At 70.5% G+C, this 57,671-nt stretch carries 42 protein-coding genes and 4 pseudogenes (1 of these 46 running past the window's edge); 25 read left to right on the forward strand and 21 right to left on the reverse strand.

The genetic code is table 11. From position 1 onward, the window contains the following. The 5 genes from FGD71_RS17255 to iolC form a co-directional block, all read right to left on the reverse strand. On the reverse strand, positions 1-2,585 hold a 2,585-nt coding region (locus tag FGD71_RS17255; RefSeq protein WP_162931157.1), incomplete at its 3' end, for an alpha/beta fold hydrolase. Positions 2,586-2,714: 129 nt separating this feature from the next. Next, positions 2,715-4,217 carry a CoA-acylating methylmalonate-semialdehyde dehydrogenase gene (mmsA, locus tag FGD71_RS17260; RefSeq protein ID WP_119101338.1) on the reverse strand — a complete coding sequence of 501 codons (1,503 nt, stop codon included), beginning with the start codon at positions 4,215-4,217 and terminating at the stop codon, positions 2,715-2,717. Between the two features lie 14 nt (positions 4,218-4,231). Continuing rightward, the gene (gene iolD / locus FGD71_RS17265) at positions 4,232-6,133 is read right to left on the reverse strand and encodes a 3D-(3,5/4)-trihydroxycyclohexane-1,2-dione acylhydrolase (decyclizing) (RefSeq protein WP_119101339.1); all 1,902 of its coding nucleotides are present in this window, start codon (positions 6,131-6,133) and stop codon (positions 4,232-4,234) included. Further along, the gene (gene iolB, locus FGD71_RS17270) at positions 6,130-6,945 is read right to left on the reverse strand and encodes a 5-deoxy-glucuronate isomerase (protein ID WP_119101378.1); all 816 of its coding nucleotides are present in this window, start codon (positions 6,943-6,945) and stop codon (positions 6,130-6,132) included. Before iolB ends, iolD begins: the two co-directional genes overlap by 4 nt. A gap of 53 nt (positions 6,946-6,998) precedes the next feature. Continuing rightward, positions 6,999-7,988, reverse strand: a complete 990-nt coding sequence (gene iolC, locus FGD71_RS17275) for a 5-dehydro-2-deoxygluconokinase (RefSeq protein WP_119101340.1) — start codon at positions 7,986-7,988, stop codon at positions 6,999-7,001. Between the two features lie 653 nt (positions 7,989-8,641). Here iolC and FGD71_RS17280 point away from each other — a divergent pair. Then, complete coding sequence (locus FGD71_RS17280) at positions 8,642-8,848, forward strand: helix-turn-helix transcriptional regulator (RefSeq protein ID WP_119101341.1); 207 nt, start codon at positions 8,642-8,644, stop codon at positions 8,846-8,848. Positions 8,849-8,858: 10 nt separating this feature from the next. Here FGD71_RS17280 and FGD71_RS17285 read toward each other — a convergent pair whose 3' ends face one another. Next, positions 8,859-9,902 (reverse strand): zinc-dependent alcohol dehydrogenase family protein, encoded by a 1,044-nt coding sequence (locus FGD71_RS17285; protein ID WP_119101342.1) that lies wholly within the window; start codon positions 9,900-9,902, stop codon positions 8,859-8,861. A 201-nt stretch (positions 9,903-10,103) separates the two neighbouring features. On the opposite strand from FGD71_RS17285, the gene FGD71_RS17290 reads away from it, so the two are divergent. Then, the gene (locus FGD71_RS17290; protein ID WP_119101343.1) at positions 10,104-10,343 is read left to right on the forward strand and encodes a heavy-metal-associated domain-containing protein; all 240 of its coding nucleotides are present in this window, start codon (positions 10,104-10,106) and stop codon (positions 10,341-10,343) included. A gap of 83 nt (positions 10,344-10,426) precedes the next feature. Beyond that, complete coding sequence (locus FGD71_RS17295) at positions 10,427-12,712, forward strand: heavy metal translocating P-type ATPase (protein ID WP_119101344.1); 2,286 nt, start codon at positions 10,427-10,429, stop codon at positions 12,710-12,712. A 656-nt stretch (positions 12,713-13,368) separates the two neighbouring features. Here the strand turns inward: FGD71_RS17295 and FGD71_RS17300 are convergent. Both FGD71_RS17300 and recD2 read right to left on the reverse strand, forming a co-directional pair. Next, positions 13,369-14,658 carry a citrate synthase gene (locus FGD71_RS17300; RefSeq protein WP_119101345.1) on the reverse strand — a complete coding sequence of 430 codons (1,290 nt, stop codon included), beginning with the start codon at positions 14,656-14,658 and terminating at the stop codon, positions 13,369-13,371. Positions 14,659-14,867: 209 nt separating this feature from the next. After that, the gene (recD2, locus tag FGD71_RS17305; protein WP_119101346.1) at positions 14,868-17,138 is read right to left on the reverse strand and encodes an SF1B family DNA helicase RecD2; all 2,271 of its coding nucleotides are present in this window, start codon (positions 17,136-17,138) and stop codon (positions 14,868-14,870) included. Positions 17,139-17,292: 154 nt separating this feature from the next. Between recD2 and FGD71_RS17310 the strand changes: the two genes are divergently transcribed. The 6 genes and pseudogenes from FGD71_RS17310 (at position 17,293) to rbsD (ending at position 23,488) form a co-directional block, all read left to right on the forward strand. Continuing rightward, the gene (locus FGD71_RS17310; protein WP_119101347.1) at positions 17,293-18,399 is read left to right on the forward strand and encodes a LacI family DNA-binding transcriptional regulator; all 1,107 of its coding nucleotides are present in this window, start codon (positions 17,293-17,295) and stop codon (positions 18,397-18,399) included. Next, positions 18,396-19,943: a sugar ABC transporter ATP-binding protein gene (locus FGD71_RS17315; protein ID WP_119101348.1), complete on the forward strand. Its 1,548-nt coding sequence runs from the start codon at positions 18,396-18,398 to the stop codon at positions 19,941-19,943. The genes FGD71_RS17310 and FGD71_RS17315 overlap by 4 nt, the downstream gene beginning before the upstream one ends. Beyond that, a pseudogene (locus tag FGD71_RS17320) lies at positions 19,933-20,904 on the forward strand (ABC transporter permease); the annotation flags it as partial. The gene FGD71_RS17315 and the pseudogene FGD71_RS17320, both read left to right, overlap by 11 nt. Before the next feature lie 196 nt (positions 20,905-21,100). Beyond that, positions 21,101-22,112 (forward strand): annotated as a pseudogene (locus FGD71_RS17325) (D-ribose ABC transporter substrate-binding protein); the annotation flags it as partial. 90 nt (positions 22,113-22,202) lie between these two features. Then, positions 22,203-23,102 (forward strand): ribokinase, encoded by a 900-nt coding sequence (locus FGD71_RS17330; protein WP_119101350.1) that lies wholly within the window; start codon positions 22,203-22,205, stop codon positions 23,100-23,102. Further along, on the forward strand, positions 23,099-23,488 hold the full coding sequence (rbsD, locus tag FGD71_RS17335; protein ID WP_119101351.1) for a D-ribose pyranase: 390 nt from the start codon (positions 23,099-23,101) through the stop codon (positions 23,486-23,488). Before FGD71_RS17330 ends, rbsD begins: the two co-directional genes overlap by 4 nt. A gap of 214 nt (positions 23,489-23,702) precedes the next feature. Here rbsD and FGD71_RS17340 read toward each other — a convergent pair whose 3' ends face one another. After that, on the reverse strand, positions 23,703-24,824 hold the full coding sequence (locus tag FGD71_RS17340) for a serine hydrolase domain-containing protein (RefSeq protein WP_119101352.1): 1,122 nt from the start codon (positions 24,822-24,824) through the stop codon (positions 23,703-23,705). Positions 24,825-25,032: 208 nt separating this feature from the next. On the opposite strand from FGD71_RS17340, the gene FGD71_RS17345 reads away from it, so the two are divergent. Continuing rightward, positions 25,033-25,482: a helix-turn-helix domain-containing protein gene (locus tag FGD71_RS17345; RefSeq protein ID WP_119101353.1), complete on the forward strand. Its 450-nt coding sequence runs from the start codon at positions 25,033-25,035 to the stop codon at positions 25,480-25,482. Here FGD71_RS17345 and FGD71_RS17350 read toward each other — a convergent pair. After that, complete coding sequence (locus FGD71_RS17350; RefSeq protein WP_119101354.1) at positions 25,433-25,948, reverse strand: ATP-binding protein; 516 nt, start codon at positions 25,946-25,948, stop codon at positions 25,433-25,435. The two genes, FGD71_RS17345 and FGD71_RS17350, sit on opposite strands and share 50 nt — an antisense overlap. 220 nt (positions 25,949-26,168) lie before the next feature. On the opposite strand from FGD71_RS17350, the gene FGD71_RS17355 reads away from it, so the two are divergent. The 3 genes and pseudogenes from FGD71_RS17355 to FGD71_RS47990 form a co-directional block, all read left to right on the forward strand. Continuing rightward, positions 26,169-27,002: a helix-turn-helix domain-containing protein gene (locus FGD71_RS17355; RefSeq protein ID WP_240436637.1), complete on the forward strand. Its 834-nt coding sequence runs from the start codon at positions 26,169-26,171 to the stop codon at positions 27,000-27,002. Next, the gene (locus FGD71_RS17360) at positions 26,999-27,244 is read left to right on the forward strand and encodes a DUF397 domain-containing protein (protein ID WP_119101356.1); all 246 of its coding nucleotides are present in this window, start codon (positions 26,999-27,001) and stop codon (positions 27,242-27,244) included. Before FGD71_RS17355 ends, FGD71_RS17360 begins: the two co-directional genes overlap by 4 nt. Before the next feature lie 136 nt (positions 27,245-27,380). Beyond that, positions 27,381-27,667 (forward strand): annotated as a pseudogene (locus FGD71_RS47990) (Clp protease/crotonase-like domain-containing protein); the annotation flags it as partial. Positions 27,668-27,695: 28 nt separating this feature from the next. Here the strand turns inward: FGD71_RS47990 and FGD71_RS17370 are convergent. The 4 genes from FGD71_RS17370 to FGD71_RS17385 all read right to left on the reverse strand — a co-directional run bounded on the left by FGD71_RS17370 (position 27,696) and on the right by FGD71_RS17385 (position 32,243). Then, positions 27,696-29,030: a DUF6236 family protein gene (locus tag FGD71_RS17370; protein WP_119101357.1), complete on the reverse strand. Its 1,335-nt coding sequence runs from the start codon at positions 29,028-29,030 to the stop codon at positions 27,696-27,698. Between the two features lie 68 nt (positions 29,031-29,098). Further along, a complete protein-coding gene (locus FGD71_RS17375; protein ID WP_119101379.1) occupies positions 29,099-29,896 on the reverse strand; it encodes a sugar phosphate isomerase/epimerase family protein in 798 nt (265 codons plus the stop codon). A 29-nt stretch (positions 29,897-29,925) separates the two neighbouring features. After that, on the reverse strand, positions 29,926-31,095 hold the full coding sequence (locus tag FGD71_RS17380; RefSeq protein ID WP_119101358.1) for a dihydrodipicolinate synthase family protein: 1,170 nt from the start codon (positions 31,093-31,095) through the stop codon (positions 29,926-29,928). After that, entirely contained in the window at positions 31,092-32,243 is a 1,152-nt protein-coding gene (locus FGD71_RS17385; RefSeq protein ID WP_119101359.1) for a Gfo/Idh/MocA family protein, read from the reverse strand. The genes FGD71_RS17380 and FGD71_RS17385 overlap by 4 nt, the downstream gene beginning before the upstream one ends. Before the next feature lie 303 nt (positions 32,244-32,546). On the opposite strand from FGD71_RS17385, the gene FGD71_RS17390 reads away from it, so the two are divergent. The 5 genes from FGD71_RS17390 to FGD71_RS17410 all read left to right on the forward strand — a co-directional run bounded on the left by FGD71_RS17390 (position 32,547) and on the right by FGD71_RS17410 (position 38,691). Next, complete coding sequence (locus FGD71_RS17390; RefSeq protein ID WP_119101360.1) at positions 32,547-33,596, forward strand: LacI family DNA-binding transcriptional regulator; 1,050 nt, start codon at positions 32,547-32,549, stop codon at positions 33,594-33,596. Positions 33,597-33,842: 246 nt separating this feature from the next. After that, entirely contained in the window at positions 33,843-34,775 is a 933-nt protein-coding gene (locus tag FGD71_RS17395; RefSeq protein ID WP_119101361.1) for a bifunctional helix-turn-helix transcriptional regulator/GNAT family N-acetyltransferase, read from the forward strand. A 128-nt stretch (positions 34,776-34,903) separates the two neighbouring features. Beyond that, positions 34,904-35,704 (forward strand): sugar phosphate isomerase/epimerase family protein, encoded by an 801-nt coding sequence (locus tag FGD71_RS17400; RefSeq protein ID WP_119101380.1) that lies wholly within the window; start codon positions 34,904-34,906, stop codon positions 35,702-35,704. Positions 35,705-36,069: 365 nt separating this feature from the next. Next, positions 36,070-37,896 carry a glycoside hydrolase family 3 protein gene (locus FGD71_RS17405; protein WP_119101362.1) on the forward strand — a complete coding sequence of 609 codons (1,827 nt, stop codon included), beginning with the start codon at positions 36,070-36,072 and terminating at the stop codon, positions 37,894-37,896. Between the two features lie 162 nt (positions 37,897-38,058). Further along, positions 38,059-38,691: a hypothetical protein gene (locus FGD71_RS17410; RefSeq protein WP_119101363.1), complete on the forward strand. Its 633-nt coding sequence runs from the start codon at positions 38,059-38,061 to the stop codon at positions 38,689-38,691. A 68-nt stretch (positions 38,692-38,759) separates the two neighbouring features. Here the strand turns inward: FGD71_RS17410 and FGD71_RS17415 are convergent, their stop codons facing one another. After that, positions 38,760-40,232 carry a S28 family serine protease gene (locus FGD71_RS17415; protein WP_119101364.1) on the reverse strand — a complete coding sequence of 491 codons (1,473 nt, stop codon included), beginning with the start codon at positions 40,230-40,232 and terminating at the stop codon, positions 38,760-38,762. A 146-nt stretch (positions 40,233-40,378) separates the two neighbouring features. Next, positions 40,379-40,771: a hypothetical protein gene (locus FGD71_RS17420; protein ID WP_119101365.1), complete on the reverse strand. Its 393-nt coding sequence runs from the start codon at positions 40,769-40,771 to the stop codon at positions 40,379-40,381. Positions 40,772-40,956: 185 nt separating this feature from the next. Between FGD71_RS17420 and FGD71_RS17425 the strand changes: the two genes are divergently transcribed. Continuing rightward, on the forward strand, positions 40,957-41,430 hold the full coding sequence (locus FGD71_RS17425) for a hypothetical protein (protein ID WP_119101366.1): 474 nt from the start codon (positions 40,957-40,959) through the stop codon (positions 41,428-41,430). Here FGD71_RS17425 and FGD71_RS17430 read toward each other — a convergent pair. Both FGD71_RS17430 and FGD71_RS17435 read right to left on the reverse strand, forming a co-directional pair. Next, positions 41,417-45,163, reverse strand: a complete 3,747-nt coding sequence (locus tag FGD71_RS17430; RefSeq protein WP_119101367.1) for an ABC transporter ATP-binding protein — start codon at positions 45,161-45,163, stop codon at positions 41,417-41,419. The two genes, FGD71_RS17425 and FGD71_RS17430, sit on opposite strands and share 14 nt — an antisense overlap. Before the next feature lie 78 nt (positions 45,164-45,241). After that, a complete protein-coding gene (locus FGD71_RS17435; RefSeq protein ID WP_119101368.1) occupies positions 45,242-46,306 on the reverse strand; it encodes an esterase-like activity of phytase family protein in 1,065 nt (354 codons plus the stop codon). A 189-nt stretch (positions 46,307-46,495) separates the two neighbouring features. Between FGD71_RS17435 and FGD71_RS17440 the strand changes: the two genes are divergently transcribed. The 5 genes and pseudogenes from FGD71_RS17440 (at position 46,496) to FGD71_RS17460 (ending at position 53,197) form a co-directional block, all read left to right on the forward strand. Further along, positions 46,496-47,725 (forward strand): MFS transporter, encoded by a 1,230-nt coding sequence (locus tag FGD71_RS17440; RefSeq protein ID WP_119101369.1) that lies wholly within the window; start codon positions 46,496-46,498, stop codon positions 47,723-47,725. A 93-nt stretch (positions 47,726-47,818) separates the two neighbouring features. After that, positions 47,819-48,427 carry a hypothetical protein gene (locus tag FGD71_RS17445; protein WP_119101370.1) on the forward strand — a complete coding sequence of 203 codons (609 nt, stop codon included), beginning with the start codon at positions 47,819-47,821 and terminating at the stop codon, positions 48,425-48,427. A 97-nt stretch (positions 48,428-48,524) separates the two neighbouring features. Continuing rightward, positions 48,525-50,446 (forward strand): annotated as a pseudogene (locus tag FGD71_RS17450) (ArnT family glycosyltransferase). A gap of 237 nt (positions 50,447-50,683) precedes the next feature. Next, entirely contained in the window at positions 50,684-51,508 is an 825-nt protein-coding gene (locus FGD71_RS17455; RefSeq protein WP_119101371.1) for an endonuclease I family protein, read from the forward strand. Positions 51,509-51,694: 186 nt separating this feature from the next. Further along, positions 51,695-53,197, forward strand: a complete 1,503-nt coding sequence (locus tag FGD71_RS17460; RefSeq protein ID WP_119101372.1) for an FG-GAP-like repeat-containing protein — start codon at positions 51,695-51,697, stop codon at positions 53,195-53,197. Here FGD71_RS17460 and FGD71_RS17465 read toward each other — a convergent pair. The 3 genes from FGD71_RS17465 to FGD71_RS17475 are packed head-to-tail and all read right to left on the reverse strand — an operon-like array spanning position 53,161 to position 57,376. Then, the gene (locus tag FGD71_RS17465; RefSeq protein WP_119101373.1) at positions 53,161-54,879 is read right to left on the reverse strand and encodes a thiamine pyrophosphate-binding protein; all 1,719 of its coding nucleotides are present in this window, start codon (positions 54,877-54,879) and stop codon (positions 53,161-53,163) included. The two genes, FGD71_RS17460 and FGD71_RS17465, sit on opposite strands and share 37 nt — an antisense overlap. Further along, a complete protein-coding gene (gene speB, locus FGD71_RS17470) occupies positions 54,876-55,862 on the reverse strand; it encodes an agmatinase (RefSeq protein ID WP_119101374.1) in 987 nt (328 codons plus the stop codon). The genes FGD71_RS17465 and speB overlap by 4 nt, the downstream gene beginning before the upstream one ends. 53 nt (positions 55,863-55,915) lie before the next feature. Continuing rightward, complete coding sequence (locus tag FGD71_RS17475; RefSeq protein ID WP_119101375.1) at positions 55,916-57,376, reverse strand: sodium:solute symporter family protein; 1,461 nt, start codon at positions 57,374-57,376, stop codon at positions 55,916-55,918. Between the two features lie 140 nt (positions 57,377-57,516). Between FGD71_RS17475 and FGD71_RS17480 the strand changes: the two genes are divergently transcribed. Continuing rightward, positions 57,517-57,671: the 5' end (the start) of a PucR family transcriptional regulator gene (locus FGD71_RS17480; protein ID WP_181359223.1), read on the forward strand. The gene runs 1,366 nt beyond the window's last position; 155 of the gene's 1,521 nt are visible here — the first part of the coding sequence; the start codon lies at positions 57,517-57,519; its stop codon lies off the right edge, out of view.

Genomic DNA, 57,671 nt, shown 5'->3' on the forward strand with positions numbered 1-57,671 from the left:
CGGCGCTCGCGCCGGCCGTCGCCCGCGGCGCCCACGCCGACGGGCGTGCCGGCACTCGGCGCCGCCAGCCGTACCAGCAGGCCGTCCTCCGTCCGCACCGCGGACTCCACGGACGGCAGGGCCGCCACCCTCTCCACCAGCGGGTCCGCGATGTCGGCGGCCAGGCCGACGAGGAGGGTGTCGCCGGAGCCGATGATCTCGTTCACCGGGCCCGCCTGGACGAGACGGCCACGGTCCATGACCACCAGGTGCGTGCAGGACTGTTCGACCTCGGCGAGGAGGTGGCTCGACACGATGACCGTGCGGCCGGCCGCGGCATAGCGGATCAGCACCTCGCGCATCTCGCGGATCTGCGGCGGGTCGAGACCGTTCGTCGGCTCGTCGAGGATCAGCAGGTCCGGGAGGCCGAGCATGGCCTGGGCGATGGCCAGGCGCTGGCGCATGCCCTGGGAGTAGGTACGGACGGCGCGGGCCAGCGCGTCGCCCAGACCCGCGATCTCCAGGGCCTCGTCCAAGTGGGCGTCCCCGGGCGGGCGCCCGGTCGCCTTCCAGTACAGCTCCAGGTTCTCGCGTCCGGAGAGGTGCGGCAGGAAGCCCGCGCCCTCCACGAAGGCGCCGACCCGGGAGAGCACCGGGGCACCCGGCCGGATCGCGTGCCCGAAGACACGGATCTCGCCGCCGTCGGGCTTGATCAGGCCCATGAGCATGCGCAGAGTGGTCGTCTTCCCCGCGCCGTTCGGGCCGAGCAGACCCAGCACCTGGCCCTTCTCGACGCGGAAGGAGAGGTCCCGTACCGCGTACCGGTCCGCCGACTTCGCGTAGCGCTTGCTCAAGTCCGTGATCTGGAGCGGGACTTCGGCGAGCTCGGGGTCGGGTGCAGCCGCGCTCGTGGGGCGGCGGCTCGTCAGCAGCAGTCCCAGCGCCACCACGGCACCGGCGAGCGGCAGCCACCACACCCACGCGGGCAGCGGCACGGCCGCGGACTTCACAGCGGGCGCGGTGGGCACGTTCAGCTCGCTCTTCAGCGACACCTTGTACGTCGCCTGAGCCATCGGAGAGGCATAGCCGAGGTCGGTCGAGGCGAGGACCAGACGCAGCCGGTGCCCCTTCTCCACCTCGTGGTCGATGGCGGGCAAGGTGATCCGGGCGTCCTTGCCGCTCTCGACCCGTACGGGAGCGACGAGCTGGGAGGGCAGGACCTGCCGCTGCCCGCCGCCCGGTCCGACGTCGTACACCTTCCCGAACAGCACGGCCTCGCCGCTGGTGGACTCCACGTGCACCGTCGCCGTCGGCGACCCGGTGATCCGCATGTCGTCGCTCAGCGGCCTGGACTCGAAGCTCGCGGACTGTCCGGGGAAGTCGAGCGAGACGCCGACGCCGAGAGACGACAGCTGGGCGAGGCCGCCGGCGCTGCCGAGTCCGGGGAGTCCGGAGACGGCGGGCGGGTTGGCGCCCGCGGGGTTGCTGAACTCCTGCTCACGCCCGGTCAGCGCCACCTGGCGCTCGCCGCTGAACAGTCCGGGGTACGCGTCCCCGCTCGCGCCCCGCAACTGGGCCGCGCCGTCGGTGGAGTCGACGCCCCCGGTGCGGGTGACGCGGAACGCGGGTCCCGTGTCGACGCCCTTCTCGTCCTTCAGATAGCGGTCGAACCAGGAGCCCACGCGCGCGAGCACCCGGTCAGCCTCCATGTCGCCGCCGTCGTGTCCGCCGGAGATCCAGTCGACGTCCACGGGTGCGCCGTTGGCGCGGATCGCCTTGGCCATCGCGTCGGCCTGGCCGAGCGGGAAGAGGGAGTCGGACTGGCCCTGCATGATGAGCGTGGGCACGTTGATGCGGTCGCCGACGGCGGACGGGGAGCGGGAGGCCAGCAGCTCCCTCGCCGCGGCGTCCGGCTTTCCGGACTCCGCGACCCGCTCGTACATCGCGCACAGCCGGGGCTCGAACCTGTCGCAGCCGCCGCCGGAGTTGATGAAGACCCCGGCCCACAGCTTCTTGAACACGCCGTTCGGGAACAGCGCGTCCGCGAGGTTCCAGTACGTGATCGACGGGGCGATCGCGTCCACCCGCTGGTCGTATCCGGCCGCGAGAAGCGAGACCGCGCCGCCGTACGAGGCTCCGGTGGCGCCCACGCGCGGGTCGCCGTCCTTGTCCAGCTCGACCTCGGGCCGCTCGGCGAGCCAGTCGATGAGCTTCGAGACGTCGGCGACCTCGCCCTTGGGGTCGTTCAGGCCGATCTTCCCCGTGGACTTGCCGAAGCCGCGCGCCGACCACGTCATCACCGCGTATCCGTCGCGCGCCAGGGTCTCCGCCTGGGACCGCACCTCCTCCTTGTTGTTGCCGAAGCCGTGCCCTATAAGCACCGCGGGACGGCGGCCGGAGCCCGCGGTGAAGTACGAGGTGTCGATCTTCACACCGCCGCCCATGGCCATGACTCTGTCGGAGCGGTGCACGGGTGGGGCCTCATCCGAGGCGGCGGCCGTCCACGTACCGGCGCCGGCGAGCACGACCACGGAGGCCGCGGCGGCAATCAACCGCCGCGGCCTCCGCAGTACGGCCCCGCGCAGTCGGGGCAGTCGAAGATCCATGCATCAACGGTAAGGGCACCCGCCGACAGCCGAAGCAGACGTCGGTCGGAACCCTCAACCATCCCTCAGGATTACGGGCCCTGTCCGCGTACCGCGTTCGTGGTACGCGCACCGCTCTCGCGATCACGGTCAGTGGTTACGGGGGAACCCCAGATCCACGCCTGCCGGAGCGTCCGACGGGTCGGGCCAGCGGGTCGTCACGACCTTGCCGCGGGTGTAGAAGTGCGTGCCGTCGTTGCCGTAGATGTGGTGGTCGCCGAAGAGGGAGTCCTTCCAGCCACCGAAGGAGTGGTAGCCCACGGGGACCGGGATCGGCACGTTCACGCCGACCATGCCGGCCTCGATCTCCAGCTGGAAGCGGCGGGCCGCGCCGCCGTCCCGGGTGAAGATCGCGGTGCCGTTGCCGAACGGCGAGGCGTTGATGAGGTCGACGCCCTCCTCGTAGGTCTCGACGCGCAGCACGCACAGCACCGGACCGAAGATCTCGTCCCGGTACGCGTCCGACGTCACCGGCACGCGGTCCAGCAGCGAGAGCCCGATCCAGTGACCGTTCTCATAGCCCTCGACGCTGTAGCCGGTGCCGTCGAGCACGACCTCGGAGCCCTGGGCCGCCGCGCCCGTCACGTACGAGGCGACCTTGTCGCGGTGCGCGGCCGTGATCAGCGGGCCCATCTCGGACGTGGGATCGTTCCCCGGGCCGATCTTGATCTTCTCGGCGCGCTCGCGGATCTTCTCCACCAGGGCGTCGCCGACCGCGCCCACCGCCACGACCGCCGAGATCGCCATGCAGCGCTCACCGGCCGAGCCGTACGCCGCCGAGACCGCGGCGTCGGCGGCCGCGTCCAGGTCCGCGTCCGGCAGCACCAGCATGTGGTTCTTGGCGCCGCCGAGGGCCTGTACGCGCTTGCCGTTCGCCGAGGCCGTCGTGTGGATGTAGCGCGCGATGGGCGTCGAGCCGACGAAGGACACCGCCTTCACGTCCGGGTGCTCAAGGAGCCGGTCGACGGCCACCTTGTCGCCGTGCACGACGTTGAAGACGCCGTCCGGAAGGCCGGCCTCGGCCAGCAGCTCGGCGACCTTCATCGACGCCGACGGGTCCTTCTCGCTCGGCTTGAGCACGAAGGTGTTGCCGCAGGCGATGGCCATCGGGAACATCCACATCGGCACCATGGCCGGGAAGTTGAACGGCGTGATGCCGGCGACGACACCCAGCGGCTGCCGGATGGACGAGACGTCCACCCGGCTGGCGACCTGCGTGGACAGCTCGCCCTTCAGCTGCACCGCGATACCGCAGGCCAGGTCGACGATCTCCAGGCCGCGCGCGACCTCGCCGAGAGCGTCGGAGTGGACCTTGCCGTGCTCGGCGGTGATCAGCTCGGCGATCTCGTCCCGGTGGGCGTCGAGCAGCGCCCGGAACTTGAAGAGGATCGAGGTCCGCTGGGCGAGCGAGGACTGGCCCCAGGTCGCGTACGCCTGCTTGGCGGTGGCGACCGCCGCGTCCACCTCGTCCACGGTCGCGAAGGCGACCTGGGTGGTCACGGCGCCGGTCGCCGGGTCGGTCACCGGCCCGTACGTACCCGACGTACCCTCGACGGTCTTCCCACCGATCCAGTGGTTGACGGTCTTCGTCATGTCCCCAAGCTCCTTCACAGATGGCGGCGTCGGGCGGCGCTGTGCCGGTCGTACTCCTCACGCGCCTTGACCGCCGACGGGCGGGTCGCGGTCTCGGCCACAGGTACATCCCACCAGGCCTGGGCCGGGGGTGCGCCCGACACTGTGTCGGCGGTTTCGGTCTCCACGTAGACACATGTGGGAGTGTCGGCCGCGCGCGCCTCGGCGAGGGCGGCCCGCAGGTCGCGCACGGTCTTCGCGCGCAGGACCCGCATGCCGAGGCTGGCCGCGTTGGCGGCGAGGTCGACGGGCAGCGGCCGCCCCGTGTACGTACCGTCCTCGGACTGGTAGCGGTACGCGGTGCCGAACCGCTCGCCGCCCACGGTCTCGGAGAGCCCGCCGATGGACGCGTACCCGTGGTTCTGGAGGACCACGACCTTGATCGCGACGCCTTCCTGTACGGCCGTGACGAGCTCCGTCGGCATCATCAGATACGTACCGTCGCCGACCAGCGCCCACACGGGGCGGTCGGGCGCCGCCATCCGCACGCCGATCGCGGCCGGGATCTCGTAGCCCATGCAGGAGTAGCCGTACTCGACGTGATACTGGTCCCGGGACCGCGTCCGCCAGAGTTTGTGCAGGTCGCCGGGGAGCGAGCCGGCCGCGTTGATCACGATGTCGTCGCCGGTGACCAGCTCGTCGAGCAGGCCGAGGACCTGCGGCTGGGTGGGCCGGGTGTCCGGCTCGTCCGCCTCGTACGCCGCGTCGACCCGGTACTCCCAGCGCTCCTTGTCGTCCGAGTACTCGGTGACGTACGCGGGCTCGGCGCGGTGGCCGTGCATCGCGAGTGCCTCGGTGAGCGCTTCCAGGCCCGTGCGGGCGTCCGCGATCAGCGGCTGACCGGACAGTTTGTGGCCGTCGAAGGGCGCGATGTTCAGGTTCAGGAAGCGGACGCCCTGGGCGGAGAAGAGGGTGCCGGAGGCGGTGGTGAAGTCGGTGTAGCGGGTACCGACGCCGATCACCAGGTCGGCCATGCGGGCGAGTTCGTCGGCGGTGGCGGTGCCGGTGTGGCCGATGCCGCCGACGTCCGCCGGGTGGTCCCAGCGCAGGGAGCCCTTGCCCGCCTGGGTCGAGGCGACCGGGATGCGGGTGGCGTCGGCGAACTCCTTGAGCGCGTCCTCGGCCTCGCTGTGGTGGACACCGCCGCCCGCGACGACCAGGGGGCGCCGGGCATCGCGTACGGCCCTGACGGCGGCGGCCAGCTCCTCCGGGTCGGCTCCCGGGCGGCGGACCGCCCAGACGCGCTCGGCGAAGAACTCCTCCGGCCAGTCGAAGCCTTCCGCCTGCACGTCCTGCGGCAGCGCGAGCGTGACGGCGCCCGTGGCGACGGGGTCGGTGAGCACGCGCATGGCCTGCAGGGCGGCCGGGATGAGCGCCTCGGGGCGGGTGACGCGGTCGAAGTACTTCGACACCGGACGCAGACAGTCGTTCACGGACACATCGCCCGCGTACGGGACTTCGAGCTGCTGGAGGACCGGGTCGGCGGGGCGGGTCGCGAAGATGTCGCCGGGCAGGAGCAGCACCGGGAGGTGGTTGATCGTCGCGAGGGCGGCGCCGGTGACGAGATTGGTGGCGCCGGGGCCGATGGAGGTCGTGACGGCGTGCGTGGACAGGCGGTGCGACTGACGGGCGTAGCCGACCGCCGCGTGCACCATGGCCTGTTCGTTGCGCCCCTGGTGGTACGGCATCTCGTCGGCGTACTCCACGAGGGCCTGCCCGAGCCCGGCGACGTTGCCGTGCCCGAAGATGCCCCAGGTGGCGCCGATCAGGCGGCGCCGGACCCCGTCCCGTTCCGTGTACTGGGCGGCGAGGAACCGCACCAGCGCCTGCGCGACCGTCAGCCTTGTCGTCGCCGTTGACGTCTTCGGCTCTGTCATCGGTAGCCCTCCGTGTGCTCCGGGTGGAAGCAGATCCGCCACTCCCTGTCCTCCCCCGGGCCGGCCATCACGTTCAAGTAGTACATCGCGTGGCCGGGCTGGGCGATGGACGGACCGTGCCATCCGTCGGGGACGAGGACGGCGTCGCCGGTGCGGACCTCCGCGAGGACATCGGTTCCGCCCTCGCGCGAAGGGAATACGCGCTGATAGCCGAATCCGTTCGGGCCTTCGATCTCGAAGTAGTAGATCTCCTCCAGTTCCGTTTCGACGCCGGGCCGGTGCTCGTCGTGTTTGTGGGGCGGATACGAGGACCAGTTGCCGCCGGGTGTGATGACCTCGACGGCGATCAGCTTGTCGCAGTCGAAGGCGTCGGCCGAGGCGAAATTGCGCACCTGGCGGGCGCAGGTGCCGCTGCCTCGGTCTTCGACGGGGACCTCCGGCGCGGGGCCGTAGCGGGCGGGGAGTCTGCGCTCGCACTTCGCTCCTGCCAGGGCGAAGCGGCCTCCCGCGCCGGAGGCGATCTGCACCTGGGCGTCACGAGGGGCGTACGCGAAGTCGGTGACTGCGCTGAACACGTCCTCCCTGCCCAGGAGTTCAAGTGTTTTGTCCTCTATGCGCACGGTAGCGGCGCCGCTCAGCGGAAGCACGATCCACTCGCTGTCACCAGTGGTGAACAGATGTGTACCGCCCGCGTCCAGCTCCACGATCCGCAGGCTGCTGTGCGTCCAGCCGGCCCGTTCGGGGTCGATGTCGAGGGCGTACGGGGCGGTGGCGGTGCTGCCTCGGGGGATGTACAGGCGGCTGTTCGTCACGTCGTCCGTCCTCCGGTCGGTCCTGGGGTCGTCGATGCTGTGGTCGGCAAGGTTCACTGGACGGCCCCCGCCATCAGCGCGTCCTCGACCTCCGCCGGGGTCGGCATGGCCGAGGAGCACTCCAGGCGGGACGCGACGATGGCGCCCGCGGCGTTCGCGTACCGCATGATGCGTTCCAGGTCCCAGCCCGCGAGCAGCCCGTGGCACAGGGAGCCGCCGAACGCGTCGCCGGCGCCGAGGCCGTTGAGGACCTTCACCGGGAGGGGCGGGACCTCCGCCGACTCGCCCTTCTGGTTCATCGCCAGGACGCCCTCGGGGCCCTGCTTGACCACGGCCAGTTCGACGCCCGCGTCGAGGAGCGCGCGGGCGGCCGCGTACGGCTCGCGCTCTCCCGTCGCGACCTCGACCTCGTCCACGTTCCCGACGGCGACGGTGGTGTGGCGCAGGGCTTCCTTGTAGAAGGGCCGGGCGGTGGCGGCGGCCTTGGCGGCGTCGTCGCCGGGCCAGAACATGGGGCGCCAGTCCAGGTCGAAGACCGTCACGGAGGACTTGGCGCGGTGGGCCAGCGCCGCGAGGGTCGCCGTGCGGCTGGGCTCCTCGCTCAGGCCCGTGCCCGTCACCCAGAAGACGCGGGCCCCGCGGATGGCGTCCAGGTCGAGGTCGTGGGCGTCGGTCTCCAGGTCCGGGGCCTTCGGCCGACGGTAGAAGTACAGCGGGAAGTCGTCCGGCGGGAACACCTCGCAGAAGGTGACCGGTGTGGGCAGTCCGGCCACGGGCGTGACCCAGCGGTCGTCGACGCCGAAGTCCCGCAGCGCCTCGTGGAGATACGTCCCGAAGGGGTCGTCGCCGGTGCGCGTGATCACCGCCGTACGCCGCCCGAGCCGCGCCGCGGCCACCGCGACGTTGCTCGCCGAGCCGCCGAGGAACTTCCCGAAGGACGTCACCCGAGCGAGGGGTACGCCTGCCTGCAGGGGGTAGAGGTCAACTCCGATCCGCCCCATGGTGATCAGGTCGTACGCAGTGGAATCCGCGAACTCGCCCATCGAGTTCCTTTCGCTTCGGCTGGGATCCCAGGTCTAGCCGCGCCGCGGGATGCCTGTCAATTGGTTGTCCAGACATTCGGACCAGGCGTTTGGCCTCCGGCGGTTGGGCGGGGGCGCCTGCGGTGGGTGGTCGGGTCGGGGTCGTGTGCCGGTGCGTCCGCCCGTCGCCGCGGGGGCATACGGCCCGGGGTGGGTAAGTCGGTGCGGGTTTCCTGAGACAAGCCCTACGCGACGGGCGATGACGCACCGGCACACGACCCCTCCCGTGGGCGGGCGACTGCGGCTGGGTGCCCCTTCAGGCGCGTGAGCGCGGGTGCGCCCCTTCAGAGATCGCTGGAGAACTGAGGGCGACCGGGTGCGCCCCTTCAGGGGCGCGGGGAACTGCGCGACCAGCCACAACCGACCCGCAGCCGAAAGACGAACCGGGGGGCCTGGGGGCGCAGCCCCCCGTTTCGGGAAGGGGTGGGGTCGGGGGAGGAAAAAACCCGCCCGTGTCACGAATACCCGCCCCGTGTCACACATGTCGCGCATCAGCGAACCTTCCGTCACACCCGGGCGACAAACACCGACCCACGGCCACACCACGTCGTTCACCGAACACAGAACGCTTCGTGATCGCCGACGCAACGCCCACACGCGGGGAGGTGCACCTGATGACCGACCAAACGCTCTGGTCGTACAAAGACATCGCGGCACACATCAGAGTGCAGCCGGACACCGTCCGCTCCTACCGCAAACACGGCCTGCTGCCCCCGCCCGACCACGTGGAGGCCGGCAAGCCCTACTGGTACGCGGACACCATCCGCGCCTGGGTGGCCTCCCGCCCAGGCAACCGGGGCAAAGCACGCGGCAACGACTGACCCACCCCGCTCACCCCCACGGCGCGATGACCGTAACCCCCGCCCCCGGCGCCGACCCCATCGCGGCCAACGCCCCAGGCACAGCGCCCAGCGAAATCGTGGAGGTGACGAGGAGGTCGGGCCGCAGCACACCCGCCCGCACCAGCTCCAGCATCCGCGGATACGCGTGCGCGGGCATCCCATGGCTGCCGAGGAGTTCGAGTTCGAGGGCGATCGCCCGCGCCATGGGAACGGGAGTGGAACCACTCGCCGACGGAAGCAGGCCGACCTGGACGTGACGGCCCCGGCGGCGCAGTCCGTTCACCGAGGCCGCGCAGGTGGCGGGTGATCCGAGCGCGTCGAGCGAGAGATGGGCACCGCCGCCCGTGAGTTCACGTACCGCTTCCGCCGTACCCTCGGTCATGGACGCGTCCACGCACTCCGCCGCCCCGAACTTCCGCGCCAGATCCAGCGCCCGGGGCGAGACATCGACCGCGACGACCCGCGCCCCGCAGGCCGCCGCGATCATCACGGCGGACAGCCCGACTCCCCCGCACCCGTGCACGGCCACCCACTCCCCCGCCGTCACGCGCCCCTGCGTGACGACCGCCCGGAACGCCGTGGCGAACCGGCACCCCAGGGAAGCCGCCGTACCGAAGGACAGTTCCTCGGCCACCGCGACCAGGTTCACGTCGGCGTGGTCCAGGGCGACGTACTGCGCGAAGGACCCCCAGTGCGTGAACCCGGGCTGGGTCTGCCGCTCGCACACCTGCTGGTCGCCCGCCACGCAGGAGGCGCAGCTTCCGCAGGCGCAGACGAACGGCACGGTGACCCGGTCACCGGGGCGCCAGCCCGTCACCAGAGCGCCCACCGCCTCGACGGTCCCGGCGAGCTCGTGCCCCGGCACGTGCGGCAGCGTGATGTCCGGTTCGTGCCCCTGCCAGCCGTGCCAGTCGCTGCGGCAGAGACCAGTGGCCTCGACCCGCACCACCACCCCGTGGGGCGCGGGCACCGGGTCCGGCACCTCCCGTACGTCGGCCGGCTCCCCGTACCGTTCGAAGACCACTGCCCGCATGCGCCCGCCCTTCCGCCCGGAGCCGCCCGGCTGTCACCGGTGCGGACCGAACGCTAAGGGGTACGTTCGCGCGCTCCGGCGCACCCCCCCCCTTGGGAATGTACCCCCTAGGGGTATAGTGTGGGGAGTGTGAAAGGCCCCCCGCGGGCCACACAAGCCCTGAACGCCCCACAGCCCCACAGCCCCGATGAGGAGACCGACATGACCGCGCAGACCGACACCCTGGGCCCCGTGACCACTGTCTACAAGGTGAGCGGGATGAGCTGCGGACACTGTGAAGGCTCCGTCTCCGACGAGATCTCCGAGATCGCCGGCGTCAGCTCGGTGAAGGCCGCGGCCTCCAGTGGCGAGGTCACCGTGGTCTCCGCCGCCCCGCTCGACGAGGCCGCGGTGCGCGCCGCGGTCGACGAGGCCGGATACGAGCTCGTCGGCCAGGCCTGATCACACACCCCCGCGGATCGGGCCGTACCGGCCACCAGTGACACTGGCTCCGTACGGCCCGGTCCGCCGTCTGGAGTCCGGACATGAGCAGCACGGCAATACCACCGACCATGGACGAGGCGCCGCCCGCCGAGGTCGAGCTCACCATCGGCGGAATGACCTGCGCCTCCTGCGCGGCCCGCGTCGAGAAGAAGCTCAATCGCATGGACGGTGTCACCGCCACGGTGAACTTCGCGACGGAGCGGGCGAAGGTCTCGTACGCGGACGGGGTACAGGTCGCCGACCTGATCGCCGTGGTGGAGAAGACCGGCTACACGGCCGAGGAGCCACCGCCTCCGGAGCCGTCGGAGCCTTCAGAACCGTCGCAGGAGACCCACCGGGGCGAGGACGATCCCGTGCTCGCCGCCCTGCGCGAACGCCTGACCGTCTCCGCCCTCCTCGCGTTCCCCGTGGTCCTCCTCTCCATGGTCCCGTCCCTCCAGTTCGACAACTGGCAGTGGCTGTCGCTGACGCTCGCCGCGCCCGTCGTCGTCTGGGGCGGGCTCCCGTTCCACCGGGCGGCGCTCACGAACGCCCGGCACGGCGCGGCCACCATGGACACCCTCGTCTCGGTCGGCACGCTGGCCGCCTTCGGCTGGTCGGTGTGGGCGCTGTTCTGGGGACACGCGGGGATGCCGGGCATGCGGCACAGCTTCGACATCGCCGTCTCCCGTACGGACGGCTCGTCGGCGCTCTACCTCGAAGTGGCCGCCGGAGTCGTCACGTTCATCCTGCTCGGCCGCTATCTGGAGGCCCGTGCCAAGCGGCGCGCGGGCGCGGCGCTGCGGGCGCTGCTCCACCTCGGCGCCAAGGACGTCTCCGTACTGCGGGCGGGGAAGGAAGTACGCGTCCCCGTGGGCCGGCTCGCGGTCGGCGACCGTTTCGTCGTACGGCCCGGGGAGAAGATCGCCACCGACGGCACCGTCGTCGAGGGCATCTCGGCGGTCGACGCCTCGATGTTGACCGGCGAGTCGGTGCCGGTGGACGTGACGGCCGGCGACGCCGTGACGGGCGCGACCGTGAACGCCGGGGGCAGGCTCGTCGTGGAGGCGACCCGCGTCGGCGCGGACACACAGCTGGCGCGGATGGCGAAGCTCGTCGAGGACGCGCAGAACGGGAAGGCCGAGGTGCAGCGCCTCGCCGACCGGATCTCCGCCGTCTTCGTACCCGTCGTCCTGCTGATCGCCGCCGCCACCTTCGGTGCCTGGCTCGGCATGACGGGCGAGCGGACCGCCGCCTTCACGGCCGCCGTCGCGGTGCTGATCATCGCCTGCCCGTGCGCCCTCGGCCTGGCCACCCCGACCGCCCTCATGGTCGGCACGGGCCGCGGCGCCCAGCTCGGCATCCTCATCAAGGGCCCCGAGGTCCTGGAGTCCACGCGCCGCGTCGACACGGTCGTCCTGGACAAGACCGGAACGATCACCACCGGCCGCATGACCCTCCAGGAGGTGTACGTCACGGAGGACGCCGACGAGAAGCAGGTACTGCGGCTCGCGGGCGCCCTGGAGCACGCCTCCGAGCATCCCGTCGCGCGGGCCGTCGCCGCGGGCGCCGAGGAGCGGGCGGGAGTCCCGCTGCCCTCGGCCTCCGCCTTCGAGAACGTCCCCGGGCTCGGCGTACGCGGCACGGTCGAGGGGCACGAGGTGCTGGTCGGGCGGGCGCGGCTGCTCGAAGAGGCCGGTGTCGCGCTGCCCGACGAACTGGCCGCGCCGAAGACGCGGGCCGAGGAGGACGGACGTACCGCCGTCGCCGTCGCCTGGGACGGCGTGGCACGCGGTGTCCTGACCGTCGCCGACGCGGTCAAGGAGACCAGCGCCGAGGCGGTCCGCGAGCTGCGCGCCCTGGGACTCACGCCGGTGCTGCTGACCGGGGACAACCGGACCGTCGCCGCGTCCGTGGCCCGCCGCGTCGGTATCGACGACGCGTTCGTCCACGCCGAGGTGCTGCCGCAGGACAAGGTCGAGGTGATCAAGCGGCTTCAGGCCGAGGGCCGGGCCGTGGCCATGGTCGGCGACGGCGTCAACGACGCGGCGGCGCTTGCCACGGCCGATCTGGGGCTGGCCATGGGGACCGGCACGGACGCGGCGATCGAGGCGGGCGATCTGACGCTCGTACGCGGGGATCTGCGGGTCGCAGCGGATGCGATCCGGCTGTCACGGAAGACCCTCTCGACGATCAAGGGGAATCTCGTCTGGGCCTTCGGCTACAACGTGGCCGCGCTGCCGCTGGCCGCGGCCGGGCTGCTGAACCCGATGATCGCGGGCGCCGCGATGGCGTTCTCATCGGTGTTCGTGGTGACGAACAGCCTCCGACTTCGGGCATTTCGGTGATGTCGAGGTAAGAGCCCCTCTAGAGTCCGACGCGAGCCTCACATAAACTCTTCACAAGGCTCGCGCATCATCCTTACGCTTGGGGTCCGATCGCCATATCGGGTCTCTTGCGCATCTTCAGGACATATGCAGGAGACGCAGATCACAGAGAAGCGAACGTAACCATCGAAGGAGTTCGTGAGTCTAAGTTGGCGATGTCAGAGGCGTCTTGGGGGGCGTGTCTGGCATCGGGAGCGTCTTGGGGGACGTTCCCGGGATTGCGTTGCCGGGGCACGTGCACCGGGGAGCTTTGAGCGGCCCTCCCGTACGTACGCGTCCCGGCAGACCGCACCGCAGCAGTACAGGCAGTTTTGCTCGTTTAGCTCGCAGCGATTCAGGCGCTGTCTCACAGACGCCCGGCCGGATCCCGTGGGGGGAATCCGCACCGGGAACATGGGAAGGCGCCCTGACCTACGGCCCGTGGGGGGACCGTAGCAGGGCGCCTTCCCCCTTTTTTTGGGATTTTTATGGGGCGCCACCTGGCGCCCCATAGGGGCGCGGGGAACTGCGCGACCAGCCCCCCACGACCCGCAGGTCACACACCGGCCTCCGCGCGGAGCGCCGGCGCGCCCCTTTGGCTCACTCGCCGTAGGGCGCCGTCAGGTGCAGTGGGCGCGTCAGCGAGCCTCGACCGGGACGAAGTCCCGCTCCACGACCCCCGTGTAAATCTGGCGCGGGCGCCCGATGCGGGAGCCGGGCTCCTTGATCATCTCGTGCCACTGGGCGATCCAGCCCGGGAGGCGGCCGAGGGCGAACAGGACCGTGAACATCTCGGTCGGGAAGCCCATGGCGCGGTAGATCAGGCCGGTGTAGAAGTCCACGTTCGGGTAGAGGCTGCGCGAGACGAAGTAGTCGTCGGAGAGCGCGTGCTCCTCCAGCTTGAGGGCGATGTCCAGCAGCTCGTCGGACTTGCCGAGGGCGGAGAGGACATCGTGCGCCGCGGCCTTGATGATCTTCGCGCGCGGGTCGAAGTTCTTGTAGACCCGATGGCCGAAGCCCATCAGGCGGACGCCTTCCTCCTTGTTCTTCACCTTGCGGATGAAGGAGTCCACGTCGCCGCCGGAGGCCTGGATGCCCTCCAGCATCTCCAGGACGGACTGGTTGGCGCCGCCGTGCAGCGGGCCCCAGAGCGCGGAGATACCGGCGGAGATCGAGGCGAACATGTTCGCCTGCGAGGAGCCGACCAGGCGGACCGTCGACGTCGAACAGTTCTGCTCGTGGTCCGCGTGCAGGATCAGCAGCTTGTCGAGCGCGGAGACGACGACCGGGTCCAGCTCGTACTCCTGGGCCGGCACCGAGAAGGTCATGCGCAGGAAGTTCTCGACGTAACCGAGGTCGTTGCGCGGGTAGACGAACGGGTGTCCGATCGACTTCTTGTACGCGTACGCCGCGATCGTCGGAAGCTTGGCGAGCAGGCGGATCGTGGAGAGGTTGCGCTGCCTCTCGTCGAACGGGTTGTGGCTGTCCTGGTAGAACGTCGACAGCGCGGAGACCACCGACGACAGCATCGCCATCGGGTGGGCGTCACGCGGGAAGCCACGGTAGAAGTTCTTGACGTCCTCATGCAGCAGGGTGTGCTGCGTGATGTCGCCCCTGAAGGTGGAGAGCTCGTCAACCGTCGGCAGCTCGCCGTTGATCAGCAGGTAGGCCACCTCGAGGAAGGAGGAGCGCTCTGCCAACTGCTCGATCGGGTAGCCGCGGTAGCGGAGGATGCCCTGCTCACCATCGAGATAGGTGATGGCGGATTTATAGGCGGCGGTGTTGCCGTAACCACTGTCCAGCGTCACCAGACCGGTCTGGGCGCGGAGCTTCCCGATGTCGAAGCCCTTGTCGCCGACGGTGCTGTCGATCACCGGGTAGGTGTACTCGCCGTCGCCGTACCGCAGTACTACAGAGTTGTCGCTCACGTCATCCCTCACCGACGTTGTGCCTCTTCTTCGAGGTGCCCTGACTGTCTCTACCATCCCCCATTTGGCGCAGGAGAGTGCACTCGGGGTCGACCATTGGGCCTACTGGCGGCACTCAGTGCCGTCAACTCACTCATCCTGCCCCCCTTCGCTCCGGTTCCGGAAGTGCTCTGTGAGCTTTGTGACTCATTTGATCGATCAAATTTGCCTCACGCGTCGAGAGACCGCGGTGAGAGCCTGAAATCAAGGGCCGTACAGCGTCGTCCCGCAGACACCGTGCGCACCGCCTGACCGATCGCCTTGCGTGAACCGACCAGCACCACAAGCTTCTTGGCGCGGGTGACCGCCGTGTAGAGCAGATTGCGCTGGAGCATCATCCAGGCGCTGGTGGTCACCGGGATCACCACCGCCGGGTACTCACTGCCCTGGGAACGGTGGATCGTCACCGCGTACGCGTGCGCCAGCTCGTCGAGCTCGTCGAATTCGTACGGCACCTCCTCGTCCTCGTCCGTCAGCACCGTCAGACGCTGGTCGTCGAGATGGAGCGAGGTGACTACGCCGACCGTGCCGTTGAAGACGCCGTTCGTGCCCTTTTCATAATTGTTGCGGATCTGCGTGACCTTGTCGCCCACACGGAAGACGCGGCCGCCGAAGCGCTTCTCCTCGAGGTCGGGGCGGGCGGGAGTGATCGCCTGCTGCAGCAGTCCGTTGAGGTTGCCGGCGCCCGCCGGGCCGCGGTGCATGGGAGCGAGCACCTGCACGTCACGGCGCGGATCGAGGCCGAACTTCGCGGGGATGCGCCGGGCCGCCACGTCCACCGTGAGCCGGCCCACCTCCTCCGTGTCGTCCTCGACGAAGAGGAAGAAGTCCTTCATGCCGTCGGTGACCGGATGCCGGCCGGAGTTGATGCGGTGCGCGTTGGTGACGACACCGGACTGCTGGGCCTGGCGGAAGACCTGGGTGAGGCGGACGGCCGGGACCGGGCCGCCCTCGGCCAGCAGATCCCGCAGGACCTCCCCCGCGCCGACGCTCGGCAGCTGGTCGACGTCCCCCACGAACAGCAGGTGCGCACCCGGGGGCACCGCCTTGACCAGCTTGTTCGCAAGGAGGAGGTCCAGCATGGACGCCTCGTCGACCACCACCAGGTCGGCGTCCAGCGGGCGGTCCTTGTCGTAGGCCGCGTCGCCGCCCGGCTTCAGCTCCAGGAGCCGGTGCACCGTCGACGCCTCCGCGCCCGTGAGCTCCGACAGCCGCTTGGCGGCGCGGCCCGTGGGCGCGGCCAGCACGACCTTGGCCTTCTTGGCGCGGGCCAGCTCGACGACCGAGCGGACCGTGAAGGACTTGCCGCAGCCCGGACCTCCGGTGAGCACGGCGACCTTCTTGGTCAGCGCGAGGCGGACGGCCTCCTCCTGCTCGGGCGCCAGCTCCGCACCCGTACGGTCCTTGAGCCATGCCAGCGCCTTGTCCCAGGCCACGTCCCGGAAAGCCGCCATCCGGTCCTCGCCGGTGCGCAGCAGGCGCAACAACTGGGCGGACAGGGAGAGTTCGGCCCGGTGGAAGGGGACCAGGTAGACGGCTGTCACGGGGTCACCGCCGTCGTGGCCCGGCACCCGCTCCCGTACGACACCCGGGTCCTCGCCGTCCTCGGCCGGTGCCGCCAGTTCGGCGAGGCACTCGATGACCAGGCCCGTGTCCACCTGGAGCAGCTTCACCGCGTCCGCGATCAGCTGCTCCTCCGGGAGGAAGCAGTGGCCCTGGTCGGTGGACTGGGAAAGGGCGTACTGGAGACCGGCCTTGACGCGCTCCGGGCTGTCGTGGGGGATGCCGACGGACTGGGCGATCTTGTCGGCGGTGAGGAAGCCGATGCCCCAGACGTCGGACGCCAGGCGGTACGGCTGGTTCTTGACGACGGAGATCGACGCGTCGCCGTACTTCTTGTAGATGCGGACCGCGATCGACGTCGACACCTCGACGGTCTGCAGGAAGAGCATGACCTCCTTGATCGCCTTCTGTTCCTCCCAGGCCTCGGTGATCTTCTTGGTCCGCTTGGGGCCGAGCCCCGGGACCTCGATCAGGCGCTTCGGCTCCTCCTCGATGATCTGGAGGGTGTCGAGCCCGAAGTGCTGTGTGATGCGGTCCGCGAAGACCGGGCCGATGCCCTTGACCAGGCCCGATCCCAGATAGCGGCGGATGCCCTGGACGGTCGCGGGCAGCACCGTCGTGTAGTTCTCCACCGTGAACTGTTTGCCGTACTGGGGGTGGGAGCCCCAGCGGCCCTCCATGCGCAGCGACTCCCCCACCTGGGCACCGAGCAGCGCGCCCACGACCGTGAGCAGATCGCCGCCGCCTCGGCCGGTGTCCACGCGGGCGACCGTGTACCCGTTCTCCTCGTTGGCGTACGTGATGCGCTCCAGTACGCCTTCCAGAACCGCCAGGTTCCGCGCTCCGCTCCCCGCCTGGTTCCCCGCCTGATTGGACATGATCCGACGCTACCTCCGACCTCTGACAACGAACGGAGCCTGTGGACAACTTCATCACGATCCGGTTTCGCCGGTTCCGAGGTCTTGCTCAACAGCCGTGTAATCGATTCCAATCCTCCTCGTGTAATCGATTCCACGAGGAGGTGGGGCCGCGATGGCGAGCATCAAGGATGTCGCCGCCGAGGCGGGTGTCTCCGTTGCCACGGTGTCCCGTGTACTCAACGACCACCCGTCCGTGAGCGCCGAGGCGCGCACCCGCGTCCTCGCCGCCGTCGACGTTCTCGGCTACCGGCGCAACGCGGTGGCCCGCTCCCTGCGCACCGACCAGACCCACACCTTCGGCCTCGTCATCAGCGACGTCCTCAACCCGTACTTCACCGAACTGGCCCGCTCCGTCGAGGAGGAGGCCCGCGCGCTCGGATACAGCGTGATCTTCGGAAACGCCGACGAACGGCCGGAGTTGCAGGACCACCACATCCGCAACCTGCTCGACCGCCGGATCGACGGCCTCCTGGTCTCCCCCACCGACGGCGGCTCGCCCCTGATGCTGGACGCCGCCCGCGCCGGAACGCCGATGGTCTTCGTGGACCGCTGGATCCCGGGCGTGGACGTCCCTGTGGTTCAGGCGGACGGACGGGCGGCCGTCCGCGATCTCGTCGCCCATCTGTACGGGCTCGGCCACCGCAGGCTCGCCATCATCGCGGGCCCGGCGGCGACCACGACCGGCCGCGAACGCGTCGAGGCCTTCCGTGCGGCCATCGCCGAGTACGGGCTCACCCTCCCCGACGACTACATCGGCCAGGGCGACTTCCAGGCCGAGAGCGGGCGGCGGGCCACCGAGCGGTTCCTGGACCTGCCCGAGCCGCCCGAGGTCGTCTTCGCCGCCGACAACCTGATGGCGCTCGGCGCGCTGGACGCCATCCGCGCGCGCGGGATGCGGGTCCCCGAGGACATCGCGCTCGCCGCGTTCGACGACATCCCCTGGTTCGTGCACACCGATCCGCCGATCACCGCGGTCGCCCAGCCGACGGGCGAGCTGGGCCGGGCCGCGGTGCGCGCCCTCGTCGCCCGTATCGAGGGCCGCACCCCGAAGTCCGTCACCCTCCCCGCGCGTCTCGTCGTACGCCGCTCGTGCGGCGAGCCCTCCCCCGAGCCCTCCCCCGAGGCCTCCACCGAGGCCTCCACCGAATCCTCCACCGAATCCTCCACCGAGCCCTCCCCCGCCCCAAGGCCCTCCCCCGCACAAAGGAGCAAGCCGTGAGCGACCCGGACGAGTTGCTGCGCCTCGAAGGCATACGGAAGACCTTCCCCGGTGTCGTCGCGCTCGACGACGTGAGCTTCGACCTGCGCCGCGGCGAGGTGCACGTACTGCTCGGCGAGAACGGCGCGGGCAAGAGCACTCTCATCAAGATGCTGTCCGGCGCCTACCGGCCCGACACCGGGCGCGTCCTCGTCGACGGCGCGGAGGTGCGCATCCACGGGGCGCAGGACTCCGAGCGCCTCGGGATCGCCACCATCTACCAGGAGTTCAACCTCGTCCCCGACCTGTCGGTCGCCGAGAACATCTTCCTGGGACGGCAGCCGCGCCGCTTCGGGATGATCGACCGGAAGAAGATGGAGGCGGACGCGGCCGAGCTGCTGGAGCGGGTCGGCGTGAACGTGTCCCCACGCGCGCGTGTGCGTCAACTCGGCATCGCACGGCTCCAGATGGTCGAGATCGCGAAGGCGCTGAGCCTGAACGCCCGCGTGCTGATCATGGACGAGCCGACCGCCGTGCTCACCTCCGAGGAGGTCGACAAGCTCTTCTCGATCGTGCGCAGGCTGCGCGAGGACGGCGTCGCCATCGTCTTCATCACGCACCACCTGGAGGAGATCGCCGCCCTGGGCGACCGGGTGACCGTACTGCGCGACGGCCGGAGCATCGGCCAGGTGCCCGCCTCGACCCCGCGGGACGAACTCGTCCGGCTCATGGTGGGCCGGTCCATCGAGCAGCAGTACCCGCGCGAGCCGGCCGACCCCGGAGCGCCCCTGCTCTCGGTCTCCGGCCTGACCCGCGACGGCGTCTTCCACGACGTCAGCTTCGAGGTGCGCGCCGGTGAAGTGGTCGGCGTCGCGGGCCTGGTCGGCGCGGGCCGCACGGAGGTCGCCCGGGCGGTCTTCGGCGCCGACCCCTACGACGCCGGGGCGGTCGAGGTGGACGGCCACCGGCTGCCCCGCCACGACGTGGGCGCGGCCCTGGCGGCCGGGATCGGCCTGGTGCCGGAGGACCGCAAGGGCCAGGGGCTGGTGCTGAACGCCTCCGTGCAGGAGAACCTGGGCCTGGTCACGCTGCGCGCGGCCAGCCGCGCCGGCTGGGTGGACCGCGGGGCGCAGCGCACCGCAGCCGCCCGTATCGCCGAACAGCTCGGCGTGCGGATGGCGGGCCTCGGCCAGCATGTGCGCACCCTGTCCGGCGGCAACCAGCAGAAGGTCGTCATCGGCAAATGGCTGCTTGCCGACACCAGAGTGCTGATCCTCGACGAACCCACCCGCGGCATCGACGTGGGCGCCAAGGTCGAGATCTACCAGCTCATCAACGAACTGACCGCCGCCGGCCACGCGGTGCTGATGATCTCCAGCGATCTGCCCGAGGTGCTCGGCATGAGCGACCGGGTGCTGGTCATGGCCCAGGGCCGGATCGCGGGTGAGCTCCCCGCCCACCAGGCGACCCAGGACGCCGTCATGGCGCTCGCCGTGACCACGCACGCACCGGTGAAGGACGAGAAGGAAGAGAAGAAAGAAATGGAGGCCGGCCGTGGCCACTGACACGCTCAAGTCCAGCCCCGGCGCGGGGAACGCCACGGCGGTCCGGCGCGTCCTGCTCGACAACGGCGCGCTCAGCGCGCTCATCGTCCTGATCGTGGCGATGTCGCTGCTCTCCGGCGACTTCCTGACCACCCAGAACCTGCTCAACGTCGGTGTGCAGGCCGCCGTGACGGCGATTCTGGCGTTCGGCGTGACCTTCGTCATCGTCTCGGCCGGCATCGATCTGTCCGTCGGCTCGGTGGCCGCGCTCGCCGCGACCGTCCTCGCCTGGACCGCGACCTCCGAGGGCCTGCCCGTGTGGCTGGCCGTGCTCCTGGCCCTGGGCACCGGCATCGCGTGCGGGCTGGTCAACGGTGCGCTGATCTCGTACGGCAAACTCCCGCCGTTCATCGCCACGCTCGCCATGCTCTCGGTGGGCCGCGGCCTGGCGCTGGTCATCTCGCAGGGCAGCCCGATCGCCTTCCCCGACTCGGTCTCCGCGCTCGGCAACACCCTCGGCGGCTGGCTGCCGGTGCCCGTCCTGGTCATGGTGGCGATGGGCGTGATCACCGCCGTCGTCCTGTCCCGTACGTACATCGGCCGCTCCATGTACGCGATCGGCGGCAACGAGGAGGCTGCGCGCCTGTCCGGGCTGCGCGTGAAGAAGCAGAAACTCGCCATCTACGCGCTGTCCGGCGGCTTCGCGGCCGTCGCGGGCATCGTGCTCGCCTCCCGCCTGGTCTCCGCCCAGCCGCAGGCCGCCCTCGGGTACGAGCTCGACGCCATCGCCGCCGTCGTCATCGGCGGCGCCAGCCTCTCCGGCGGTGTCGGCAAGGCCTCGGGCACCTTCATCGGCGCCCTGATCCTGGCCGTGCTCCGCAACGGCCTCAACCTGCTGTCGGTTTCCGCCTTCTGGCAGCAGGTCGTCATCGGTGTGGTCATCGCGCTCGCCGTCCTGCTGGACACGGTGCGCCGGCGCGCTACCTGAACCAGGGGGTTTCGCCCCCGCCGCCCCTACCCGTCCCATCCTTCTGGGGCTCCGCCCCAGACCCCGCCAGGGGCTCTGCCCCTGGACCCCGCTATCGGCCTAACGGCCTCGTCCTCAAACGCCGGACAGGCTGATTGGTGCCTCCCCCGCCCCGCTCACTGCAAGGAAGCAGCCATGGGTACGAATCTGNCTCGTCCTCAAACGCCGGACAGGCTGATTGGTGCCTCCCCCGCCCCGCTCACTGCAAGGAAGCAGCCATGGGTACGAATCTGAACAGGAAGTTCGCCGTCCTCACAGCCGTCGCGGCCCTCGCCCTGACCGCCACCGCCTGCAACTCGGCCTCGGGATCCGACGGTTCCGGAAGCACGAAGATCGGCATGTCGATCTCGACGCTCAACAACCCGTTCTTCGTGCAGCTCAAGAAGGGCGCCGAGGCGGAGGCCAAGGCCCTGGACGTCGACCTGACCGTCAACGACGCCCAGAACGACGCCTCGCAGCAGGCGAACCAGCTGCAGAACTTCACCGGCCAGAACGTGAAGGCCGTCATCATCAACCCGGTGGACTCGGACGCCGCCGCGCCGTCGGTGAAGGCGGCCGACAAGGCGGGCATCCCGGTCGTCGCCGCCGACCGCACGGTCAACGGCGCCGACCTGGCCGCCACCGTCGCCTCCGACAACGTCGAGGGAGGACGGCTCGCTGCGAAGGCCCTGGCCGAGAAGCTGGGCGGCAAGGGCAAGGTCGTCGTCCTTCAGGGCACCTCCGGAACGTCCGCGAGCCGTGAGCGCGGCCAGGGCTTCGCCGAGGGCATCAAGGCCTACCCGGACATCAAGGTCCTCGCCAAGCAGCCCGCGGACTTCGACCGCACCAAGGGCCTGGACGTCATGACGAACCTCCTCCAGGCGCACTCGGACGTGAACGGTGTCTTCGCCGAGAACGACGAGATGGCGCTGGGCGCGATCAAGGCGCTGGGCAGCAAGGCCGGGAAGTCGGTCATGGTCGTGGGCTTCGACGGCACGCCGGACGGTCTCAAGGCCGTCAAGGACGGCAGTCTGTACGCGTCGGTGGCGCAGCTGCCGAAGGAAATCGGCAAGATCGCGATTCAGAACGCGGTCAAGGCGGCGAAGGGCGAGAAGGTCGAGCAGACGGTCAAGGTGCCGGTGAAGGTGGCCACGGCTGAGAACGTGGGCGAGTTCAGCGGCTGACACGGGAGGTGGCCGGGCGGGGGGATCCGCTCGTCCCGTCCGGCCACCGACCGCGTAGGGGTCCAACTCACCTGCACAGGGAGACAGTTCATGTACGACTACGACCTCCTGGTCGTGGGATCGGCCAACGCCGACCTGGTGATCGGCGTCGACCGCCGTCCCGGTGCCGGGGAGACGGTCCTCGGCTCCGATCTGGCCCTCCACCCGGGCGGCAAGGGCGCCAACCAGGCGGTCGCCGCCGCCCGCCTCGGGGCCCGTACGGCGCTGCTGGCCCGCGTCGGCGACGACGCGCACGGCCGCCTGCTCCTCGACTCGCAGCGGGACGCCGGAGTCGACACGGCCGCTGTTCTGGTCGGCGGGGCGCCCACCGGCGTCGCGCTGATCACGGTCGATCCGTCGGGCGACAACAGCATCGTGGTGTCGCCGGGCGCGAACGGACACCTGACCCCGAAGGACGTCCGCGCGGCCTCGGCCCTGCTCGCCGCCTCCCGGGTGATCTCGGCCCAGCTGGAGATCCCCCTGGAGACGGTCGTGGAGGTCGTACGGGGCTTGCGGCCCGGCACCCGTTTCGTACTGAACCCGTCCCCGCCCCGGGAGTTGCCCGAGGACGTGCTCGCCGCCTGCGACCCGCTGATCGTGAACGAGCACGAGGCGCGGGTGGTGCTCGGCGTGGACACCGGCGACACACCGGAGCAGTGGGCCGAGGCGCTTCTCGCCCTCGGCCCGCGCTCGGTGGTCGTCACCCTGGGGGCGGACGGCGCGCTGGTCGCCGACGCTGCCGGATCGGCCCGTGTCGCGTCCGTGAAGGTCGACGCCGTGGACACGACGGGTGCGGGCGACGCCTTCACCGCGGCGCTGGCCTGGCGGCTGGGGCTCGGGGAGTCCCTGGCGGAAGCCGCGCGGTACGCGGCGCGCGTGGGTGCCGCGGCCGTCACCCGGGAGGGCGCCCAGGACTCCTTCCCCACTGCCGAGGAGGTCGCCGCCCTGTGAAGAAGGCCGGAATACTGAACCGCCATCTCGCCGGCGCCCTGGCCGAGCTGGGCCACGGCGACGGCGTACTGATCTGCGACGTCGGCATGCCCGTCCCGGCGGGCCCACGGCTCGTGGACCTGGCCTTCCGGGCCGGGGTGCCGTCCTTCGCCGAGGTGCTCGACGGCCTCCTGGCGGAACTGGTGGTGGAAGGCGCCACGGCCGCCACCGAGATCCGCGAGGCGAACCCGGCGGCGTCGGCCCTGCTGGACGCGCACTTCCCGGAGCTGGAGCTCGTCTCACACGGGGAGCTGAAGGAACTGTCGGCGGGCGCGCGCCTGATCGTACGGACCGGCGAGGCCCGCCCGTACGCGAATGTGCTGCTGCGCTGCGGGGTCTTCTTCTGACGTACCTTCCGCGAAAGCCTTCCGCACAAGCTTCGAGGGGGCCTGATCCGTCGATCAGGCCCCCTCGGTTTCCCTCCCCGATCAGAACCCCCCGCGATCCCCCCGGATCCCCCTCCAAGAAGTTCTGACGCCAGGTACGACCCACGTGATGCGGGGAGGGTTGTACGGACTCTGAAGATTTTTTCGCGGACCTCAGCGGGACCTCAGCGGGACCTCAGCCGTCCTCTGCACGGACGCGGTCGGCGATGCCCAGCGTCAGCGTCTCCGCACGGTCCTGGAGGTTCCACTTCCCGTCCTGGTAGGCGTGGTTGCTCACCCAGAACACCAGGACGCCGTCGCGCGGCCACCGCGCGAGCACCCCCAGCGACCACCCGTTGCCGCCGCTGTGCCAGGCGAGGGGGCCGTCGGGGGTGTCAGTGACGACCCAGCCGTACCCGTAGTACGACTCACCGGGCCCGAACAGCTCGTCGGAGTCGGGGATCCGCACGCGGGGCGCGAAGAGCTTCTGCCTGGCCCGCGCCGGAAGGATCTCGTCGCCCGAGAGGGCGCGGTGCCAGCGGAACAGGTCACCCGCGGTGGAGAGCATGCCGCCGTTGCCGCGCAGGTTCCAGTACGGCCCGTCGGCGGCCCAGGGATGGTCGAAGGGCCTGCCCTTGCTCCGCCCCTCGCTGTCGTACTCCACCGCGACCAGGTTCCGCGGCCACCGAGGCAGCACGTATCCCGTCCGGTCCATTCCGGCCGGCGCGAACAGGTGCCGGGCCAGGAACGGCTCGTAGCCCTCCCCGGACGCCTCCTCGATGATCGCGGCGAGCAGGCTGTAGCCGGTGTTGGAGTAGTGGAACTCCTTCCCCGGGGCGGACAGCGGCTCGGACGCCAAGGCGCGGCGCACCAAGTCGTCGCGCGAGAGGGAGTCGTAGTCGTCGCCGAGCCCTTCGACCAGGCCTGATGTGTGCGTGAGCAGGTGCTCGATCGTGATGCCGCGCTTGTCCGCCGGCACCGGCCGCCCGAGGAACCGGCCGATCGGATCACTCACCCGCAGCCGCCCCATCACTTCCAGCTTCAGGATCGCTGCCGCGGTGAACTGCTTCGTGATCGACATGACGTCGTACACGGTGCGGCAGCTCGCGGGGGTGCCGGAGGCGCGGTCCGCCGTCCCGAACCCTCCGCAGTACGCGAGTTCGTCGCCGCGTGCGGCGATCACGGTGCCGCCGGACCCGGCGGGCAGGGTGCGGCGGAGGAAGCCGGCGATCGACTCCCCGTCGCGCGCCGTCGGAGACGCGGCGCCGGGCGGGGCCGCGCGCCCGGCGGCCGGCCCCTCGGCGCATCCGCCGAGCATCAGCAGACTCGCGAGGACTGTGGCGACTGCGCTCGTACGGCGGCAGCGAGGACGACAGTGAGGCAGACGCAGACCCATGCCCATATGACCTCCAACGTCGGGAATCTGCGCCGAGGTTGACCGCCGCTCTCGCCGTTCCTCAAGCTGTCAGGGTGTTCGAGCTTGTGCGAGCCCGTGTACGTCCAGCTCAACAGGGGGGACCACCACCATGGCCACAGCACCGCCCACACCGCCGGACACCGACACGGCCGCCTTCGTGGCGGCGCTGCGACGCCTCAAGGCGTGGTCGGGCCTGAGCTACCGCCAACTGGAACGCCGCGCGACCGAGGCGGGCCACACGCTGCCCTACTCCACGGCGGCGACCATGCTCGGCAGGGAACGGCTGCCCCGCGAGCAGCTGGTCGTCGCGTTCGTCGTGGCGTGCGGAGTGCGGGACGACGAGGCGGAGGCGTGGGTGGACGCGCGCACCACCATCGCGTGCCGGCACGTGGCCGCCCCACCGGCTCCGAACACGGGGTCCAAGCAGTCGTGGCGGTCACGGTGGGCGTTCGTCGGCGCGGCTGCGCTCGTCACGGCACTCCTCGGCGGGGCGGTGGCCTCCGGTGCCTTCACTGACGACCAGGAGGTACACGAGACGCGGACGTCTCTCCGTCTGTAGCGCGCTTGATCAGGGACAGCCAGCGCGGCAGGTCGATTTCGGCGCGTACGGTCTTGCCGGGCCGGTCGCGGTCCAGGACCTCCCAGCGGTCGGCGAGCGTCTCGACGAGGACGAGCCCGCGCCCCGCCTCGTCCAGCGCCCCCGCGGGCCGTACGTCTCCGGGGCCGGGCGGACGCCGCTCGGCCCGCGTGTCCGTCACCTCGATGCGCAGCGAACCCTGCACCAGGGCGAGCCGCAGCTCGAAGTCCCGGCCCGGCACCCGCCCGTGGGTCACCGCGTTGGAGGCGAGCTCCGCCACGATCACGGCGGCGGTGTCGGAGGCCTCCGATCCGTGCGGGATGCCCCAGGTGTGGAGCTGGTGCAGGGCGAGGTGACGGGCCAGTCGGGCGCCGAGCGGGGTGGCGCTGAAGCGCTGGACGAACGCACGTACGGTAACCGGGCGTTGAGGGGCGGACGGTGCTGTCATGCGCCCAATCTGGCGGCCCGGAGCGGCACTTCACCAGGTCGACACCGCGTACGCCGCGCGAGCGTACGCGGTTACGGACTGGACAGTACACGTAACCGTCCGTGACGATGGGCCGGTTGAGTGAGGTGCAGGGGGCAGGCACGTGCGCGGGAGGTGGCCGACGGTGGCCTACGAGACGGTCAGTACGGATGAGGCAACGGATGAGGGAGTGGCGGGCGGGCTGCCCGGCGCCGTCCGAGGCGGCGGCGAGCCGGAGTCCTCGGACAGTCTGCGGACGTTCGGCGCGGTGGTCCAGGCCTTGCGCGAGCACGCGGGCCTGAGCCGGGAGGAGTTCGCCGAGCTGGTGCGCTTCTCCAAGCACACGGTGGCTTCGATCGAGCTGGGGCGGCGTATGCCGGACGCGGCGTTCGTGGACCGGGCGGAGGAGGCGCTGGGCAACACGGGCGCGTTGCGGAAGGCCGTACGGCATCTGGCTCGGCAGCCGGGGTTGGCGGCGTGGTTTCGGCAGTGGGCGCGGTTGGAGGGTGCGGCGATCACGTTGTACACGTACGAATGCCGCATGATCCCGGGGTTGCTTCAGACCGAGGCGTACGCGCGAGCGTTGTCCGCCGAACAGTTGCCGCCACTGGACGACGAACAGATCGCGGAGCGGTGGGCCGCCCGGGTGGAGCGACAGCGCCTGCTGAAGGAGCGCGCGAACACCGCCTTCGGCTTCATCCTCGAAGAGCACCTGCTCCTGCGGCGAACGGGCGGCGTCGAGGTCACGCGGGAGCTCATCGGCCACGTGCTGGAGATCGCCAAGCTGCGGAACGTCGAAATCCAGGTCATGCCACTGGTGCAGGAGTCACACTCTGGGCTGCAGGGTCCGATCCGCGTGCTGGAAACCCCCGAGAACAGGTGGTTCGCCTACAACGAGGGGCAGGAAAGCGGCCAGTCGATCTCCGACGCGAAAGTGGTCAGCGTGCTCCAGAGGCGGTATGCCAGGATGCGTGCACAGGCTCTCGGCTTCGAGAACTCCGTGAGTCTGCTGGAGCGGATGCGAGGAGCGCTATGAGCACGTCCGAACTGGCCTGGTTCAAGAGCAGCTACAGCAGCGCGTCCGGCGACGACTGCGTCGAGGTCGCCCTCGCTTGGCACAAGTCCAGCTACAGCAGCGGCGGCGATTGCGACTGCGTCGAAGTAGCCACCTGCCCCGACACCATCCACGTCCGCGACTCCAAGAGCGCCGAGGGCCCCCACCTCGCCCTCTCCCCCACCACCTGGGCCGACTTCGTCTCGTACGCCGCCCAGGACTGACTCGCCGACGGCACCCGATCCACCCATGCACTCCGCGAAAGCGTGAACACTTTCCCCGAAAGTGTTCACGCTTTTCGCAACTGGTACCCCCGCAGAGGGAGACCAGAAAGGGGCTCCGCCATGCCGGTCCGTATCGAAGGCGATCGGCACCGAGTGCGGTAACCAGGTCACCGAGGAGGGCGACGGCCCGATGGGCCCGACGCGGCTCCGGCTGTCCAAGCCGGTGGCCGCCGCGATCGCCGGTTCCCGCAGGCGTGTCTGCGCGGTGACCGGGCGTCGGTCCTCGACCAGGAGGGCCTGGACGAGGCGGGGGCGATGCGCTCCGAACTCCGGTACGGCATGGGCGTACTGGCGGAGAGCCTGGAGGGAGCCTCCCGGTTCACCTCGGGCGCCAGACGGCACGGGTCGTTCACGGACATGTGAGGCCAACAGGTCCAGCAGGGCCGCGGCCTCACCCTCTCCCCAACCACCTGGGCCGACTTCGTCTCGTACGCCGCCCGGGGCTGACCGGTGCCGCCCGTCGGATGGCGGAGCGGATCTGGGCGACGGTGTCGGAGGGGCTCAGTTCGTGCCGCAGGTTCAGCAGGTAGCCGGCGGGGTGGCCGGCGAGGACCTGCCTTCGCTGGTCGAGTGCGCTGCTTGCCGCTCCGACGAGGCACCCGGCGACCACGCCCGCCCCGGTGACGACGGACGGCAGGTGCACAGCCCCGGCCAGTACGCCCAATGCCGCCGGCGGTGCGAGCGTCTGGAGACTCAGGACGGCTCGGACGGGCTGCATGCCGAGCCGGCCGAGCTCACGTTCCATCTCGTCGATCGGCTGCGCGATCTTGCTCTCGACGTGGTTGCGCAGCCTCGCCGCTCGCACCCCAGGGTCCGGTACCCCGCTGATCTCGACGAAGTCCGGCGTGAGCGAGTCGAGGAACTCGCGATAGCGCATCAGCTCCGGCAGCAGTCTCCGCCGGGCTTCGATGATCCGCTCGACCGGCACCTCGGCCAGGTCCCGGGGGACGACCGTCTGCATGGCCATCACCGCGAACACGTGGCTGTAGTCCGTCGGGCCTTCGATCGTCGTCCCGGTGTCGTCGGCGAGCAGGATCTCCGCCATGGCCTCGATCGTCCAGCCAGAGGTGACGGCGGAGATCAGCGCCTGATCGGTGACGGGAGTCATCCCGTTCTCCCTGGCGACGACGTCCGCGAGGATCGCCAGATAGACACCGGCCAGGCGAGGGTGCATCGCCAGGTCGCCGGTGTAGAGGACCTTCCCGTCGGACGCTCGGCGCCACTGGTAGCTCCTGGACACCAGCAGTCCGGCATCCGCCAGCCGTTGCGCCAGCTGATAGGACATCTTGCCCGGATGCACCTTCTCCAGCCGGGGATCGAGCGGCAGGAGCTCGTCGTACACCTCCCAAGTGCGCAGGGATTCAACACCGAGCGCGGCGGCCCCGTACCGGGGGATCAGCTCATCCTGGTGTCGGTCGAGGAAGTCGTAGAACAGCGCGTCGACTTGATCCTCGGTATCCACACGCCGCCGATCCGGAGGGGCGTAGCCACCTTCCACTCTCCCCAGGACGTCGTCGTCCACCCAGGACTCGTGGCCCCAGCCGGGCCTTACGTCAACGATGAAGTCGAACTCGTCCTTCAGACGCTTGACCGTGTCGGAGTCCCGCAGGCCGTAGTAGCCGAGCGGGCGGATCCGCCCGAGCTGTGGCCAGTGCAGGGCCGCGGCCTTGACCCAGGCGTCGGCGGGGAGGTTGACATACGGGAAGTAGAGCGCAACGTCACTCACAGGCAACACAATGCCCGCTCGCTGCCCGCCCGTGGAAGAGTCCACGGGCGGGCAGCGACTCCGGAGGGCTACGCCGCGTGTTCCACGAACCGCGCCGCCGTCTCCGCGAGGACCTCTCGCCCGTCCCGCGCCCACAACACGTCGTTGAACAGCTCGACTTCGATGGGCCCGGTGTAGCCCGCCGCCTCGACGTGGCCCTTCCACTCGCGCATGTCGATCGAGCCGTCGCCGATCTGCCCGCGGCCGGTGAGGACGCCCTCGGGCAACGGTGTGGTCCAGTCGGCCAGTTGGAAGGTGTGGATGCGGCCCGAGGCGCCCGCCCGGGCGATCTGGGCCGGAGCCGTGTCGTCCCACCAGATGTGGTACGTGTCGACCGTCACGCCGACCTGGTCCGCAGGGAAGCGTTCCGCGAGGTCCAGGGCCTGGGCCAGGGTGGACACCACGCAGCGGTCCGAGGCGTACATCGGGTGCAGGGGCTCGATGGCGAGGCGGACGCCCCGCTCGGCCGCGTACGGACCCAGCTCCCCCAGCGCGTCGGCGATGCGCTCGCGCGCGCCGTGCAGATCCTTGGAGCCCGCCGGGAGGCCGCCCGACACCAGGACCAGCGTGTCCGTGCCGAGGGTGGCGGCCTCGTCGATGGCCGCCCGGTTGTCGTCCAGGGCCTTCGCGCGCTCCTCCGGGTCGATCGCCGTGAAGAAGCCGCCCCGGCACAGGGTCGTGACCGTCAGCCCGGCGTCGCGGACCAGTTTCGCGGTCGCCTCCAGGCCGTACGACTGGACCGGCTCACGCCAGAGGCCGACACCCGGGACGCCCAACTCGACGCATGCCTCGACCAGTTCGGGCATGGACAGCTGCTTCACCGTCATCTGGTTGATGGAAAAGCGCGACAGTTCAGTCACTGGTTCACTCCGTACAGGGAGAGCAGGTTCTTCATGCGCGCCTCCGCCAGCGCCGGGTCCGGGAACAGGCCGAGCCCGTCGGCCAGTTCGTACGCGCGGGCGAAGTGCGGGAGCGAACGGGCCGACTGGAGGCCGCCGACCATCGTGAAGTGCGACTGGTGGCCCGCGAGCCAGGCCAGGAAGACCACGCCCGTCTTGTAGAAGCGGGTCGGGGTCTGGAAGAGGTGGCGCGACAACTCGACGGTGGGGTCGAGGAGTTCGCGGAAGCCCTCGGTGTTGCCGGTGTCCAGCACCCGTACGGCCTCGGCCGCCAGGGGCCCCAGCGGGTCGAAGATGCCCAGCAGGGCGTGGCTGAAGCCCTGGTCGTCGCCCGCGATCAGCTCGGGGTAGTTGAAGTCGTCGCCGGTGTAGCAGCGCACCCCGTCGGGGAGCTTGCGGCGCAGGTCGATCTCGCGCTGGGCGTCCAGCAGGGAGACCTTGATGCCGTCGACCTTGTCGGGGTGGGCGGCGATGACCTGCAGGAAGGTGGAGGTGGCGGCGTCCAGGTCGGTGCTGCCCCAGTAGCCCTCCAGCGCCGGGTCGAACATCGGGCCGAGCCAGTGCAGGATCACCGGCTCGGATGCCTGGCGCAGCAGATGGCCGTAGACCTCCAGGTAGTCCTCGGGGCTCTTGGCGACGGCGGCCAGGGCGCGGGAGGCCATGAGGATGGCCTGGGAGCCCGCCTCCTCGACCACGGCGAGCTGCTCCTCGTACCCGGCCCGGATCTCGTCGAGGCTGTACGGGTAGCCGATCTCGGTGGCGGGCAGCTGATCGGTGCCCACCCCGCAGGCGATCCGGCCGCCGACCGCCTTCGCCTCGGCCGAGGAGCGGCGGATGAGTTCGGCGGCCCCCGCCCAGTCCAGGCCCATGCCGCGCTGGGCGGTGTCCATGGCCTCGGCGACGCCCAGCCCGTGCGACCACAGGTGGCGGCGGAAGGCGAGGGTGGCGTCCCAGTCGACGACGGCGGGCGAGTCGGGGGACACGTCCGCGTACGGGTCGGCCACGACGTGCGCCGCCGAGAAGACCGTACGGGAGGTGAGCGGGGCTCCGGTGGTGACGGCGAGCGGTTCGGTACGCGGCGTATAGGCGCGCAGCTCCCCGCCCGCGCCCGGCAGTTGGATGGTCACAGCGAGATCTCCGGTACGTCGAAACGACGGCCCTCGGCCGAGGACTTCAGGCCCAGTTCGGCGAGCTGGACGCCGCGGGCGCCGGCGAGGAGGTCCCAGTGGTAGGGGGCGTCGGCGTACACGTGCTTGAGGAAGAGCTCCCACTGGGCCTTGAAGCCGTTGTCGAAGTCGGCGTTGTCGGGGACTTCCTGCCACTGGTCGCGGAAGACCTCGGTGGCGGGGATGTCGGGGTTCCACACCGGCTTGGGGGTCGCGCTGCGGTGCTGGGCACGGCAGTCGCGCAGCCCGGCGACCGCCGACCCCTCGGTCCCGTCCACCTGGAACTCCACCAGCTCGTCCCGGTTGACGCGGACGGCCCAGGAGGAGTTGATCTGGGCGATGGCGCCGTTCTCCAGCTCGAAGATGCCGTACGCGGCGTCGTCGGCGGTGGCGTTGTAGGGCTTGCCCTGCTCGTCCCAGCGCTGCGGGATGTGGGTCGCCGCCAGCGCCTGCACGGACTTGACCCGGCCGAACAGCTCGTGGAGGACGTACTCCCAGTGCGGGAACATGTCGACGACGATGCCGCCGCCGTCCTCGGCGCGGTAGTTCCAGGACGGGCGCTGGGCGGACTGCCAGTCGCCCTCGAAGACCCAGTAGCCGAACTCTCCGCGCACGGACAGGATCCGCCCGAAGAAGCCGCCGTCGATGAGACGCTTCAGCTTGAGCAGGCCGGGGAGGAAGAGCTTGTCCTGCACGACGCCGTGCTTGATGCCCTTGGCGGCTGCCAGCCGGGCGAGCTCCAGGGCGCCCTCGAGGCCGGTCGCGGTCGGCTTCTCGGTGTAGATGTGCTTGCCGGCGTCGATCGCCTTCTTGATCGCCTCCTCGCGGGCGGAGGTGACCTGGGCGTCGAAGTAGATGTCGATGGTCGGATCGGCGAGCACGGCGTCCAGGCTGGTGGACCAGTGCTCGAGTCCGTGCTGGTCCGCGAGCGCCTTCAGCGCGTGCTCGCGGCGGCCGACCAGAACCGGCTCCGGCCACAGCACGTCGCCGTCGCCGAGATCGAGGCCGCCCTGTTCGCGGAGGGCGAGGATCGAGCGGACGAGGTGCTGTCGGTAGCCCATGCGTCCCGTCACGCCGTTCATCGCGATGCGCACCGTCTTGCGTGTCACGTCATTCCTTTCGTACGTGTCCTGCGCCGGGTACGCCCCACAGGTGAACAGGTGAGCGTTACAGCAAGCGCTTTCTACCTGATGAGAAGCTAGCCTCTGTGCAGCGGATCGGACAAGACCGTGCGGTGGTGAGATATGCGGTCGTACGATCCGCGCCCTGAGGACGGCCGGCGTGGACGACACACCGACGAAGACGACGTAACCCGCGACAACGGTGTATCGACGTGGACGGCGTACCGACGAAGATGACGGACGACGTGGACGACGTACCGGCGTCGACAGGCGTGACCGGAGGACAACCAGATGACCGTGACCCTGGCGGACGTGGCGGCTCGTGCGGAGGTCTCGCCCGCCACCGTGTCCCGCGTGCTCAACGGCAACTATCCCGTGGCGGCATCGACGCGGGAGCGGGTGCTGCGGGCCGTGGACGAGCTGGACTACGTACTCAACGGCCCGGCGAGCGCGCTGGCCGCCGCGACCTCCGACCTGGTCGGGATCCTGGTCAACGACATCGCCGACCCGTTCTTCGGGATCATGGCGGCGGCGATCCAGTCCGAGATCGGCGGTCCGGGCGGGCGCGCGGGCGGGGAGCGGCTGGGCGTGGTCTGCAACACGGGCGGCTCGCCGGAGCGCGAACTCACCTACCTCACGCTGCTTCAGCGCCAGCGAGCCGCGGCGGTCGTGCTGACCGGCGGGGCCGTCGAGGACTCCGCGCACGCGGCGGCCGTCGCGACGAAGCTGCGGAAGCTGGCGGACGCGGGGACGCGGGTGGTGCTGTGCGGGCGGCCGCCCGCACCGGCCGGCACCGACGCGGTGGCGCTCACCTTCGACAACCGCGGCGGCGGACAGCAGCTCACCGAGCACCTGATCGAACTCGGTCACCGCCGCATGGGCTACATCGCGGGCCCGGAGGAGCGCACCACGACCCGCCACCGCCTGGAGGGCCACCGGGCCGCGCTGGCGGCGCACGGTCTTCCCGACGACCCCCGCCACACCGTGTACGGACGCTACGACCGGCGCTCCGGTTACGAGGCCACGCTCGAACTTCTGCGCCGCGACCCGGATCTGACCGCGGTCGTCGCCGCCAACGACACCGTCGCCCTGGGCGCGTGCGCCGCCCTGCGCGACTCCGGACTCCGTATCCCCGACGACATCTCGGTCGTCGGCTTCGACGACCTGCCCTTCAGCGTCGACGCCGTGCCCGCCCTCACGACGGTGCGGCTGCCGCTGTCGGAGGCCGGCGCCCGGGCCGGGCGGATCGCGATGGGCCGGGAGGAGCCTCCGCCGGGCGGGATCGCCACGGTGAGGGGAGAGTTGATGGTGCGGGGGTCCACCGGGGTGCCCAAGGGCTGACATGCGTTGCTCCTGAGCTGAACTCGAGGACGCGCATCGGGCGGCTTTCTGAAGCGCGGCGGGGCCGGCACTGCACAGCGGTGCCGGCCCCGCTCATGTCCCAGACGGGAGCTGAGTTCGTGCTTCGCCTGCACGGCGGGCCCGCCCTTCGCCGTTCTGCGCAATTCCGTGGACGAAGGGCCGGAGTCGGCCTACGCTCAGGTCAGCGATATCTCTGACTGAGTCAACTATCCGGGGGTGTGGCCCATGACCGTGCAGGACATCCGCTCGTTCAACCGCTTCTACACCAATGTCATCGGCGCGCTGGACTACAGTCGCCCGCTCTACGCGCCGTACACGCTGACCGAGGCCCGCGTGCTGTACGAACTCGTGCACTCGCCGCGCACGGACGCCGCCGACCTGCGTGCCGAACTGTCGCTGGACGCCGGGTACTTGAGCCGGATCCTGGCGAAATTCGAGCAGGACGGACTGATCGAGCGCACCCCCTCGGCGAAGGACAGCCGGCGCCGCCGTATCACGCTCACCGCGCGCGGACGCGAGACGGCCGATCTGCTCGACGAGCGTTCGGGGCAGGCCGTCGGGTCGCTGCTGGCCACGGTTCCTGCGGCCGAACGGCCGCGGCTCTCCGAGGCGATGGGCACGATCCAGGAGGTCCTCTCGACGGGCAGGCCGCCGCGCCGTGAGGACGTCGTCCTGCGCGAACCCGGCCCCGGCGACCTCGGCTGGATCGTGCAGCGCAACGCCGCGCTCTACACCGCCGACTACGGGTTCAACCTGGACTACGAGGGCCTCGTCGCGCGGATCGTCGCGGACTACGCGGAGGATCACGACCCGCACCTGGAGCGGGTGTGGATCGCGGAGCTGCACGGGCGTGCGGTGGGCTGCATCATGTGCGTACGGGACGAGGCACCCGGCGCCGCGCGACTGCGCCTCCTCCTCGTCGAACCGGACGCCCGCGGCCTGGGCATCGGCGACCGACTGGTGCGGGCCTGCGTCGACTTCGCGCGAGACGTCGGCTATCGCGAGATGGTCCTGTGGACTAACGACATCCTGTCCTCCGCCCGCCGCATCTACCAGCACCACGGCTTCGTCCTCGTCACCGAGAAACCGCACCGCTCCTTCGGCGTGGACCTCGTCGGCCAGGACTGGCGTCTGGACCTGCAGGGCACACAGGACTGACCGGAGCTGAACTGGGCTGACTGGGCCGAACTGGGCCGAACTGGGCTGAACGGAACTGACCGGAGCCGACCTGAACCACACGGGACTGCACACCCTTGCGCGGACGAGTGACGGGTATGGTCCACCGCATGAAACTGGCGTTCTCCACTCTCGGCGTGCCCGGACTCCCGATCCCCGACGTGGTACGGCTCGCGGCCACGCACGGCTACCACGGTGTCGAGCTGCGCGCTCACCCCGAGGAGCCGGTCCATCCGGGCCTCCACCTGCCCCAACGGGCGGACGTGGCCGCCGAGTTCAAGGCGGCCGGCATCGAGATCCTGGGACTGGCGGGATACGCGCGCGTGGCGGCTCCGGGCGACGACGAGCCCGTGCTCCAGGAGATCCGCGACCTCCTGGAGCTGGCCCGCGACCTCGGCGCGCCCTTCATCCGGGTCTTCCCCGGCGGGGGCACCGACCAGAGCCCCGAGGAAGCCGACGCGACGGCCGCGCGCCGCCTCGGCACGGCCGCCGAGTACGCCGCCGACCTCGGCGTACGCATCCTGCTGGAGACCCACGACTCGCACCGCACCGGCGCGGACGCCATGCGCGTCCTCGGCCTGGTCGGCCACCGCCAGGTCGGCGCCCTCTGGGACGTCATGCACACCTGGCTCGGCGGCGAACAGCCCACGTCGACGTTCCCCGCGCTCTCGCCGTACCTCGGGTATGTCCAGGTCAAGGACATCGCCTCCGCCGACGACACGACCCCGCTGCCGCTCGGCGCGGGAGTCCTCCCGCTCACCGAGTGCGTCGAACTCCTGAGCCGCGAGGGCTGGGACGGCTGGCTGTGCTGGGAGTACGAGAAGCGCTGGTACGAGACCGCCGCCCCTCTGCCGGACCTGCTGGGGCCCGGCCGGGAGCATCTGGCGCGATTGCTGAACGAGTCGGCGTGACCGAGATCCCTCCCCGCACCGTCGAAACCCCGGCCCCCGCGCCCCTTTGACCCCCTCCGCACCACTTTCCCTGAATCTCCGGAAACCGGGGAACCCTTATGCGCCACCCCCCGTCCAACCCGCAAGCTGCCGGATGAGTCTCCGCGGTGCGGTGTCGGCCCTCGCTGCTGGCTGCGATCGCTGACCAACCCTCTCCGCCGCCTGCGGCCGGCAGCACGCCGTCATCGGCGCGCCCCCTCCAACAGCGCCGATGGCGGCCCCTCTCTTGACGGGCAGAAATTTCCCCGATATCCGTGACTTCTTGGAAGTTTCCTTCACTCCCGCCCCTCCACGGGCCCTCGGGGCCCTCTCCGGAAGGAGCGCACGTGTACGAACGCAACGGGAAGTCCGGCACCTCCAGACGTACGTTGCTCGCCGCGGCAGCGGGTTCGGCGACGGCCGTCGCCGTCGGTGGAACCCCGGCCCGGGCGGACGACGACAAACGACACGACCAGCGGCTGCGCGCGCTCATCGCCCGTATGACCCTCGAAGAGAAGGTCGGCCAGCTCTTCGTGATGCGGGTGTACGGGCACTCGGCCACCGCGCCCGACCAGGCCGACATCGACGCGAACCTCAAGGAGATCGGCGTACGGACGGCCGCCGAGCTGATCGCCAAGTACCGGGTCGGCGGGATCATCTACTTCACCTGGGCGCACAACACCCGTGACCCGCACCAGATCGCCGACCTGTCCAACGGGATCCAGCGAGCCGGACTGGCTCAGCCGCGCGGCCTGCCCCTGCTCATCTCCACCGACCAGGAGCACGGGATCGTCGCCCGCGTGGGCAAGCCCGCGACGCTCTTCCCCGGTGCCATGGCGCTCGGTGCGGGCGGCTCGCGCCCGGACGCCCGCAGGGCGGGGCAGATCGCGGGCGCGGAGCTGCGCGCGCTGGGCATCCGCCAGGACTACGCGCCGGTCGCCGACGTCAATGTGAACCCGGCCAACCCCGTCATCGGCGTACGCTCCTTCGGCGCCGACCCGCAGGCCGTGTCCCGTATGGTCGCCGCCCAGGTGAAGGGCTATCAGAGCGCCGATGTCGCGGCGACGGCCAAGCACTTCCCGGGGCACGGCGACACCGAGACCGACAGTCACTACGGCTTCCCGGTCATCGAGCACACGGAAGAGCAGTGGGGGCAGCTGGACGCGCCCCCGTTCAGGGCGGCGATCGCGGCCGGTATCGACTCGATCATGACCGCCCACATCATGGTCCCGGCGCTCGACCCGTCCGGCGACCCGGCCACGCTCTCCCGTCCCATCCTCACCGGCATCCTGCGTGAACGGCTCGGCTACGACGGGGTCGTGGTGACGGACTCGCTCGGCATGCAGGGCGTGCGGACGAAGTACGGCGACGACCGGGTGCCGGTACTCGCGCTCAAGGCCGGTGTCGACCAGCTGCTGAACCCGCCGAAGCTGGACGTCGCCTGGAACGCGGTCCTCCAGGCCGTCCGCGGCGGCGAGCTGACCGAGGCGCGCCTCGACGAGTCGATCCTGCGGATCCTGCGGCTGAAGGCGAAGCTGGGGCTGCTGAAGGACCCGTACGTCTCCTCTCGCGGCGTCGACCGCACGGTGGGCATCCCGGCGCATCTCAGGGCCGCCGACCGCGTGGCCGAGCGGACGACGACGCTGCTGGTCAACGAGGGCGGACTGCTGCCACTGTCCCGCCGTACACGGAAGAAGGTGCTCGTCGTGGGCGCCGATCCCGCGTCGCCGTCCGGGACCACCGGGCCGCCCACGACCGTACTCGCCACCGCGCTCACGGAGCTGGGCTTCACCGCCACCGCGCTGTCCACCGGCACGGCGCCCTCCGCGGCGGCCATCGCGCAGGCGGTGGCGGCGGCCCAGGACGCGGACGCGGTGCTCGTCGCCACCTACAACGTGACGGCGGCAAGCTCCCAGAAGACGCTCGTCGGCCAGTTGATCGCGACGGGACGTCCGGTGGTCGCGCTGGCCGTCCGCAATCCGTACGACGTGGCCCACCTGCCCGATGTGCGCGCGTACCTGGCGACGTACTCCTGGACGGACGTCGAACTGCGCGCCGCCGCACGGGTGATCGCGGGCCGGGTCGATCCGGCGGGCAGGCTGCCGGTGCCGGTGCAGCGGGCGGACGATCCGGCGCGGGTGCTGTACCCGATCGGGCACGGACTGCGTTACTAGGCATCAGCCGGACAGGGGATGACGTACAGCCGGGTAATCCGCCGTACGCGACGTACGCCGCACACCAGGCGCACCACCCCCAAGTGACGCAAAGCGTCCCACATGCCTGGCGTGCGCCCGCTGTGGCGGGTCACGCTGGGCGGGGGTATCGGGGGGAGCGTCATGCGCGATGCATGTGGTGTGAGGGTGGTGGGCGCACTGCTGATGCTGGTGGTGGTGCTCACCGGGTGCCAGCAGGTCTCGGGAGCCGAGAACGGGCGGCTCGACGAGAACGGAAGGGCGACGCCGACGCCGACGCGGACCTCGGGACACGGAGCGACGTTCCTCGGCATCGACGAGTGCAGTTCCTTCGGGCGTGAGTCGTTCACCGAGGTGCTGTGCACCAGCGAGAGGGCGGCGGCGCGGGTGGTGGCGCGCCACGACGGCAAGGTGAACGACGGGCCGTCGTGCCCCGCCACCACGGACTTCGTGCTGCACATCAGCGCACAGAAGCCGTCCGCCGACGAGGACGGCGACGGCACCGTCCCGCAGGGCTACGCCTGTATGCGCAACCTCGAAGCCCCGCACCCCGGCGATCCGGGGGGCGGGGGCGGCCCGCGCACCATCGTCGGCGACTGCGTCTACAGCACGGGCGCGGGCGAGGTCCGCGAGACGTCGTGCGACGGCAAGGGCAAGAAAGCGCCCGAATTCAAGGTGAGCTCGGCGGTCGACGAGCGCACCGAGTGTCCGCCCTCGACGGCTCTGTATGTGCAGCTCGGCGGCCCCAAGCGGGTGGGCTGCGCCCGCCCGTTGTAGCCACAGCGGGTGGCCAACGGGCGGACGCGGCACCGGAGTTGCCTTGGAGTTGCCTTGCTACCGCCGTCCTACGGACGCAGCTGGCGCTCCACCTTGCGCTTGTCCAGCTTCGCGTCGTACTTCGCCAGCGGCTTCGCCTTCGACGGGTCCGCCTGGACCGCGGCGGAGGCGACGCCCGCCCACTTCAGGATGCGGGCCGTGGCCAGCTCCTGCTCGTCGGCGACGAGGCCGGTGACCCGGGCTCCGTGGTTGGCGCCAGGGGCCGTGAAGACGTACGAGTCGCGTGCGCCCTTGCCGAGGCGGAACGGTTCGGCGCCCCACGGGTCGTTCTGGCCGTACACGAACAGCATCTGCCGGGCGTTGTGCTTGACCCAGGTGTCGATGTCGCGCATCGCCGACGGCTGGAACTTCATGGGGATGTCACGCGGTACGAAGTTCCTCGGCGGCTGGTAGCCGTACCGGATCAGCTTCGACTCGACGTGCGGGAACTTGATCGTCGGCGCTCCCAGCTGCGTACCCGCCTGGTAGTAGTACGGCGTGTACTGCTCGAGGCCCTGGTCGGCGTAGGCCGAGAACCCGGAGATCGTGTCGATCGAGGTCCAGATCTCGTCGTCGGTCGCGGTCGCCGCGTCCGCCGGGATCGTGTCGCAGTCGCCGAGCAGGCTGTACTGCCAGAAGCCCCACACGTAGTCGAGGACGACGGCCTCGTACGCACGGTCGAGGCTGCCGATCGTGTTGAAGGTGAGGCCCTCCGCGGCGGCGTACTCCTGGTACCGCTTCTCCAGCGAATCACGGCGTACGAGCGCCTCGCGCTGCACGGCGTTCAGCCTGTCGCGGCACTCCTTGGTGCCCACGGTCGCGAAGAACCGGTCGTACGCCGAGTCCTCCTTGTTCACCACGTCGTTGGGGGCGACGTACGCGACGACGCCGTCCATGTCGCGCGGGTAGAAGCGCTCGTAGTACGTGGCGGTCATGCCGCCCTTCGAACCGCCCGTGGAGATCCACTTCTTGTCGTAGATCGGCTTGAGCGCCTTGAAGATGCGGTGCTGGTCGCTGGCCGCCTGCCAGATGTCCAGCTTGGACCAGTCGGCCGGGTCGGGCCGGGACGGAGTGAAGAAGCGGTACTCCATCGAGATCTGGTTGCCGTCCACGATCTGGGTCGGCTCACGGCGGCTCGGGGCCGTGGAGACGTTGTAGCCGCCGGTGTAGAAGACCGCCGGGCGGGCCGTGTCCTTGTGCAGCACCGTGATGCGCTGCTGGAACGTTCCCTTGGACGGGTGCCGGTGGTCGATCGGCTGGGTGTAGTTGAGGACGAAGAAGCGGTAGCCGGTGTAGGGCTTCTCCTCGACCAGGCTCATGCCCGGTATCGCGAGGAGCCGGTCCTTGATGTCGGCGGCGGTGTCCGCGGTGGTGCTGTTGGTGGCACTGGCACTGGTACTCGTGCCGGTGGCCTCCGGCTGGGCGGCGGTGGCCGCGCCGGCCGTGCTCACTGTGCCGGTGAGCACCACGAGCGACAGCAGCCATCTGAGCGTCTTGCGCATGCACTCTCCCCTGGAAAACGCAGATGTCCGCCGGAACCTAGCGGAGCAACTGACGTGACACCAGGGGGATTTGGGAAAAGCTGTGGCTATGCGGTGATTGCGCGGGGAAATTGGCGGAGAATCCGGCGGAGAACTTGGCAGGGAACTCAGCAGAGAATCCAGCCGGAGTTCACCGAACCCGAGCCGACGGAGCCCGTCACCCGCACACAGCGGTGGCCCGCGTGCACGCTCTCCGGGCCCGCGTGCCGCCTGAAGAGCCCCGCGTCGAATGCCGCCCGGCTGCCCCATGCCCGCACGGTCACGGACATTTTCTGCCAGGAGCCCGGCTTCTTGGGGCGCGTCACCGCGCAGACGTAACCACGGTTCTTGTAGACCTGCACGAAGCCCGTGGAGAAGGGCAGCGTACGCACCTTGCGTCCCGAGCAGAGCGCCGCCGCCTCGGCGTCACCCGTGACCGGGCCCGCGACCACCAGCAGGCCCGAGGCGGTCAGCACGGCCATACCGAGCGCCGCCCTTCGGCGTATCGCGGCCTTGTCCACGGTTCGTCCCTCCCACAGCAATCGGCGTACTGATGTACTGACCTACGGACGCATGACGTACGCCGGATGGTTGCTCCGCCGAACACAATGAGCCGTTTGCCGCGTTGGGATGTTTTGGGGCGTTTGGGTTCACCTCGCCCGCTCACCCGTGGCCTCAACAGGTCATAAGTGAAAGGCGGTCCGTCATGAATCGCTCACGAACGATCGGCTCGGTGCTCGTCGCCACCACACTGCTGCTGGCGACGGCCGTTCTGGTCCCGGCGCGTGCCGACGCCCCCGGCGATCCGCCCGCGGCGCCGTCCCACAGCGGCAACCCCACTTCCGTCTACGAGCGGGTCGCGCACTTCTACGGCGCGTACATCGACGTGGCGCACGACCCCGGCAGCAACGCTGCCGCGGCCGAACTCCGCGAGTTCTATCTGACCCCCGACCTCCGCACCCGCCTCCTCGACTTCGAGAAGCGCCACGACACGGACGGCGTCCTGCGCGCTCAGCACGTACCGAGCGCCTGGAAGGTCACCCGCGGCGACAGCGGGATGGGCCACACGTACACGACGGTCCGGCTGACGTGGGGCACCGGCACGGAGAAGACGTACACCTATCTGACCGTGCGCTCCGACCTGGAGAGCCGGAAGATCTCCGACATCACGTCGGAGTAGTGACCTCCGCCACGGGCTCCCCCACGAACACCCGCCACAACTCCGCGTACCGTCCGCCCAGTTCGAGCAGCTCGTCGTGTGTGCCGTCCTCCGCGACGCGGCCGTGGTCCATGACCACGACCCGGTCCGCGCGAGCCGCGGTCGTCAGGCGATGGGCGACGACCAGGGTCGTACGGCGGCCCGCGATACGGTCCGTCGCCTGGTTGACCTGGGCCTCGGTCGCCAGGTCCAGCGCTGCCGTGGCCTCGTCGAGGAGGAGGATGTCCGGGTCGACCAGTTCGGCGCGGGCGAGGGCGATCAGCTGACGCTGGCCGGCGGAGAGGTTCCGGCCGCGTTCGGCGACCTCGTGGAGGTAGCCGCCCTCGAGCGTGGCGATCATGTCGTGCGCGCCGACCGCGCGAGCGGCGGCCTCCACCTCGGCGTCGGTCGCGGCCGGGCGGCCGTAGGCGATGGCGTCCCGGACCGTGCCCTGGAAGAGGTACGCCTCCTGGGGGACGACACCGAGGCGGTGCCGGTACGAGGCGAGGTCGAGGGAGCGGAGGTCCGCGCCGTCGACGGTCACCCGCCCGCCCGTCGGGTCGTAGAACCGGGCGACCAGCTTGACCAGCGTCGACTTGCCCGCGCCGGTCTCGCCGACGAAAGCGACCGTCTGCCCGGCGGGGATGCTCAGAACGACCCCGCTGAGCGCCTCTTCATCGTCCTTGTACGCGAAGTCCACATCCTCGAAGGCGATCTCCCCGCGCAGGGACAGCACCTCGCGCGGCGCGTCGGCGGCCTTCGTGGACGTCGGCTCCCGGAGCAGTTCCTGGACCCGGCCCAGCGAGACGGTCGCCTGCTGATAGCCGTCGAAGACCTGGGAGAGCTGCTGCACAGGCGCGAAGAACAGGTCGATGTAGAGGAGGTAGGCGACCAGCGCGCCGGTGGTGAGGGTCCCCGCCTCGATCCGCCCCGCGCCCACGATGAGCACCGCGGCCGCCGCCGCACCGGACAGCAGCTGCACGAACGGGAAGTACACCGAGATCAGCCACTGCCCGCGGATCCGCGCCTGGCGGTAGCTGTCGCTGCCCTCCGCGAACCGCCGCCCGCCGGCCCGCTCGCGCCGGAACGCCTGCAGGATCCGCAGCCCGGACACCGACTCCTGAAGGTCGGCGTTCACCACGGACACCCGCTCACGGGCGAGTTCGTACGCCTTCACGCTGGACCGGCGGAAGAAGAACGTGCCGACGATCAGCGGCGGCAGCGTCAGAAAGACCACCAGCGCCAGCTGTACGTCGATCACCAGCAGCGCGACCATGATGCCGAAGAAGGTGACGACCGAGACGAAGGCGGTGACGAGCCCCGTCTGCAGGAAGGTCGACAGGGCGTCGACGTCCGTCGTCATCCGGGTCATGATCCGGCCGGTCAACTCCCGCTCGTAGTAGTCGAGTCCGAGCCGCTGGAGCTGCGCGAAGATCTTCAGCCGGAGTGCGTACAGGACCCGCTCGCCCGTACGTCCGGTCATGCGGATCTCACCGGTCTGCGCCGCCCACTGGACGAGCACCGTGACCAGGCCCAGCAGGGCCGCAGTCCACACGGCACCCTGCGCCAGCTGTGTGACGCCGTCGTCGATTCCGTTCCGGATCAGCAGGGGCAGCAGCAGCCCCATGCCCGCGTCGACGGCCACGAGTCCGAGGCTGACGAGCAGCGGGAGCCCGAAGCCGCGCAGCAGCCGGCGCAGTCCGTACGACTCCTCGGGCGTGACCGCCCGCGCCTCGTCGACGCCGGGCGTGTCCGCCGCCGGGGGCAACGCCTCGACCTGGGCGAGGAGTTCGGGAGTCGCGGGCATCCCCTCCATGGCCGCGTCCCGGGGCTCACGGTCGCCGGTCCACAACCGGGGCGTGATCCCCCGCTCGACGTCGAACCCGGCCTCCAGTTCGTCGCGTACGGAGGTGTCCTCGCGCGGGCAGGCGGGCTGGATGTGCCCCGGCGAGACCCCGCCCAGCTCGTCCGGGTCGGTGAGCAGCCGCCGGTAGAGCGGTGAGCGTTCCTGCAGTTCCTCGTGCGTACCGATGTCGGCGAGCCGTCCGCCGTCGAGCACGGCGATGCGGTCGGCGAGGTTGAGGGTGGAGCGGCGGTGGGCGATGAGGAGGGTGGTGCGCCCTGCCATGACGTGCTTGAGGGCCTCGTGGATCTCATGCTCCACGCGGGCGTCCACGGCCGAGGTGGCGTCGTCGAGGACCAGCAGGCGCGGGTCGGTGAGGATCGCGCGGGCCAGAGCGACGCGCTGGCGCTGCCCGCCGGAGAGGGTCAGTCCGTGCTCACCGACCTTGGTGTCGTAGCCCTCGGGCAGCTCGGCGATGAAACGGTCGGCCTGGGCGGCGCGCGCGGCGGTCTCGATCTCCTGCTGGGTGGCCTCGGGGCGGCCGTACGCGATGTTGGCGCGCACCGTGTCCGAGAAGAGGAAGGAGTCCTCGGGGACGAGCCCGATCGCGGCGCGCAGCGACTCGAGGGTCAGCTCCCGTACGTCGTGGCCGCCGACGAGGACCGCGCCGCGCGTCACGTCGTAGAAGCGGGGCAGCAGGAGGGACACCGTCGACTTGCCGGAGCCGGAGGAGCCGACGACGGCGAGGGTCTCGCCGGAGCGGATCTCGAAGGACAGTCCGTCGAGGACGGGCTGCTGCTCCGAGGTGCCGTCGTAGCCGAAGGTCACGTCGTCGAACTCGACGGTCGCCGGCGCGTCGGCCGGCAGCGGCTTGGTGCCGTCCTTGATCGAGGGTTCGGTGTCGATCAGCTCCAGCACCCGCTCGGCGCCGGCGCGGGCCTGCTGCCCGACGGTGAGCACCATGGCGAGCATGCGGACCGGTCCGACGAGCTGGGCGAGGTAGGTGGAGAACGCGACGAACGTACCCAGCGTGATGTGCCCGTGCACGGCGAGCCAGCCGCCCAGCGCGAGCATCGCGACCTGCCCGAGCGCGGGGACGGCCTGCAGTGCAGGGGTGTACCTGGCGTTGAGACGGATGGTCCGCAGCCGCCCGGCGAAGAGCCGGCGCCCGACCTCTCGCAGCTTTCCGGTCTCCTGCTCCTCCTGCCCGAACCCCTTCACCACGCGTACGCCGCTGACGGCGCCGTCGACGACACCGGCGACGGCGGCGGCCTGCGCCTGCGCGTACCAGGTCGCCGGGTGCAGCCGGGTGCGGCTCCGCTTGGCCACCCACCACAGCGCGGGGGCCACGGCCAGCGCGACGAGGGTGAGCGGCAGGGACAGCGCGGCCATGATCCCCAGGGAGATCAGGAAGAGCAGGATGTTCCCGATGGTCATCGGGAGCATGAACAGCAGGCTCTGGATCAGCTGGAGGTCACTGGTCGCCCGCCCGACGACCTGCCCGGTCGACAGCTCGTCCTGCCGCCGCCCGTCGAGCCGGGTGATCGTCTCGTACATCTCCGTCCGCAGGTCGTGCTGGACGTCGAGGGCGAGGCGGCCGCCGTAGTAGCGCCGGATGTAGGTGAGGACGTAGACGAGGACGGCAGCACCGATGAGGGCGCCGGCCCAGGGGGCCATGTCCCGGCTCTGATCCCCGATGACATCGTCGATGATCACCTTGGTGATCAGCGGCACCAGCGCCATGACGGCCATACCGCCCAGCGAGGCGCCCAGCGCGAGCACGACGTCCTTCGGATACCGCCACGCGTACCCCGCGAGTCGCCGTGCCCAGCCGGGGGTCCCCCGCCCCGCCCCGTCCTCTAGCGCTGCCACCCCGGTGCCTTCCGCTCGTCCTGGTCTGCCGGATCGACCTGATCTACCGGAAGGCACCAACACGGACGGAAGCGGATTTCATCCCTCCGCAACAAAGGGCAGGCGCACGCGCAGGGAGTAGAAGCGGGTGGTTTGGACCTGGTTCTGGTTGTCGTCGCTGACCAGCAGCACCTTCAGCCGGCCGCCGGGCTCGCGCCCCGTGATCGCCATTCCCTCGATGTTGTCGAGCAGCGGGTTGGGCTGGGGCTGCTTGGCGGTCGCGCCGAGGGACGGGCAGTCGGCGATGTCGGCGAGGAGCGTCTTGCGAATGAGGCGGACGCCGTCCTGTCCGGTGAGGTTCTCTGTGCCGCTGGTGTCCGTGGCGTGGCGCGGGTCGGCGACGTACAGGCGGATCGTGTTGCCGACGCCCGATGTGAAGCCGCGTTCCAGGACGAGGAGACGGCCGTCGGGGGTGGCGGTGGTCTCGGAGACGGAGAGGCCGGTGTCCGTGCGGTAGCCGTACTGGGCGGCGAGCGCGAACGCCTGCGAGCCGCCGTGCCGGTGCCAGGTCTGGAACCGGACGATGCCCGTGCCGTCACCGCTCAGCGCTCCCTCCATGCCGGCGAGGAGCGTACGGCCGCCGGGCAGGAGGGTCAGCCCCTCGAACGTGGCGTTGCCCGTGGCTCGTCCCGCCGGAGCCACCCGGAGCGCGTCCGGCACGGGGAGGCTGCCCAGCAAGGTGCCGTCACGGCCGTACCGGCGTATGGAGGGTTCGGTCTCGGACGACACGAGCCGCGTGCCGTCCCGGTCGACGGCCAGCCCCTCGGCGTCGAGCCCGGCCCCCTTCTCGTCGGCGAGCGCGACGACGGACCGCGGCCGGAGCGACATCGGGTCCAGCGTGAAGAGGGAGGACCGGTCGGACAGCGCCGCGATCGCGCCGTCGCGGTCCACGGCGAGCGCGGAGAGGTTGCCGACGAAGGTGTCGTTGTACGTCGTCTTGTCGAGGGCGTCGGAGAAGCCGGTGATGGAGGTGGAGGGGGAGCAGGGGTGGGCGCTGGTGCGCTGGGCGGTGGCGCTCCGGGCGGTGGCGGGCCCGGCGGCGGTCAGGCAGGCGGCCGCGGTCAGGCCGGCGGTGACGGTCGCGAGTACGAGTCTCAGACGCATGGCGTCACGGTAGGGCGACGTGGGTTGAAGGAGAACGTACGGGCCGTGAACCGCGGACGCTGGACCGGCGAAGAACCGACATCACCCTGTGTGCCGACGTTGACGTCGATTTCGTGCCGGACGCGGCCGCGGGCGACTGCTGGACTCGGTGGAGCCGCCACCAGGACCACAGCCGACAGGACAGGAGCCATGTCCGCAGACACCGCGCCCATCCCTGCCTCCACCTCTGCCTCTGCCTCTGCCTCTGCCTCAACTGCTGCCCGGTCGCCGGTGATCGGCTGGCTCGCCGTCGTCTCCGTGATGATGGGCATCTTCTCCATCGTCACCACCGAGATCCTGCCGATCGGCCTGCTGTCGCCGATCGGCGGCACCTTCGGTGTCTCGGACGGCACGGCCGGGCTCATGATGACGCTCCCCGGCTGCCTCGCCGCCGTCGCCGCCCCGGCCGTCACCGTCATGACCGGACGGATCGACCGGCGCGTCATGCTCTGCGCGCTGATGCTGATCCTCACGCTGGCGGACTTCCTCGCCGCGGCCGCGCCCGCCTACTGGGTCCTGATGGTCTCCCGAGTCCTCGTCGGGCTCGTGATCGGCGCGTTCTGGTCGATCGGCGCGGGACTCGCCTCCCGGCTGGTGCCCGAGAAACACGTCGGCAGGGCAACTGCCGTGATCTTCGCGGCCGTTCCGCTCGGATCCGTACTCGGCGTGCCGGCCGGGACCTTCATCGGGAACCTCGCCGGGTGGAGGGCGGCATTCCTCGCGATGGGCATCCTCACGGTGGGCGTGTTCGCCGCGCTCGTCGCCCTGGTACCCCCGTTGCCGCCGGACAACGTCACCCGGCTCGCCGTGCTGCGCGACCTGCTCGGCGACCGGGGGATCCGGATCGGGCTGGCCGTGACCTTCCTGATCGTGACAGCCCACTTCAGCGCCTACACGTATGTCACGCCCTTCCTGAACGACGTGACGCACGCCGGCCCTCAGCTCATCACCGCGTTCCTGCTGGTGTACGGCGTCGCGGGCATCGTCGGCAACTTCGTCGCGGGCAAGTGGGCGGGACGTACGCTGCGCGGCACGTTCCTCGCGGCGGCGGGCATGCTCGCTGCCGCGACCCTGCTGCTCCCTGTCGTCGGCACGGGGAAAGCCGGCGCGATCGTGCTGCTGGTCGTCTGGGGTCTCGCGTACGGAGCGGTGCCCGTCTGTTCGCAGACGTGGTTCGTCACCTCGGCGCCGCACGCGCCGGAGGCGGCGTCCGTCCTCTTCACGTCGTCGTTCCAGGCGACGATCTCGCTCGGCGCGCTGGCGGGCGGCGCCGTGGTGGACGCCGCGTCCACGTCCGTGGTCATGGTGCTGGGTGGGATCGTGGCGGTTCTGACGACGGCGACGCTGGCCGCCGGACCAGTACCCCCGGAGAAAGCGTGAGCGCTTCTCCCTGCGGCGTTCGAACACCGCTCGTTTGAGTGATCAACAGGCATTCTGGCCCTGTGTGATCACGCTTTTCGCAGGATGGGTGCCATGAGCCCGCGATTCGCGTTCGAGCGCAACCCGTACGGCACAGGACAGGTGATCGCCACCGTACGCACGCTGATGCGCACGGACGGCCTGGACGTGTCCCTCGCCGCCATCGCCCGCAACTGCGGTACGTCACGCAACTTCCTCTACGCCAACTGGAAGTCCGCGTCCGCGCTGCACCTGCTCGCGCTCAGAGCCGAACTCGCGCACGCCTTCGACGCGGCGCACCGCGTCTGTCCGAGCGACGGCACCGCCGCGGGGATCACCGACCACCTGACCCATGTGGTGCGCATCGTCCGCCGCCACCCCACCACGGCCGCCGTCGCCCGGTCCTCCCCCACCGCACTCGCGGCCGCGCACACAGCGATCGAGGGCCCTCTGATGCAGGTCGTGACGGAACAGCTCAGCGATCTGCTCCACCCGCTCGTCCCGCGCGGCGGGATCTGGGGCGACCCCGCACTGAAATCCAGGACGTGGAAGATCCTCTGGGTCGCCCGCCCCGCCGCTCTCTGTCCCGAAGCCGTCGGTGACCAGCAGTGGGAGGACACCCTGGACAATGCCTTCACCGAGCTGCTGCGTGATCTGCTCTCCCCATGGCCTCCTGCTCCATGACAGCAGTACACCGCTCAAGCCGCCGGTCTTCGGGATGCACAGCTCACCCCCAGGCAGAGCACAGTGCGCACCCATGCCCTGACGCCACGGTGCACGGGTGACATCTGCCTCTACCGACCCACATCCCCACGCCCCTCGCTGGTCGCTCCCCGCGCTGATCGCGATCATGGTCCTGGCCGGCGTGCTGTACTCCTGGAACCTGTCCTCCTCCGGCCTGAACAGCTTCTACAGCGCCGCGGTGCTGAGCGGTACGCAGAGCTGGAAGGCGTGGTTCTTCGGCTCGCTGGACGCGGGCAGCTTCCTCACCGTCGACAAGCCTCCCGTCGTCCTGATGGTGATGGGCCTGTCCTGCCGCGTCTTCGGCTACGGCACCTGGCAGATGATGCTGCCGCTGGTCGCCTCCGCGCTCGGCACGATCTGGATCCTGCACTCCTGCGTGAAGCGGGTCTTCGGCCACGGCGCGGCCGCCGTGGCCGCGCTCGTCCTCGCCCTCACTCCGATCACCGTCGCCATCAACCGCGACAACAACCCGGACACGCTGCTCGTCTTCCTGATGGTCGCGGGTGCCGCCCTGGCCCTGCGCGCCGTCCACAACGGCACACTGCTCCCGCTGCTCGGTTCCGCCGTCTGCTTCGGCTTCGCCTTCAACACCAAGATGCTGCAGGGCTACATCGCCCTGCCCGCCGTCTTCGCCGTGTATCTGTACGCGGCCCGGGGCGGCCTCTGGCCCCGCGTACGCAACCTCGTGCTCGCCGCAGTCGCCCTCGCGGTCTCCAGCTTCTGGTGGGCGGCGGCCGTGTCGCTGGTCCCCGCTTCCGCGCGGCCGTACATCGGCGGCTCGACGGACGGCACCGCCTGGGACCTGATCATGGGTTACAACGGTCTGGGCCGCGTCCTCGGCGGCGAGGGCAACGGTGGTGGCGGGGGCGGCGGAGGCGGCGGCTTCTCGGGGGCCGCGGGTATCGGCCGGATGTTCAACGAGGTGCTCGGGGCCAGATCTCCTGGCTCCTCCCCTTCGCCGGTATCGCGTTCGTCGGAGGTCTGGTGCTGTGCGGACGCGCCCCGCGTACGGATCCGGCGCGTGCCGCGCTGCTGCTCTGGGGCGGCTGGACGGCGCTTCACTACCTGACGTTCAGCCTCGCCGAGGGCACGATGCACCCGTACTACACGACCGCGCTCGCCCCCGGTATCGCGGCGCTGTGCGGTGGCGGCGGCGCGATGCTCCTGCGTGCCTTCCGCACGGGTGACGTCAGGCGCTGGTCCTGGGTGCTTCCGGCCGCGCTCGCCGCGACCGGGGTCTGGTCGGTCGTCCTGCTGCGGCGCGCCTCCGGCTGGAACACCTGGCTGTGGCCGACGGTCGCGGTGGTGACGGCGCTCGCGATCGTGGGGCTGTTCGTCTTCCGCTTCGCCGCCCGTGCGGGCCGGCGGGTGCGGCTGCTCGCCGTCGCGGTGGCCGCGGCTGTCGCCGCCTCCCTCGCCGGTCCCGCCGCGTACGCGGCCTCGGAGCCCGGGAGTTCGGTCGGCGGCATGAGCGGCACGAACCCGACGGCCGGGCCCACGACGGGCGACGGCATGGGCGGCGGCCCGGGAGGCCGCCCGGGAGGCGGCCCGGGAGGCGGCCCGGGAGGCGGCCGCGGCGGCTTCCCCGGCGGGACCGCCAACTCCGAGATGATCGCGTATCTGAAGAAGCACCGCGACGGCGCCAAGTGGCTGGTGGCCGTGTCGGGTTCGCAGAGCGCGGCCCAGCTGATCGTCAGCAGCAAGGAGCCCGTCATCTCCATGTGGGGCTGGACCGGCACCGACAAGGCCATGACCCTCACCAAGCTGAAGGAGCTGGTGAAGAAGGGCGAGCTGCACTACATCATGCTCGGCGGAGGCATGGGTGGAGGCGGCGGCCGGGGCGACTCCGACAGCACGAGTGCGGAGGTGACGGCCTGGGTGCAGAAGAACGGTACGGAGGTCGAGGCGTCACAGAACACCCAGGCGCTGTACCGCCTCGACGCGTCGGACGTCAACTAGAGCCAGCCCTAGGCCAGTTGGGGAAAACCCTCGAACGACAGCAACCCCTGGCGGGCCCGCGGCCAGGGGTTGTCCGCTACACAAGAACGTCACACAACCGCCCCTTCCCGGTTACACGACGGACCACTCCCCCGTGCCACGCTCCCCGTTGACCGAACAGTCAACTCGCGTAGATCGCCCCGCCCCTGAGCCCGGCCCGGGCGTCCCGCGCGTGCCGTCCCCGGAGAGGACACCCCCATGTCCATTGCGCAGACAGGCAGACGAAGCAGACGAATACGCGGCTGGAGGCCGCTCGCACTGGCCACCTCCGCCGTTCTGGTCGGCCTCGCCCTGCCGGCCGCGACCGCGTCCCCCGCCGCGGCGACCACCACCGCGTACGACGACACGTACTACGAGGACGCGATCGGCAAGACGGGCCCGGCCCTGAAGGACTCGCTGCACACGATCATCAGCGACCAGACCTCGATCTCGTACTCCGCCGTCTGGAACGCCCTCAAGGTGACGGACCAGGACCCGAACAACAGCGGCAACGTGATCCTGCTCTACAGCGGCAAGTCGCGCAGCAAGTCGCTGAACGGCGGCGACACGGGCGACTGGAACCGCGAGCACGTGTGGGCCAAGTCCCACGGCGACTTCGGCACCGCGACCGGCCCCGGCACCGACCTCCACCATCTGCGCCCGGAGGACGTGCAGGTCAACAGCATCCGCGGCAACAAGGACTTCGACAACGGGGGCAGCCCGGTCAGCGGAGCCTCCGGCAGCTACACCGACTCGAACTCCTTCGAACCCCGCGACGCCGTCAAGGGCGACGTCGCCCGCATGATCCTCTACATGGCCGTCCGCTACGAGGGCGACGACAACTGGGCCGACCTGGAGCCCAACGACTCGGTCACCAACGGCACCGCCCCCTACCACGGCCGCCTCTCGGTCCTGAAGCAGTGGAACGACGAGGACCCGCCGAGCGCCTTCGAGGAGAAGCGCAACGAGGTCATCTACGACTCCTACCAGGGCAACCGCAACCCCTTCATCGACCACCCGGAGTGGGTCGAGGCGATCTGGTAGGACCGGCACGGTGCGTGGACCTGGTGTGAGCTCCCCGTGACCAACGGGAGTTCACACCAGACACCGAATTCACGGTTTCGAATAAATGACCCACAGTCGTACAACCGATGAACCGCAGCCCGAGTCGCACTCCATGAACGCGCGCACATCGACGCGCCGAACCGGACCGACTCGAAAGGCACGTGCATGTTCCCAGCACGACGCAGAACTCCCGCCACCGCACGGCTGACCGCACCAGTGGCCGCCGCGGCGCTGCTCGCCGGGGGGGTCGGCACCTGGGCCCTCACCTCTGCATCGGCCCAGGCCGCCCCTGTCGCCGCGTCGGCGGAGGTGGACGTACCGGACGACTTCAACGGTGACGGCTACGCCGACCTGGTCGTCGGCGCGCCCAACGCCACGGTGTCGGGCGCGGCCAAGGCGGGCTACGTGTCCGTCATGTACGGCTCCTCCAGCGGGCTCTCCGCCTCCCACAAGAAGCTCGTCAGCCGCTCCACCAGCGGGGTTCCCGGCTCCGCCACCGCCAACCAGCGGTTCGGGTCCACCTTCACCAAGGGGGACCTGGACCGCGACGGCTACGGCGACCTCGTGATCGCGGGCGGCTCCGCGGGCTCCGTCATCCTGTGGGGCTCCGCCTCGGGCCTCACCGGCGGCACGAACATCGCCGGGTACGGGTCCGCGCCGCAGGCGGGCGACTTCGACGGGGACGGCACGACCGACCTCGCCCTGTTCTCCGCGCAGTCCGTCGGCGGCGACGAGCCAGAGGGCGCCCCGGCCACCCTCTGGAAGGGTCCGATCGCACGCACCGGCACACCCGCCGCCACCCTGAACATCCTCGACAAGTCCCAGTGGTGGGGCTGGAACGCGGACGACGCCTCCTGCGCCACCAACGGCGGCTGCGAGGACGGCCCCGACTCGATCACCGGACCCGTCGTGTCCGGCCAGGTCGGGGACGTGAACGGCGACGGCAAGGACGACATCGTCCAGTGGACCTACACCGGCGACGGCACCTGGGGCAACCGGCTGCTGTACGGCGGCGGTTCGGGCTTCACCCGCGGCCAGGCTCCCGGAGAAACCGTGGGCGGTGCGGCGGGCACGGGCGTGGGCGACGTGAACGGCGACGGGTACGACGACGTGGTGGTCGGCGCCGACGACTGGAGCGAGAAGGTGCGGGTCGCCTACGGCTCGGCCTCCGGTCTGTCCGACTCCAACGTGCAGACCTTCGACCAGAGCCTGCCCGGCTTCCACGGCGCCCAGGAGTCCGGCGACGAGGTCGGCTCCGCGGTCTCGGTCGCCGACGTCACCGGCGACGGCTACGCGGACATCGCTCTCGGCATCTCTGGCGAGGACTTCAGCGGCCTCACCAACGCCGGCGCGTTCGCCCTGGTCCCCGGCGCGGCCTCCGGCGTCACGGGCGCGGGAACCCAGGTGTTCCACCAGAACACCTCCGGTGTGCCCGGAGTCGCCGAGACGAACGACAGGTTCGGCGTGACCACCGCGCTCCTGGACGTCAACGGCAACGGCCGCCGCGACCTCGCCGTGGCCTCCACGGCCGAGAACAGCAACAACGGCGCCGTCTGGCTCCTGCGCGGCACCACCACCGGGCTCACCACCACCTCCGCGTTCGCCTTCGGCGGCAAGGACCTCTCCGCGCCCTACACGGACGCGCTGTTCGGCTCGGCGCTGCGCTGATGTGTCGGCGCGAACATCCGCAGTACCGCCGGCAGAAGGACCACTGAAGGTCCAGGCGTGGCAAGGGACTTGGTGAGGTCGTCGGCGAGGGACTCCGGGGTCGTACGGACACCCGGCACCCCGAACGACTCGGCCAGCGCCACGTAGTCCGGGCGCGACAGCTCCGTCGCCGGAGCTGTCGCGTCGCCGAAGGCGTCCGTCATGTACTCGCGCAGGATGCCGTAACCGCCGTCGTCGACGATCAGCCAGGTGACGTCGAAGCCGTGCTGCTTCGCGGTGGCGAGCTCGGCGACGGAGTACAGGGCCCCGCCGTCGCCCGAGACCGCGAGGACCGGGTGGGTGGGGTCCGCCGCCGCCGCGCCCAGGGCTGCCGGGAAGGCGTAGCCGAGGCCGCCCGCGCCCTGGGCGGAGTGCATCGTGTTCGGCCGGCGGGCGTCGAAGGCCGACCATGCCCAGTACGACAGGATCGTCATGTCCCAGAAGGACGGGGAGGACGGCGGAAGGGCGCGCCGTACGGATGCCAGCACGTCCTGTTCCAGGGTGAGTTCCTGGGTGGCGATCCGTGACCGGACCAGTTCCAGGGTGGTGCGCACCCGCTCGGGGGCCGTCGGGTCCGTGCGCTCGTCCACCGTCTCCAGCAGTGCGGAGAGCGCGAGCCTGGCGTCGGCATGGATACCGAGCGCCGGGTGGTTGGCCTCCAGCTTCCCCAGGTCCGCCTCGATCTGGATGACCCGGCCCCGCGGCTTGAACGTGTGGTAATTCGACGACAGTTCGCCCAGGCCAGAGCCCACGACGAGGAGTACGTCCGCGTCCTCCAGGAAGTCCGTGGTGTGCCGGTCCTCCATCCAGGACCGCAACGACAGCGGATGCTCCCAGGGGAACGCGCCCTTGCCGCCGAAGGTGGTGACCACGGGGGCGGTCAGCTTCTCGGCGAGCGCGCGAAGCTTCCCGGACGCGTCCGCCCGGACGACCCCGCCTCCCGCGATGATCGCCGGACGGTCGGCGCCCGACAGCAGGTGGGCGGCCACCGCCGTCAGTTCGGGGCGCGGGACCACGTCCTGCGGTGTCGCGTCGACCGCCGTCACCACGGGCAGAAGCGTCTGCGCGAGCAGTACGTCCTGGGGGATCTCCACCCAGACCGGCCCGTGCGGAGCCGTCAGCGCCGACTGCCACGCCTCCGCGATCGCCGACGGGATCTGGGACTGCGTACGGACGGTGTGGACGGACTTGACCACGCCCCGGAACGAGGCCGCCTGGTCCGGGAGTTCGTGCAGATAGCCGTGGCGGCCGCCGCCCAGCCCCGCCGTGGGGATCTGGCTGCTGATCGCCAGGACGGGGGCCGAGGCCGCGGCCGCCTCCTGGAGCGCGGCCAGGGAAGTCAGCGCACCCGGACCCGTCGACAGCAGAAGCGGGGCGGCCTCGCCCGTGATGCGGCCGTACGCGTCCGCCGCGAATCCGGCGTTGTTCTCGACGCGCAGGCCGATGTACCGCAGGTCCGAGCGGCGCAGCGCGTCGAACATCCCCAGCGCGTGCTGGCCCGGCAGGCCGAAGACGGTCGTCGCGCCGAGACCGGCCAGCGTCTCCACGACCAGGTCTCCGCCGTTACGCCCCGCGGGCGGATTCAGGGCGGCTGACGTCTGGGCGGCCGTGGGACGGAGTACCAGGTCGTGGTCGTGGGTCACTTCGGTCGGTCCTCCCGGCCCGTACGGGCCTCGGCGATCTGACGGGACATGATCGTGGTCAGTTCGTACGCCGTGTGGGACGCGGCGACCGACGTGATCTCGGCGTGATCGTACGCGGGCGCGACTTCGACCAGGTCCGCGGAGACCAGGTTGCAGGACGCCAGCCCCCTGAGGATTTCGAGGAGTTCGCGGGAGGTCAGGCCGCCCGCCTCCGGGGTGCCCGTGCCGGGTGCGTGCGCCGGGTCGAGGACGTCGATGTCGATGGAGATGTAGAGCGGGCGGTCGCCGATGCGCTGCCGCAGCTGGTCGGCGACCTCGTCCACGCCGCGCCGCATCACATCCGCCGACGTGACGATGCCGAAGCCCATTTTCTCGTCGTCGTCCAGGTCCTGCTTGCCGTACAGCGGGCCGCGGGTGCCCACGTGCGACAGCGCCTCCGTGTCGAGGATGCCCTCTTCGACGGCCCGGCGGAACGGCGTGCCGTGCGTGTACTCCGCGCCGAAGTACGTGTCCCAGGTGTCGAGGTGCGCGTCGAAGTGGAGGAGGGCCACCGGGCCGTGCCGCTTCGCGACCGAGCGCAGCAACGGCAGCGCGATGGTGTGGTCGCCGCCGAGGGTCATCAGTCGCGCGCCGGAGCCCAGCAGCTCGTCCGCGGCGGCCTCCACCGTCTCCACGGCCTCGTTGATGTCGAACGGATTGGCCGCGATGTCGCCAGCGTCCGCGACCTGTGCGAGGGCGAAGGGGGAGGCGTCCTGCGCCGGGTTGTAGGGGCGCAGGAGGCGGCTGGCCTCCCGGATGGCGTTGCCGCCGAAGCGGGCGCCCGGCCGGTACGAGACGCCGCTGTCGAACGGCACGCCGACCACGGCGACATCGGTGCGGCCGACCTCGTCGAGGCGTGGCAGCCGTGCGAAGGTCGCCGGTCCCGCGTACCGGGGGATGCGGGAGGAGTCGACAGGTCCGCGGGGCGTCTCGTTGCTGGTCATGGTGAACTGCCTTCTTTCCTACGCTTCGTCGCGTATGTACTGCACGGCCGACTCTACTGGGGAGCCGGGACGGGTTCGGACACGGGTTCGGGGGCCCGGCCGGCCAGCCGCTCGCGCCAGGCGGCGAGCACCGCGGCATCGGTCGGGCGGGTGGTCAGCGAGACGGCCACATAGGCGGCCAGCGAGGAGAGCAGCCCGTAGTAGACCGGCTCGTTGGCGAGGATGCCGTACGTCGCCATCAGCGCGACGACCGCGACGCCGCCGACGATCACGGAGGCCAGGGCGCCCTGGACGGTGCCGCGCTTCCACAGCAGGCCGCCGAGGATCGGCACGAGGAGTCCGCCGACGAGCAGGTTGTAGGCCACGGTCAGCGCCTCGACGACGTTGTTGAGCGCGATCGCCGTGCAGATCACCGCCACGCCCATGATCAGGACGAAGGCGCGGTTGTCCTTGACCTCGTCGTGTTCGGCGGACGGGGTCCCGGTGATCCCCCGCAGCCGGGACCAGATGTCGTTGTTGGCGACGGTGGCGCAGGCGATGAGCGCGCCGGAGGACGTCGACATGACGGCCGCCAGAGCCGCGGCGAGCACCAAACCTCGTACGCCGACGGGGAGTTCGTCCTTCACGATGGTCGCGAAGGCGTCGTCGGCGCTGCCCAGCTTCGGGTAGAGCACCTTGGCCGCCGTACCGATGACGGCGCCGGCGAGTGCGTACGCCAGGCAGTAGGTGCCCGCGATCGTGCCGCCCCACTTGGCGGTCCGGTCGCTGCGCGCGGTGAACACGCGCTGCCAGATGTCCTGCCCGATCAGCATGCCGAACGTGTAGATGAGGACGTAGGTGAAGATCGTCTCGCCGCCGATGCCCAGCGGATCGAAGTACTCGGTGGGGAGCCGGTCCTTCATCTCACCGAAGCCGCCGGCCTTGACGACGGCGATGGGGAGCAGGAGCAGCAGCACCCCGATGGTCTTCACCACGAACTGCACCATGTCCGTCAGGGTGATGGACCACATGCCGCCGAGGGTCGAGTAGGCGACGACGATCGAGCCGCCGAGGACGATCGCGACCGTGCGGTTGATGTCGAAGAGGACGTCGAAGATCGTGGCGTACGCGATGGTGGAGGTGACCGCGAGCATCAGCGTGTAGGCCCACATGACGACGCCGGAGATGACGCCGGCGCGGCCCCCGTAGCGCAGGTCGAGCATCTCGGAGACGGTGTAGACCTTGAGGCGGGCGATGCGGGCGGAGAAGAAGACACTCAGCGCCAGGAGCCCGAGGCCGATGGCGAAGACCATCCAGGCGCCGGAGAGCCCGTACTGGTACCCGAGCCCGACCCCGCCGATGGTGGACGCGCCGCCGAGGACGATCGCGGCCATCGTGCCGGAGTACATCGCCGGACCGAGACGGCGCCCGGCCACCAGGAACTCGCTCTTGGACCGGGCCCGGCGCATGCCCCACCAGCCCATGGCCAGCATCCCCGCGAGATAGACGACGATCACTGTGTAGTCGACGGCCATGAAGGGCCTCCTTCGCGCACTCGGTGGTGTGTGTCGTGCCGGTGATGGGCTGCCCGGGCACGACCCTAGGTGGCCGGAAAGTGGCGTTGAAGTGTACGTTTCATCCACTGTCACGGAGCCGGATGGAGGAAACGTCCACCATGGCGGAACCTGCCGTTCCTCCCACGCCGCCCGTCCCTCTGGCCGCACTGCTGGCCCGCGAGGACCTCGGCCTGTGTCAGATCGCGGGCCCCGAGGATCCGGCCACAGTGATCCACTCGGCGCACACGTCGGAGATGGCGGACCCGTACCCGTA

This window comes from Streptomyces sporangiiformans, assembly GCF_005768555.2.
Lineage (GTDB): Bacteria > Actinomycetota > Actinomycetes > Streptomycetales > Streptomycetaceae > Streptomyces > Streptomyces sporangiiformans.

Coding starts and splice junctions, on each gene's coding strand:
- mmsA (WP_119101338.1), bottom strand. CDS start 4,217: ATGACGAAGACCGTCAACCACTGGATCGGTGGGAAGACCGTCGAGGGT.
- iolD (WP_119101339.1), bottom strand. CDS start 6,133: ATGACAGAGCCGAAGACGTCAACGGCGACGACAAGGCTGACGGTCGCG.
- iolC (WP_119101340.1), bottom strand. CDS start 7,988: ATGGGCGAGTTCGCGGATTCCACTGCGTACGACCTGATCACCATGGGG.
- FGD71_RS17280 (WP_119101341.1), top strand. CDS start 8,642: ATGACCGACCAAACGCTCTGGTCGTACAAAGACATCGCGGCACACATC.
- FGD71_RS17285 (WP_119101342.1), bottom strand. CDS start 9,902: ATGCGGGCAGTGGTCTTCGAACGGTACGGGGAGCCGGCCGACGTACGG.
- FGD71_RS17290 (WP_119101343.1), top strand. CDS start 10,104: ATGACCGCGCAGACCGACACCCTGGGCCCCGTGACCACTGTCTACAAG.
- FGD71_RS17295 (WP_119101344.1), top strand. CDS start 10,427: ATGAGCAGCACGGCAATACCACCGACCATGGACGAGGCGCCGCCCGCC.
- recD2 (WP_119101346.1), bottom strand. CDS start 17,138: ATGTCCAATCAGGCGGGGAACCAGGCGGGGAGCGGAGCGCGGAACCTG.
- FGD71_RS17310 (WP_119101347.1), top strand. CDS start 17,293: ATGGCGAGCATCAAGGATGTCGCCGCCGAGGCGGGTGTCTCCGTTGCC.
- FGD71_RS17330 (WP_119101350.1), top strand. CDS start 22,203: ATGTACGACTACGACCTCCTGGTCGTGGGATCGGCCAACGCCGACCTG.
- FGD71_RS17340 (WP_119101352.1), bottom strand. CDS start 24,824: ATGCTCGGCGGATGCGCCGAGGGGCCGGCCGCCGGGCGCGCGGCCCCG.
- FGD71_RS17345 (WP_119101353.1), top strand. CDS start 25,033: ATGGCCACAGCACCGCCCACACCGCCGGACACCGACACGGCCGCCTTC.
- FGD71_RS17350 (WP_119101354.1), bottom strand. CDS start 25,948: ATGACAGCACCGTCCGCCCCTCAACGCCCGGTTACCGTACGTGCGTTC.
- FGD71_RS17360 (WP_119101356.1), top strand. CDS start 26,999: ATGAGCACGTCCGAACTGGCCTGGTTCAAGAGCAGCTACAGCAGCGCG.
- FGD71_RS17375 (WP_119101379.1), bottom strand. CDS start 29,896: ATGACGGTGAAGCAGCTGTCCATGCCCGAACTGGTCGAGGCATGCGTC.
- FGD71_RS17390 (WP_119101360.1), top strand. CDS start 32,547: ATGACCGTGACCCTGGCGGACGTGGCGGCTCGTGCGGAGGTCTCGCCC.
- FGD71_RS17395 (WP_119101361.1), top strand. CDS start 33,843: ATGACCGTGCAGGACATCCGCTCGTTCAACCGCTTCTACACCAATGTC.
- FGD71_RS17400 (WP_119101380.1), top strand. CDS start 34,904: ATGAAACTGGCGTTCTCCACTCTCGGCGTGCCCGGACTCCCGATCCCC.
- FGD71_RS17410 (WP_119101363.1), top strand. CDS start 38,059: ATGCGCGATGCATGTGGTGTGAGGGTGGTGGGCGCACTGCTGATGCTG.
- FGD71_RS17415 (WP_119101364.1), bottom strand. CDS start 40,232: ATGCGCAAGACGCTCAGATGGCTGCTGTCGCTCGTGGTGCTCACCGGC.
- FGD71_RS17425 (WP_119101366.1), top strand. CDS start 40,957: ATGAATCGCTCACGAACGATCGGCTCGGTGCTCGTCGCCACCACACTG.
- FGD71_RS17435 (WP_119101368.1), bottom strand. CDS start 46,306: ATGCGTCTGAGACTCGTACTCGCGACCGTCACCGCCGGCCTGACCGCG.
- FGD71_RS17440 (WP_119101369.1), top strand. CDS start 46,496: ATGTCCGCAGACACCGCGCCCATCCCTGCCTCCACCTCTGCCTCTGCC.
- FGD71_RS17445 (WP_119101370.1), top strand. CDS start 47,819: ATGAGCCCGCGATTCGCGTTCGAGCGCAACCCGTACGGCACAGGACAG.
- FGD71_RS17455 (WP_119101371.1), top strand. CDS start 50,684: ATGTCCATTGCGCAGACAGGCAGACGAAGCAGACGAATACGCGGCTGG.
- FGD71_RS17460 (WP_119101372.1), top strand. CDS start 51,695: ATGTTCCCAGCACGACGCAGAACTCCCGCCACCGCACGGCTGACCGCA.
- speB (WP_119101374.1), bottom strand. CDS start 55,862: ATGACCAGCAACGAGACGCCCCGCGGACCTGTCGACTCCTCCCGCATC.
- FGD71_RS17475 (WP_119101375.1), bottom strand. CDS start 57,376: ATGGCCGTCGACTACACAGTGATCGTCGTCTATCTCGCGGGGATGCTG.